We start from the raw sequence: 57,671 nt of genomic DNA, 5'->3' as shown, positions 1-57,671 counted from the left end.
TCTGTGGAAATACTCCATGGTGTAAGTTAGACAAAGTAAAATTCTTATGTCCTGCACCAGGATATGACCGTCACTTTAAAATTACAGAATACTTTGGAATCGAAATGATTACTGTTCCGATGACTCCAACCGGTCCGGATATGGATATGGTAGAAAAACTGGTAAGTTCAGATGATGCAATCAAAGGAATCTGGTGTGTGCCGAAATATTCTAACCCACAGGGAATTACTTATTCAGAAGAGACTGTAAAACGCTTTGCAAGATTAAAACCTGCAGCACCGGACTTCCGTATCTTCTGGGATAACGCATACTGCATCCATCACTTATACGAGGAAAAAGATTTCTTATTAGAGATTTTGGAAGAATGTGAAAAAGTTGGAAATCCGGATCTTGCATATAAATTCCTTTCCACATCAAAGGTAAGTTTCCCAGGCTCCGGTATTGCAGCTGTAGCTGCTTCTCCTAGAAACTTGGAAGATATCAAAAAACACATGTCAATTCAGACAATTGGTCATGACAAAATTAATCAGTTAAGACATGTACGCTTCTTCAAAGATATCGATGGTATGCATGAACACATGAAGAAACACGCAGAAATCTTAAGACCGAAATTTGAAGCAGTGGAAAATACACTGGAAAAAGAAATCGGCGGACTTGGAATCGGTGAATGGACCAATCCAAAAGGCGGATATTTCATTTCCTTTGAATCAATGGAAGGATGTGCAAAGGCAATCGTTGCAAAAGCAGCGGAAGCCGGAGTGAAAATGACAGATGCCGGAGCAACTTATCCTTATGGAAAAGACCCGCATGATTCTAATATCCGTATTGCACCAAGTTTCCCGACCTTAGAAGAATTACAGACAGCAACAGAGATTTTTGTATTAAGCGTGAAATTAGTCAGTGTAGAAAAATTACTGGCAGAATAAGCATAAAAAAAGCCATTTGAACATTAAAAATAAAGGGCGGGATTCCAAAGAAAAGGAATCTCGCCTATTTTTGGATAAAAATCACAATTTGGTCACAGAATAGGGCTTTACTTTTTGGATAAAGATGAATTAGAATAAGGAATGCCTAAAAGAAAAATAAAAGAATCAAAGAAAAAGGGGTAGGAATATGGAACAGAATGAAAGTGGTAACAAAAAAACCGCAAAACCAAAGAAAATCATAATTGGTATTCTGATTGCATGCGTGGCAGTGCTTGCGATACTCTATGCGGCAGGAGCATTTTATTTTTCCAGTCATTTTCTCCCGGGTTCAAAGATAAATGGAGTAAATTGTTCTGGAAAGACACTTGAGAGCGTGGAAAATCATCTGGCAGATGAAATTTCTTCCTATGCGCTTACTATCAAAGAACGTGGAGATAATACAGAAACAATTTCTGCAGATAGGATAGGACTCAGCTATGTGGATGATGGAAAAGTGGAAAAACTTTTAAAAGGACAGAATTCATGGGGCTGGATTACTGCATTTACAAAAAAACATGAATATACAATGAGTGCAACCACCACGGTTGATGAAGAAAAATTAACGTCAGCAATTGATGGTTTAACTTGTCTTGCAGAAGAAAACATGCAGCAGCCGGTCGATGCACATTTGGAGGTCGGTGATAATGGGTACGAAATTGTTCCGGAAACAGAAGGAACCGCTCTGGATAAAGACAAGGTAACGGAGGTTATCACAAAGGCAGTCAAAGCCGGAGAGACAGAAGTAGACCTTGAAGCTTCTGACTGTTATTTAAAACCATCTGTTTATCAGGATGATAAAAATCTGATTGCGCAGAGAGACCAGAGCAATGCATTCTTAAAAGTAAAAATCACAATTGATTTTTCAGACCGTCAGGAAGTAGTAGACCAGAGTTTAATTAAAGACTGGGTTACAACAGATGAAAATGGAAATGCAGTCTTAGATGAAGCAAAAGTAAAAGCGTATGTGGTAGAACTTGCAAAGAAATATGATACCTTTGGTTATCCAAGACAGTTTAAGACCTCTACCGGTGAAACAATTACCGTAAGCGGGGGAGATTATGGCTGGCTGATGGCAAGAAATGATACCACGACAAAATTAATCGAGGCAATTAAAAGCGGAAAGTCTCAGACCATTGAACCGGAATATACATATAAGGGATACGTACGTGACACAAATGATATCGGAAATACTTATGTGGAAGTCAGCCTTTCTGCACAGCACATGTGGTTTTATAAAAATGGTCAATTACTTGTCGATACAGATGTCGTAACCGGAAATCATAATCTGGGGCATGACACCAAAACAGGTATTTATGCAATTATGTACAAAGAAAGAAATGCGACCTTAGTAGGGGAAGATTATTCCTCGCCGGTTAAATACTGGATGCCGTTTTATGCAAATGTTGGAATCCACGATGCAAGCTGGAGAACTACATTTGGTGGAAGCGAGTATTTAAATAACGGTTCTCATGGCTGTGTCAATACACCAGAAGCCAATGCAGAAAAGATTTTTAATAATATTGAAAAAGGTGTGCCGGTAGTGGTGTACTAAAACTTGAGAAGCTGTTGCTTTAGCGATGGAAAAATCGTGGAGTGACAGCTTCTTTTTGTATATATTAGTGTATGTATCAGGGGTGATAATTCTTTTGGAAGTGTTTTTTGTATTGCAGATTGTGTTTCAAATGCAGTGGAACATTGACAAAGAAAGAAAAATTGATTAGGATAAAGAAAACACAAAAATCAATGTGGGCTTTTATAAAGTTCATAATTAGAATAAAAGGGAGAAAACAAAATGAATATCGTAGTTTTAGCAGGGGGAAACAGTACAGAAAGAGATGTTTCTATTTCATCAGGAGAAGGCGTATGCAGTGCACTTCGTCAGAAAAATCATAAAGCTGTTTTAGTAGACGTATATTTTGGAAAAGAATCTTTTGGGAAAGAACTGTTTCCTGAAGTCTATGATGTAAAAGCAGAAGCAGACAGCATGAGAGAAATGAGTAAATTAGTGGAAGAAACAGGAAAGACCAGAAAAGAATTTTTTGGACCGAATGTACTTTCTATCTGTAAAGCAGCAGATATCGTATTTCTTGCCCTGCATGGAGCAAATGGAGAGGACGGAAAAGTACAGTCTGTCTTTGAGTTAATGGGAATTCCTTATACCGGAACCGGCCCGCTCAGCAGTGGAATGGCAATGGATAAAGGAATTACAAAAATGGTATTTGAAGCAAAAGGTGTTCCGACTCCAAAGGGCGTTACTTTAGCTAAAGGAAAGAGTGAAACAGCACTTTCTGCTTATGATATGAACTATCCGGTTATCGTAAAACCTTGTTGTGGCGGTTCCAGTGTAGGAGTCTGCATTGCAAATAATGATGCCGAATATGCTGACGCTTTAAAAGAAGCATTTTCTTATGAAGATGAAATCGTTGTCGAACAGTTTGTAAAAGGACGTGAGTTCTCTGTTGCAGTAGTAGAGGGAAAAGCTTACCCGATTATTGAGATTGCACCGCTTCAGGGATTCTATGATTATAAAAATAAATATAACGCAGGTTCAACTATCGAAACTTGTCCGGCCAAAATTACACCGGAACAGACCAGTCAGATGCAGACTTATGCAGAACTTGGTTACAAAGTATTAAATCTTCAGGCTTATGGCAGACTGGATTTTATCATGGATGAAACTGGCGCAATGTACTGCCTTGAAGCAAATACCCTTCCGGGAATGACACCAACCAGTCTGATTCCACAGGAAGCAAAAGTTCTTGGAATTGATTACCCGGAATTATGTGAAAAATTAATTGAAGTTTCTTTAAAGAAATACCAGTAGGCGGAGAAAAATTATGAAAAATCTTACGTTAGAACATATTGCACGGGCTTGTAATGGCAGTTATCATGGCAGTGAAGCACAGGCAAAACAGGAAGTGCAGAGTATTTTTACAGACAGTAGAAAAGCGGCAAAAGGCGGTTTATTTGTGCCGATTAAAGGGGCAAGAGTAGATGCGCATGATTTTATTGATCAGGTCATGGAAGCAGGAGCACTTGCAACCCTAAGTGAAAAAGACCTTGGGGAGACAAACTTTCCATACATTAAAGTAGAATCCTCCTTACAGGCAGTAAAAGACATTGCGGAATTTTATTTAAAACAGTTAGAGATTCCGGTTGTCGGAATTACCGGAAGCGTTGGAAAAACAAGTACGAAAGAAATGATTGCAGCAGTACTTGGACAGAAATATAATGTGTTAAAGACACAGGGAAACTTTAACAATGAACTGGGACTTCCACTTACCGTATTTGGACTTCGTGCGGAACATCAGATAGCAGTCCTTGAGATGGGAATCAGTGACTTTGGAGAAATGCACAGACTGGCAAAAATTGCACGTCCGGATACCTGCGTGATTACAAATATTGGTCTTTGTCATCTTGAATTCTTAAAATCAAGAGATGGAATTTTAAAAGCCAAAACAGAGATTTTTGATTTCTTAAAAGAAGACGGGCATGTCATCTTAAACGGAGACGATGACAAATTAGTGACCGTTACCGATGTCAAAGGAATCAAGCCGGTATTCTTTGGTGTGGAAAATAAAAACGGAATCTGGGCCGATGAAATTGAGAGCAGAGGCTTAAAAGGAATTGAATGTCGGATTCATGTAAAAGATGAAAGTTTTAAAGTGCTCGTTCCGATTCCGGGACGCCACATGGTTTATAATGCCCTTGCAGGAACAGCAGTTGGTTTAACTTATGGTTTAACCTTAGACGAAATCAAGGCTGGAATTGAGAGCTTACAGTCCTTAAGCGGACGCTTCCATATCTTGGAAAATGAGAAGAAAAATATTATGGTTATTGATGACTGCTACAATGCAAATCCGGTTTCTATGAAAGCTTCCCTTGAAGTGCTTCAGGATGCACTCGGACGAAAAGTTGCCCTGCTTGGAGATATGGGAGAACTTGGAAAAAATGAAGTGGAAATGCATCGTGAAGTCGGAAGATTTGCTGCCGAAAAAGACATTGATGTGATTGTGTGTACAGGAACATTATGTAAAGAAATGGCAGAAGCGGCAAAAGAAGTTTCAAACGGAAAAAAAGTATTATACTTTGAAAACAGAGAAGCATTAGAAGATGCACTGGATGAATTAATTTTGCCAGGTGACAGTATTTTAGTAAAAGCATCTCACTTTATGCAGTTTGAGAAAATTGTAAAGAAATTAGCGGAATAATAAAGAAGAAGTTTAAGTTTATTGCTTTTGCGAATAGAAAAATGATGGTACATCTGATAAAATGAAACTATAGAAAAGTACAACGATAGTTTCGATTTGTATGCTGATTAGGTAAGGAGGTATCATCATGAAAAAAACAATTTATGTATGTATTTCTGCTGTTTTGTTAATGTGTTTGATTGCACTTATCACTTATTATATTCCGGACTTAAAAATCAAGATGCTTGTATCTTTTCTTGTTGTGTTGGCAGGAATTTGTATGATTAGAATGGGTATCATTCAGAAAAAACGTTAATTGCATAGTAATATAAAATGGGCTGATATATCGAGTAGTTTGATATGCCAGCCCATTCTTTTATTCCTCATGCGCCACAATATTTTGCAGCCACACTCCTTTTTTAACCAAAATAAATCCAATGACACATTTAATAATATCTCCCAACTGTACCAGCGTATAGATTCCAATAACCGGAAGTGCCGTAAAACGGCTTAACGTAAATGCAATCGTTACACTCACACACCAGATAAATACACTGTCAAACAAGAAGGTGATAATCGTCTTTCCGCCTGAACGAAGGGTAAAATATGAAGCATGCAGAAATGCATTTTGTGGCATGAAAATTGCGGTGATCATGATAAAGTATTTTGCCAGTTCCCTTGCTTCTGCATTGGTGTTATAAAGCAATGGGAAGAATGGTGCGAGTATCAGCATCACAAGTGCCACGCAGGTACAGCAAAATACGGAAAAGGCAATCATCTTGGTATCGGTTTCTCTTGCCTTTTTCATTTCTCCTGCTCCAAGCAGCTGTCCGACTACAATTGCGACAGAATCTCCCAGTGCAATAAATACAATATTAAAGACATTGTTAATTGTATTGGAAATATTTAAACCGGCTACGACATTCAATCCACGAACCGAATAACATTGCGTCAGCATTGCCATTCCTGCTGCCCATAATGCCTCATTAAATAATAGCGGTGTTCCTTTTATCAAGATTTTCTTTGTCATATAAGCCGGTACTTTTAAGGTACGATAAAGTCCATCGATATAAGGGTTTTTCTCTTTATGGCGGTGCGTCCAGCTGATAACGATAATGGCTTCTACATATCGAGAAAGTACGGTTGCAATCGCAGCACCTCTTACTCCAAGAACCGGAGCTCCAAATTTTCCATAGATTAAAATATAGTTAAATAATAAATTAATTAAAACGGCTGTAATTCCCGCTTTCATCGGTACAACCGTTTCGCCACATTCACGAAGGGTACTTGCGTAAACCTGTACCATCATAAATGGCGGAAGTCCGACAAGCATAATCCACAAATACTGTTTTCCATACAGTAAAGTTGCAGCTGCATTTTCCCTTGCACCTTCTCCATGCAGATACAGCTCAATCAGCCGGTCTCCACCAACTAAAAAAATAACAATGGTTGATACCGTAAGAATCAGTGCCATCCATAACTTGTAGCGGAAGGTATTTCTGACGCCCTCCTGGTCTTTTTGTCCAAAATACTGGGCGGTAAAGATACCTGCTCCGGATACACCTCCAAAGATGCAGAGATTGTATACAAAAATAAGCTGATTGACAATCGCTGCGCCTGACATCTGTTCTGTTCCGATTCGTCCAATCATGATATTGTCTAACAGACTGACAAAGTTTGTGATTCCATTTTGAATCATAATCGGAACAGCAATCAGCAGAATCATCTTATAGAACTTCTTATCCCCGATTAACTTTGAGGCGAGGCCCTGTTTTTTTACTGCTTTCTCTCCCATAATTTCTCCTTTCTCCTAATTCCCATCCAACATACAGTGCGAAAGCTGTAAGGGATAGAATACTACACAAACACAATTTTTTCAATTGTTTTTTTCGACAATCTTTTTTGCCGTTTTTTGGCTTGCTATCCAAAAGCTTTTTGCTTATAATATCTCTTGAATATTAATAATATACCATACGGTATAGAAAGGCGGTTTTTATGATACGTTTTATTTGCGTATGTATCGTAGTCATCGGTTATCTGATTTTATCCATTCCGATTCTGCTTGTAGAATGGGTCATTGGAAAATTCAACAAACGTGCAAAAGACATCAGTTCTCTTCGCATTATCCAGGCAGTCTTTCGTTTTATTTTGAAAATTACCGGAGCAGATATTACGGTAAAAGGACATGAAAATGTTCCGGCAGATACAGCAGTCCTTTATATCGGAAATCACAGAAGTTTCTTTGATATTCTGCTGACTTATGTACTCTGCCCCGATGTCACCGGTTATGTTGCAAAGAAAGAAATGGAATCCATTCCTCTGTTATCAATATGGATGCGTTATCTTCATTGTCTCTTCCTTGACCGTAAAAATATTAAAGAGGGAATGAAAACAATTCTTTTGGCAATAGAAGAAATGAAAAAGGGGATTTCTATCTGCATTTTCCCGGAAGGAACAAGAAATCGAAATGAAAGCGAACTCGACCTGCTTCCGTTCCATGAAGGAAGTTTTAAGATTGCAACCAAGGCTGGATGTCCAATTGTACCGATTGCCATTCACAATTCAGCCGGAATTTTTGAAGCGCAGTTTCCGAAAATGCGACCGGCAAAAGTAATAGTAGAATATGGCGAGCCGATTTATCCGGATAAACTGGATAAAGAAGAGAAAAGACATATTGGTGCGTATACGCAGAATGTGATTTTGGAAATGTTAAAAGAAATGAATCAATGAAAATGATAAGATTATCAAGAAAAAACTCTGGCTAAAAGGTCAGGGTTCTTTTTTTTTGTTCTTTGGCATACATTATTGGTAAGTCAGCGAAGGAAGGGCAAAATGAGGCAAAAAATCCATACAGGAGTGTTATTGTGGTCGGTTGTTATCATTTTATTAGCGCTATCCGGCTGTTCGATTGAAAAAGTAAGTGCACAAAAACAGGATAAAATCGAATACACCATTTTAAAAGAGGCGGAATTTCCGGAAAAAGTGCAGGAGTTGATAGAGGAAAATAAAACAAAAGAGTTTCAACTTACTTATCAGGAACAGGGAAATTTGTATCTGATAAAGGGGTATGGAGAGCAGAAAACAGGCGGTTACAGTATCCGGATTGAGGATGTTTCTCTTTGGGAGAATGCCATACATGTACAGACTATGCTGATTGGACCCAAAGAAGAAAATTTAAAAGACGAACCGTCCTATCCGTATCTGGTTATTCGGATGGAATACAGGGATGAACCGGTTATTTTTGAGTAAAGTAAAAGCAGAAATGATAAAAAGAGATAGAAAAGAGGGTATAATGTGGAACTGATTACAAAACGAGTACATACAATGCGGACGAAATGCGAAGCGGTAAGTCAGGTTACGTTTGATGAAGATTTGAATGTACCGGATGTAAAACCGGATGTGGGACGTATGATACAAAAGAAAGGAGAAATCCAGATAGACGAAATGCAGGTATCAGACGGGCATGTCTTTTTTAACGGAGCACTATTGGTGGCTCTTTTGTATGTCAGTGACAGTATGGAACGAAAGATCCAAAGTCTGCTCGGCACACTGCCGATTGCAGAAACCATGCATTTGGAAGATTTGCAAAGTGGGCAGAAAGTAAAACTTGAATGGGAACTTGAGGACTTGAGTGTCCAGCTGATTCATTCCAGAAAATTAAATATTAAGGCATTGATTACATTTACTGCAAGGGTGGAAGAACTTGAAGAAATTCTTCTGCCGGCAGGAGTAGAAACCCCTGAGATTTCCCAGAAAAAAGAAGAAATTCCGGTAATGGGAATCTGTATACATAAAAAAGACACCATGCGGGTAAAAGAAGAAATTTCCCTTGCTTCGAATAAGCCTAATATTCATGAACTTTTATGGGATACTGTTGAAATAAGAGGTGTGGACATTCGTGCAAAAAGTGATAGAATTGCAGTAAAGGGAGAACTATTTTTATTTGTACTTTACCGGGGAGAAGATGATAACTACTCTCTTCAATGGCTCGAACATTCCATTCCGTTTTCGGAAGAAATTGAGTGTGCAGGCTGTGCAGAAAGCATGGTGCCGGATGTTGATGTTTTGCTTGCGCATAGTGAATTGAAAATCCGAACAGACAGCGATGGAGAAGAGCGAGTGCTTGCAGTTGAAGCGATGCTGGAACTTGAAATCCGAATTTATGAGGAAGAAGAGGTTTCTCTTTTACTGGATGTGTATACTCCGGCAAAGGAACTTCGGGTGGTCTGTAAGCCGGCAAAATTAGAATGCCTTTTAGTAAAAAATTTTTCAAAATGCAGAGTAGGAGAACGTCTTAAGACAAGTGAAAATCAGGGGAAAATTCTGCAAATCTGTCACAGTGACGGAATGGTAAAGGTGGACAATACTCAGATTATGGAGAATGGAATAGAAATAGAGGGTATTGTTACGGTTAAGATTTTATATATTATCAGTGATGACGAAATGCCGTTTTATTCGATGGATGCAATGATTCCATTTTCACATATTGTGGAAGCACAGGGAATAGGAAAAGAATGTGTTTATCATCTGCATACGGACTTGGAACAGCTTTCTACAACGATGATTGACAGTGACGAAATAGAAGTAAAGATTGTATTGAATCTAAATGCGTTGGTGATGAAACAAAGGGAACGACCGTTGATTTATGAAATTGAAGAACAGGAACTGGACAGAGAAAAACTGCAAAGTATGCCTGGGATTGTGGGATATCAGGTACAGCCTCAGGATACGATGTGGGATATTGCAAAGAAGTTTTATACGACAACAGAAGAGATTATCCGTCTGAATCATCTGGAGTCAGAAGAACTTCATCCATTTGATACGTTGATACTTGTAAAATCAGTTGAGAGTAAATAAGAAATTTTCCTATTGAAAACGACCAAAAGATGGGCTAGAATGAATGTAGAATGTTTAAAAAAGAATACAATGTACAAAGAAATATACAGGAGAAGAAAATGAGATTAAGAGCGTTGGCAAAAATTAATCTGGGATTGGATGTAATCGGGAAACGTGAAGATGGATACCATGAAGTTCGTATGATTATGCAGACAATCAACATGTATGACCAACTGGAGATTGAAAAAAAAGACGAACCAGGAATTTCCATTACAACGAATCTTCCATTTATTCCGACAGATGAAAGAAATTTAGTTTATAAAGCAGCAAAACTCTTGATGGATGAATTTGATATTCAGGAGGGAATCACAGTCGAGCTGCAGAAATTTATTCCGGTGGCAGCAGGAATGGCAGGAGGCAGTTCAGATGCTGCAGCGACCATGATTGGAATGAATCGTCTGTTTAATCTGGGGCTTACTGTAAAAGAGATGATGAAACGTGCTGTGGCAATTGGAGCGGATGTACCATATTGTCTGCTTCGCGGAACCGCACTTGCAGAGGGAATCGGAGAGCAGTTAAGACCTCTTCCGCCATGCCCGAACTGCTACGTACTGATTGGAAAACCGGCGATCAGTGTTTCAACTAAGATGGTTTATGAAAAATTAGATTCTGCCCAAATTGAGCATCATCCGGATATCGATCGGATACTGGAGGGGCTTCAGTGGCATAATTTAAATAAAATATCCGAATATATGGGAAATGTGCTTGAGAAAGTTACAATTGCACAGTATCCGATAATTGAAGAAATCAAAAACCACATGAAAGAACACGGAGCCGTAAATGCAATGATGAGCGGAAGCGGACCGACGGTATTTGGTTTATTTGATGATAAAGACACAGCAGAGCATGCATGCGAGGCGCTTAGAGAAAGCAAAATTGCAAAGACTGTATTTTTGACAACAGTATTTAACAACGGAGGACACTAATAAGATGGATTTAGAAATGCATATGGATGAATACCTGCCTCTTAGGGATGTGGTTTTTAATACATTAAGAAAAGCGATTTTAAAAGGAGATTTAAAACCTGGAGAACGACTGATGGAAATTGCACTTGCAGAAAAGCTGGGGGTAAGTCGTACTCCGATTCGAGAGGCAATTCGAAAACTTGAGCTTGAAGGTTTGGTTGTGATGGCACCGAGAAAAGGTGCAAAAGTTGCTTCTATTACAGAACGTGATTTAAATGATGTGCTTGAAGTAAGAAAAGGAATGGAAGAACTTGCAATTCGCCTTGCATGTGAGCGGATTACACCGGAACAATTAGATGAACTTGACAAGGTAGAAAAGAAGTTTTTAAATCTGATTGACAGCGAAAACTTAACGGAACTGGCTGAAGTAGACGTAGAATTTCATGATGTTATTTATGCGGCAACCAATAATAAACGTTTGATTCAGCTTTTGAATAATTTAAGAGAGCAGATGTACCGTTATCGAATTGAGTATTTAAAAGACAGTGCGGTAAGAAGGCAGCTTGCAAAAGAGCATAAAGCTATTTGTGAGGCACTTCGTACGCATGACAGAGAAAGTGCACTGCGTTATGTTTATGTGCATATTGATAATCAGCAAAAGGCAATTATCAGAAGTCTGAATGAAGAAAAAGAAGAATAAAAACTAAAAAAATGGAAATGTTAAAAGAGATGCCAAAAGAACGGCATCTCTTTTTATTGTGCAAAAAATATATTCTATAAAATATCGGGGGAATATGATTTATGAGCCATTCTATCCGTATTTCACCAAAGATAAAAGAAAATGAATCCTGTTTTCGAGAAGTATTCAAAGACTGTGCGGATATTTTGTTCCATACGATGGAACTTGGTCGGGGAAAAACAGTCGACTGTTTTGTGATTTATCTTGAAGTAGCGGTTAGCAATATGATTCTCGAAAAATCCGTACTTGGAAAATTCATCAATGAACTGTGCAAGGTATCTGGAGATGAGATTTTAGAGCGGGTTGAAAAAAATGCATTGGGAATTTCAGATGCAGTACAGCTGGATACGGTAGAAGATGTGGTCGCAGGAGTATTTGCCGGAGATGCCGTATTTTTTATAGATGGATATGCGCATGCTGTTAAGATTTCAGAAAAAGGATATCCTTCGATGGGAGTATCCGAGGCAGACAGAGAGAAAGTACTGCGGGGTTCAAAAGAGGGATTTACCGATTCCGTTAAAACCAATTCGGCACTCATCAGAAAACGAATCCGAAATCCGGGAATGAAAGTCAAAGAGCAGACAATTGGAAGACGCAGTCAGACAAAAATTCAGATTCTTTATATCGAAGGACTGGCAAGGAGTGAGATTTTAGAAGAACTCGAGGCGAAACTTTCTGATTTTGAAATTGACGGTGTGCTTGACAGTGGAGTGATTGAGCAGCTGACAAAAGAAAACTGGCTGTCGCCGTTTCCTCAGTTTCAGACAACGGAACGACCGGATAAATGTGCGATGGAACTGCTAAATGGAAGGGTCGTCCTGCTTGTGGATAACTCGCCGGTTGGTCTTTTAATTCCGGCGGTGTTTAATGATTTTTTGCAGGTGAGTGAAGATGAATATCAGACCTTTGAACTTGCAACATTTTTAAGAGTGCTACGGTATCTGGCAGTTGGTTGTGCAATGTTGTTTTCGGGACTTTATCTGGCGGTTACGGATTTTCATACACAGGTATTGCCGACGAATCTGATTTTATCTTTTGCAAAGGCCAGAAGGGGTGTGCCGTTTCCGGGTCTGATAGAGACATTATTTATGGAGATTGCATTTGAAAGTGTCAGAGAAGCGGGGGTGCGTGCGCCGGGACCGCTTGGAGGTACAATAGGAATCGTAGGAGGGCTGATCATCGGGCAGGCAGCAGTTTCCGCAAATCTGGTCAGTCCGGTGGTGGTAGTGGTTGTGGCAATTACGGCACTTTCTGCCCTTGCAATTCCAAATGAGGAATTTTCTGCACCGTTTCGACTGTTAAAATTTGGCTTTATTTTTCTTGGCGGAACACTTGGAATGTTTGGAATTCTTTTGGGACTCTATATGCTTTTAAGCCATATTGCCGAGCTGAAAAGCTTTGGAGTGCCTTATCTTGCACCTTATGCCGGAACGCAAAGAGCGGGATACAGGGGAAAAGAAAATGGAATCTGGATGCTTCCGGCAAGATTTCGGACAAGACGCCCGCTGTATGCAAAAGAAAGTCAGAAAATTAAGCTTAGAATGAAAACATCAGATGAAGAGGAAAGAAAAAAATGAAATATACAGAAAATGAAACAATATCGCAAAAACAGCTTTTTTCTCAGGCAAGTGTTTCCATGCTGGGCTTAAGCCTGATGGCAGTTCCGGAATTTATGAGATTTTCGTTGAAGACGATGATATTTGGACTGGTTTTAACAGGATTATTTTTCTGGGTGCAAAGTATTTATTTTGTTCGTATCTGCCCATGCTATGCCAGACTTTGCACTTCGTTTGGAAATTGGGTGGGAAAACTGTTTGGATTTATCTATGTATCTTACCTGTGGTTCAGTCAGGTCGTGCTGTTATGTTTGATAGCAGACCTTGCCAATTATTATTTTATAGAACGCATCGACAAAAGCTGGCTGATTCTTTTAACAGGTATCGTTTGTGCAATAGGAATGTATCAAAATGTTGAGAAAAGAGGCAGAATCGGAGAAATCATTCTGCCGGTAATTTTATTTTTTATTCTTTTTATGTTATTTCTTGCTTTCCGGGATTTCTCATTTGAGGAAATTATCAGGGAGAGCCGGAGAAAAATGACGCTAAGAGAGCTGGCAGAGGCATTTTATAAAATTGTATGTCTGTTTTTGCCAGTGTACTTTTTTCCGTTTATCTTAAATCAGACGAAGCGAAATACATCGGCAAAGAAAAGCATGAATGGAAGTATCTGTCTGAATCTTGGAATTTTACTTTTGGCTCTGTTCCTGCTTTTAGGACTGCTTGGAAGAGAAGGGTATATGCATAAAAAATATCCGATGATTGATTTAATGTCAGGAGTGAACCTGTCAGGAGATTTCTTTCAACGTTCGGATCTCTTTTGGAGTGGAAGCCTGTTGTTTTGTCTGTTTTATTTATGTGGAAGTATCTTCTTTTATCAGCATGAACTTTTAAAACGCTGTAGATTAGAACGAGGCACAGGGATAGCATATGCCAGTGCGGTGTTATTCTCAGTGTTTGCAGGAAAACTTGGATTTTCATTTGAAATATATCGTACGCTGGTTCGGTATGGGTATGGGATTGTGTTTCCGGTCTTGATACTCGCAGCAGGAATCTGGTATAAACGAAGAAAGATGGGAAGGCGGGAGCAGATTCATGAAGAAAATACAGATAAATAAAATACGTTGTATTTTGGCGGTGTTACTCGCTATTGTTACAGCAGTTTTTCTGAATGGCTGTGGAATCCTGCTTGAGGATAGAACGTTTGCACTCTCTTTATCTGTGGATTACAAAGAGGGTGAATATCTGGTCTGGTATGGCATTTCAGATTTATACGATGAGGTGAGTGAGAAAGAAGAAAGCGGTGAGGTGAACGAAAAATCGGAAACCGGATCGAAAGGCATAAGCATGGAAGAAGCAAGAAATAAATTTTTGGCAAGTCAGGAAAATGAGCTGGATATGGGACATTTAAAAGCATTGATTTTGGGGAAAGGAATTTTAGAAAATCAAATTGCTTATGAGGGACTTTTAAATCATCTTGAAGCACAGCCGGCGGTGGCATCCAATGTATCAGTTTTTTTCTGCAATGAAATAGAAACTCTGATGAAAACAGAAAGACAGCAAGAGATTCCACTGGGAGTGTATCTGACTAAAAAGCCGAAGAATCAGTCAAAAAAAACGGTCTTTCCACCTGTAAAACTTCAGGAGCTTTACAGGCTTTGGTATAATCAGAAAAAGCAGCCGAGCCTTCCGGAAATAAAAATTTTGCAGGAAAAAATTGTTGTACAGAATAAACCAGAAAAATAAAGTCGATACTTTGTCTGTAGAGAGAATCAAAACAAGAAAAGTAAAAACAGAAAATGAAAAACAAAATAAATCAAAAAGGCAGGCAAGGTATGAAAAATGTGAGAAAAAAGAGCGAAAACATCAGATGGAAATTATGGATATTGTCAGCCGGAATTGCACTTTTGCTGATGGCTGGCGGTGTCCGAATACATAAGTTAAAAGAAGAAAAATATGAACTTCAAAATCGGTTAGAAAGAGAAGTACAGCAGAACATTGCAAAGGAAGTGCTTCGGTTTCATGTGATTGCAAACAGTGATACAAAAGAGGATCAGAAATTAAAAATGCAGGTCAAGACAGAGCTGTTAGAATATATGAATGGATTTTTAAAAGAATCCGATGGATTAGAGGAGACAAAAGAAATCGTGCTGGGACATCTTACAGAGATTAAGCAGACTGCAAAAGAAATTGTGGAAGAAAGTGGTTATGAGTATCGAGTGGAAGCCAAAATGGAGAAATGTGAGTTCCCTGAGAAAGTTTACGGAAACTGTACGTTTCCAAAAGGAGAATACGAGACATTGACAGTTACGATTGGAGCTGGAAAGGGGCATAACTGGTGGTGTGTACTTTATCCGAGTCTGTGCTTTATCAATGATTCTTATGGTGTGGTGGCAGATGAAAAAATAGAAGAATTAAAAAAAGTTTTGACAGAAGAAGAGTTTATTTCCATCTGGAATAATCCTGAAGAACGAAAAAAAGTACGGATTTCATGGAAATGGTTTTAAGATGTAGCTTGCAATCCGTAATCAATAAGGGTAAAATAAGATGAAATACGCAGTAAAAGAGAAAAGCGAGGCTTTTTTATGAATCAGAACAGACAAGCGCCAATTGGTGTTTTTGACTCAGGTGTGGGCGGACTGACTGTTGCAAGGGAAATTATGCGAAATCTGCCCAGTGAAAGAATTGTATACTTTGGAGATACGGCAAGGGTGCCTTACGGAAGTAAATCCAAGGAAATTGTATTAAAATTTTCAAGACAGATTGTAAGATTTTTACAGCTTCAGGATGTAAAGGCAATCGTAGTGGCATGCAATACAGCAAGTGCACTGGCATTAGAAGAGATAAAAAAAGAAATTGATATTCCGATTATCGGAGTGGTAGAACCCGGAGCGAAAGTTGCAGCTTCGGTGACAAAGAACAAAAAAATAGGTCTAATCGGAACAAAAGGAACGGTTCATTCTAAATTGTATCCGGAAATTATTCACAGCTATGATAAGGAAATTCAGGTGTTTGGACAGCCGTGTCCGCTTTTTGTTCCACTGGTAGAAGAAGGATGGCTGAAAGATGATGTAACCGTAGAAGTGGCACGGCGTTATGTGACTCCGCTTTTGGAACAGGGGATTGATACCTTGATTTTGGGCTGCACCCATTATCCTCTGCTTCGTTCCCTGATTCAGAAACTGGTAGGAGATTCCGTAACATTGGTGAATCCGGCTTATGAAACAGCAAAAGAACTCGAACGGCTCTTAAAAAGTAAAGGGCTTGAAAATCTTCAGGATGTTCAGGAAGAATTTCCATACCGTTTTTATGTCAGCGATGCCGCAGAGCAGTTTCAGGACTTTGCGAATTCCATTCTTCCGTATGATGTAAAGATGACAAAGCAGATTAATATTGAGGAGTACTAAAATTATGAAAAAAGATGTGCTGGTAACAGTAAGAGGAATGCAGTCGATTGAATCCGTGGATGGTTCGGAAGAAGTAGAAATGGTTGCAAAAGGGAATTACTACTTTAGAAATGGACATCATTTCATCTGTTATGAAGAGATGTCAGAAGGGTTTGATAAGCCGACCAAAAGTATGATTAAGATTGCAGATAATGTAGTGGAAGTGGACAAAAAAGGTGTTATGAATACTCATCTGGTGTTTGAACCGGAAAAGAAAAATGTGACTTTTTATGCGACACCGTTTGGGCAGATGGAAATGGGAATTGCAGCAACAAAGATTGCTGTTCAGGAAGAAGAAGAAAATTTAAGTGTCTCGATTGATTATGCGCTTGAAATTAATCGCATGCATACCGCAGACTGTCAGCTTCATGTTCACGTACAGTCAAAAGAAGCAGGAGATTTTCGTCTGTGCTCATAAAAAATTTTGTCAGCAATAAAAAAGCATTGAGACTTTCTGACGAAAAAGTTTCAATGCTTTTTTTAAATTATTTTTTACTGTTGGCTTTTGTCATCTGATTTGCTTTCGCACGCATCTTTTTAAAGAAGCCCTGTTTTTTAGGCGGAGTTTCAAGAGAGCCTCTCACACCTTTGACACCTGTGATGTAGATACCACTGACATCAGCTTTTACTTCTTTTTTTACCGGAATTAAATCAAATACCTGTTCATCGGCAACAAGTGTCATGATTCTTGGACCGACTTTTGCTTTTACGATTGGCAGCTTAGAACGTCTCATAAGTTTTGGAGTCTGGTCAATTACCATCTGAGGCAGACCGGATTCTTTAATCGGAAGACGCTTCTTATCAATAATCAGCATCGGTATTGTCTGTTTTGCTGCTTCAATCTGTTCCTGCTGTGCTTCTTGTTTCTTCTGGGCTTTTTTGCCGAGAAAATATAAAACGGCAAGACCAATTACTATAATCAGTAATACAATCAGTAGAACAATCCATGGACTCATTTGTAATTCCCTCCTAAGTATGGCTTTCTGACGTATTTATTATTTTAGCATTGTTTTTGGGAAAAGGCAATAAAAAATATGCAAGAAAGGGTTTCTTTTAAAGAAAGTTATGGTATAATGGGAACGCTTGGAGAATCGCTTCAGGCCAATGCACTGCAGAAAAATGACGGGGGATGCAGCTGCTTAACAACACAGAGAAAGGATTTATAAATCGATGAAGAAAAAAGTATTAATTGCTCTTTTGGCATTGACAGTTGCAGTATCTGCAATGGGATGCGGCAGTAAAAAAAGCGACTCCGAAGATTCAACAAAAGCCAAAACAGAAAGCAGCAGTGAAGAGGAAAAAACAGCAGAAGAAGTGGAGACAGACAGCGACGGACATGTTGTGGCTGTTGATACCGATGATATCACAAAATATGTCACACTTGGAGACTATAAAAATTTAAGTGTAAAAGTACCAAAAACAGAAGTGACAGATGACAGCATAAGCAAGTATATTAATGAGCAGCTTACTTATAAACCGGAAGAAATCACAGAAGACCGTGCGGTACAGGAAAATGATACCGTAAATATTGATTATACCGGATATATGGATGGAAAAGAATTTTCTGGAGGTTCAGCGACAGATACTGACCTTTTAATCGGTTCCGGACAGTTTATTGATGGATTTGAAAGCGGACTGATTGGAGCAAAAAAAGGGGATGAAGTAACGTTAAACTTAAAATTCCCGGATCCATATCAGAATAATCCGGATTTTTCGGGAAAAGATGTACAATTTAAAGTGAAAATTAATAAAATCTCTCAGCCGGCAGAGCTGACAGACGAATGGGTGTCTAATAACAGCGATGTGAAAACGGTTGATGAATACAAAGCAGAAGTGAAAGCTACCCTCGAAACAAGTGCAGATATGGAATATAATAATAATAAAAAATCAAATCTGTTTGAAGCGCTTGTCAATAAAACAGAAATCAGCGAATATCCGGATGATTTAATGGAAGCAGCAAAAGAAAAAGTGGAAAAACAATTTGAAAATTATTATGCAAAACCATCAGGAATGACACTGGATGAATATTGGAAGTCTCAGTCTATTACAGAAGACCAGGCTTCGCAATATATTGAGGCTCAAGCACAGACCAATCTGAAACAAAATATGATTGTACAGGCTGTGCTTGACGCAGAGGGAATTACCTTTACAAAAGATGAATACAGAGAACAGCTGGATAAATTTGCAAAAGAATACGGATTTAAAGATGCAGAGGCATTAGAGCAGGCATACACAGATGCTGAGCTTGTAAAAGACAATGTTTTATGGAGCAAAGTATGTGACATTCTTGAAAAGTATGGAACAATTACAGATGTAGCGGAAGACGAGACAACCGATGAGACAGCAACAGATTCCAATACAGCAGAGTCATCCGATTCTACAGAGACAACAGCAGACGGGGAAACACAGACAGCGAATTAAGTGGTAACTCTTTCCCTCTTTTGCATATACTAAAATGAGTATAGGCAAAAGGGGGATTTTTGTTGCAAAGAAAAAGCGTAAGGGATGATTTTTATGAACAGGAGCGGTATGCAAATCAGGAGTTACGTCGTTTCCGTGCAAATTATCCAGAGAATGCGGCATTAATCCAGAACTATGTGGAGGATGCCTGTGACCGGATGGATTATGAGGGCAGTAGAATGTACGATGAATATCCGGACAGGTATATGCTGAAGAAAAACTGTGCGTCGATTTCAAACCGGATAAAAAAGGACAGCGAGACGATGGGAGTGGAAGCAGGATTTGCGAAAAAGTGTCAGAATCTTCCAAAGGAAACTTTAGATGACTTAGTTGAAGTCTTGTTCTATAATGAGGTGTATCGCAGACGGTTGAGGCGTCGCAGAGGAAAAAGATTTTATCCGTAACAGACAGGGAAAATATTTTTGGGACTTGCGATTTTAGAGTAAAGCTTTTACAATAGAGACAAATGCCGTAATGGTATTTTGTACAGCGAGTATTAAAAAGATACTTGATTTACGCTGTATCAGGCAGACTGCAATGGATGCAGTAAACAAGTGTTTAGTTAGGAGAAAACATGACGGAACTAGCGGGATTTTTAGAAACTTATGTAAATACGCAGATGATACGGATTATAATAAGCGGCCCCAGAAAAAAGGAGGGGCCGTCTAAAATACAGATTCGTCCGCTGTCATTAAAGGGAGAAATCAAATTTCAGGAAACTCAGACAGTTGGACAAAAAGAACTTCATAAAAATTATGAGCAAAATGAAATTATACAGCGGATGTTAGAATGGATGGAACATTCTTTTAAGCAGTTGCAGTTAGAGGGACAAGATATCGATGCGACGGTACTGATAAGTAAGAAGGGAAAGGCAACCATTAAAATAAAAAAAAGCCGGACCCCCAAAGAGTTTGTGCCAATGCTCGCCCATAATCGAAAGAAAAAATATCTGCTGGAAGAAGGTCGGCCGGTTCCTTTTTTAATTGACCTTGGCGTGATGAGTGAAGATGGAAAGATAAAAAACGCAAGGTATGATAAATTCCGGCAGCTCAATCGTTTCCTTGAATTTATTGAGGATATCTTACCGAAGCTTCCAAAAGAAAGGGAAGTGACGATTCTTGACTTTGGATGTGGAAAATCCTATCTGACTTTTGCAATGTACCATTATCTTCATGAATTAAAACATTATGATGTGCATATTATCGGACTGGATTTAAAGACGGATGTTATTGAAAAATGCAATCGTCTTGCAGATAAGTATGGCTATGAAAAATTGAATTTTTATCAGGGCGATATTGCATCTTATGAAGGATGTGAACAGGTTGATATGGTGGTCACCCTGCATGCATGCGATACGGCAACGGATTATGCGTTAGAAAAAGCGGTAAGGTGGAATGCATCGGTGATCCTTTCTGTGCCATGTTGTCAGCATGAGTTGAACCGGCAGATAAAGAATGAAACGCTCGCTCCGATTTTAGAATATGGAATTTTAAAAGAGCGGTTTTCTGCGATTTTGACAGATGGACTGCGTGCCCAGATGCTTGAAAGTAAAGGATATGACACACAGATTCTTGAGTTTATTGATATGGAACATACCCCGAAAAATCTGTTAATTCGGGCAGTGAAAAATGAGAACAAGAAGTACAGTGAACAGCAGAAAGCAGCATGGGAAGCCTGCATAGAGGCATTTCATGTAAAACCAACGCTTCAAAAAGAGCTGTTCTTAGAAGGGAATCATAAATAAATGAAAAAAATACTGACGAAAGCAGGGATTCTTCTGTTGGTCTTTATACTTGGAGTGATAGGCTTCAGCAGTCTGATGAATAAAGAGACCACAGATAATAAGATGGATCTTGAAGAAGCCACGTTGCCTGTGATGAGCATGAAAATAGGAGGTGAAAAAGCGAACCTTATGTATGGACATGCTGGGCAGATGCAGGTGGATTTTATGAGGGAAAGTCTGACACCGTTAGAGACAGACAAGGAACTCACAGTCAGCATTACACCAAACGGTCATAAAATAAAAGATTTGGTTTATGAAGTCCGTACATCAGATGGAAGCAAAGTCATTGAAAATGATAAGATAAAAAATTTCAAAAAAGATGGCGAGGATAAAACGGTTACATTTTCACTTCAGAAATCAATCTTAATGAATCAGGAGTACTCGCTTGCGTTTACACTGACAACAGATGAGGGAGACTACTACTACTATACCAGAATTTTACAGCGTTCCGGATTGAATACAGAGAAATATCTGCAATTTGCAAAGCAGTTTTCTGAAGATACGTTTGATTCAGATGCACGTTCAGAGATTGTCTCTTATCTGGAATCAGATGATTCAACAAGAAATAACAGCTTTCTGGATGTCAATATTCATTCGAGTGTCAGTATGGTTATGTGGGGAGATTTGAATCCGTCGGTTCTTTCTGAAGGAATTCCGGTCATAAAAGATATCAATGGAACGACTGGAAGTGTAACTCTTACTTATTACATTACGGCAGACGACGATGATAAGAATCAGGAGCTTTATCAGGTAGAAGAATTTTATCGGATGCGCTATGATGGAAGTAAGATGTATCTTTTGAACTTTAACCGGAGTACAAAACAAATCTTTACAGGTGATTCAAGCAGTATTGCAAACGGAAGAGTGAATCTTGGTGTGACTTCCAAAAATGTTCAGTATGTGGCAAATAAGACAGGAGAAATTTTTGCGTTTGTACAGCAGGGAGATATCTGGTCTTATAACACTGCGACCAATAAATTAGTGCAGGTGTTTAGTTTCCGTAAACAGGATGCAATTCAAAATTTTGATGCAAGAGAAAATATTTCTCAGCATGATTTTAAAATCATTCGTGTGGAAGAAAGCGGAGATATTGACTTTGTGGTATACGGATATATGAACCGTGGAGAACGGGAAGGTCAGACAGGAACTGCAGTTTATCACTATTACAGCGACCAGAATGTATTGGAAGAAAAAGTATTTATTCCAAGTCTGAGTTCCTATGAGTTTATGAAACAGGATGTGCAGGTGCTTTCTTATGTTTCTACAGACAATATGCTGTATTTGTATCAGCAAAAAAAATTGTATCGCATTAATCTTTCAGAAAAAACTTATGAAGTGGTAAAAGATGGAATCGACACACAATGTTTCTTTACGTCCAATTCCAACCGTCATATTGCATGGTTAGAAGAGATGAAGTTATTTGATTCTTCCAATATTATTGAGTTGGATTTGGAAACCGGTGAACAGAAGAAAATTACGGCTTCGGATGGAACGAGAATTCGTGCGTTTGGATTTATCAATGAAGATTTGGTTTATGGCGTAGCAGATGAATCGGATATTAAGACGGATTCTACGGGAAGTTTTTATTATGCGATGAATGAGCTTCGGATTCAAAACTTTGATGGCGAACTGGTAAAGAGTTATGCTGAGGATGGTGTTTATATTACAGATGTGAAAATTTCGCAGGGCTTGATTGAGCTGTCAAGAGCGCAGTGGCAGAACGACCATTATGCTGAAATTACAAGTGACCACATTATGAACAATGTAAAGACAAAAGAAGAAGAGGTTGCGTCAATAGCAACGGTTACGACAACTCGTCAGGCGGGAATTACCAGATTGGTGTACTCGGACGAAAATAAAAATAAAAATCCGCTTGTCTCAGTTCCAAAGTGGATGGTATTGGAAGACAGCACGACGCTGGAACTTGATGAGGGAACGGATGATACCAATTATTATTATGTGTATGCAAATGGCGGGCTGTACGGAATTTATACGGATGTTGCAAGTGCCGTGCAGGAAGCAGATGCACAGACAGGTGTTGTGTTAAATCGTGCACAGCAGTATGTCTGGGAGCGTGGAAATACAAAGACTAAAGTGACATTAAATGTCGCTGAGATTCCAGACTGGTTTAAGAGTGCAAAGACCGATGTTTCTTATCTGGAAGAACAGTTAGGAGATGGCGGAACAGTGATGAATCTGACAGGATGTACACTGGAAGAAGTGTTATATCAGGTCAGTGCACAGCGTCCGGTGATTGTAAGCCTTGGAGATGCAGGAAATCGTGTGATTGTAGGATATGATGCATACAATACTCTACTTTATAATCCGGCAGACCAGACAACATCTTATATGGGAATTAATGACAGTACTGCAGCATTTGAGGCAGCAGGCAACGTATTTATCAGTTACATTGAAAAGAAGATTGAATAAAAAAATGAGAAAAATTGGGGCAAAATATTTTGCTCCAATTTTTTTGCAACAAAATGGCATTAAAAAGACACTATAACAATATAGAAAGAAAAGTACGTTTGGAAAAGTAACTGTAAAATTGTAAAATCAAGGATAAAGCACAGAAAAATTCCGAAAGTACATTAAAGAGGGAGGAGGGAAAAAATGGAGGAAAGTCGGGAGCTGGTAAGACAGGCAAAAAAGGGAAAGAGAGAGGCATTTGCAAAGCTTTATGAAACAGTATACGAGGATATGTACCGATTTGCACTTTACGTGTTAAAAGACAGGGAAGATGCAGAGGATGCTGTGGCAGAGACTGTGGCAGATGCGTTTGAATCCATTGGAAAATTGAGAAAAGAAGAAGCATTTCGGGCATGGATTTTTCAGATTTTATCCAATAAATGTAAACGAAGGCTAAAAGAATATATAACAAAAACCTATTCTTATGAGGAAAGTGAACAAAGGTTAGAAAAAGACAGCAAAACAGAGGATATAGCACACGCTATTCACGTAAGAGATGCATTTTATTCTCTGGAAGAAGAGGAACGTTACATGGTGGCACTTCAGGTGTTTGGAGGTTATAAAAGTCGGGAGATTGCAGCACTTTTACATAAAAATCATAATACAGTGCGTTCACAAGTAAGCCGGGCATTAAAGAAGATGAAAGAAAAACTGGATTAGGAGGTGCAGTGATGGCGAAAAAAGAAGAATATCATAATTTAAAAGACCTGCAGTCAGATGAGCTGAACCTGGAAAAAGTAATAGAAAAGATTCGGGAAGAAGCAAAAGAAGAAGAAATTCCAGAACGCTTGAAACCGGAACATTTAGATGAAATTTTAAATTCACAGAAAAAGAAAGGCAGGTGGCAGGGGATGAAAAAAAGAAAATATATGGTAGCAGCTGCATGGGTGGCAGTTTTAGTCGGAATTGGAGTTTCCAGCGTAGCACTTATTCATAAAAAGGATTCGGCAGAAATTGGTGCACAGACAGCTTCTTCGGCAAAAGACGGAAGCGGAAACAGTACCATTTCGCAGGAAGCTTCAGCAGAAGAAAAGCAGGTGGAAGGTTATAAATCTGCTTCCAGCTATGAAGAAATTTATCAGAAATTATTTGTAGAGACAAAGCAGGCACAGGAAACACAGGAGGCATGGTATTCGAGTTCATCGAATATTGATGAAGATTATGGAATTATGAAGGAAAGTGCTGTGGCCGATGGTACAACCTCTTCAATGGCAAAAGCGGTTTCAGAAGATAATAGTTCAGACAGTCATTCCCGGACAAATGTGCGGACAGAGGGGGTAGATGAAGGGGATCTGGTAAAGACAGATGGTACTTATATTTATACGTTAACTCGTTCAGGCAGACTGATGATTACAAAGGCAGAAGGAAGCAAATTAGAAAAGGCAGGAGAAACTTCTCTTGAAAGTATGACAGACACCATCAGTGACATGTATGTGGATGGGAATACGGTTTGCGTCGTAGCCTACGGATATGACACCGATGTCTCGATGGAAGGAGAAGATACTTATGCGGTCAATTCGACAAATTATACGAAACTTTACACTTATGATGTATCAGATAAATCAAACATCGTATTAAAAGGAACAATCAAGCAGGAAGGATATTATGAGACATCAAGAAAAGTAGGAAATTACATGTATCTGTTTTCTACCTATTATGCCCAGGAAGAAAATGCGTCTAAAGACCATCCGGAACTTTTAGTGCCGAAGATTAATGGAGTGCCAATACAGGCTTCGGATGTATTTTGTCCGGTAGAGCCTCAGACAGATACGACTCAGCTTGTAATTTCTTCTGTCAACTTAGAGGAACCGGATAAAGTGATGGCAAGTCGTTCTTTAATTGGAGCCGGTGGAATGTATTATGTCAGCCAGAATAATATCTATGTTTGCATGAGTCAATATCAGACACAGGAGATAACAACACAGATTGCACGCTTTTCTTATGCAGATGGAGCACTGGAATTAAAAGCAGCCGGACAGATTAATGGAACAATCCATGACAGTTTTTGTCTGGATGAAAATAATGGCTATCTCAGGGTCGTTGTGACTCGCTATCCGAATGGATGGGGTGGACAGGAAAGTAATGGATTATATGTCCTGGATGAAAATATGAAAGTCAGTGGGAAAATCGAAGATCTTGCATTTGGAGAAAGTATTCAGTCTGCACGATTTTTAGGAGATACCGGATATTTTGTGACTTATAAACAGGTAGATCCGCTGTTTTCTGTGGATTTAAAAGACCCTGAAAATCCAAAAGTGATTGGAGAGTTAAAGGTGACCGGATTTTCCGAATATCTGCATTTTTATGGGGAAAATAAACTGCTTGGAATCGGACAGGAAACGGATCCGGACACTGGAGAATTAAGAGGAATTAAATTATCCATGTTTGATATTTCCAATCCTGCCGACGTAAAAGAAGTCGATAAAATTGTATTAAAAGATATTGATGTTTACAGCCCACAAGATAATTATAAGAGTGTGATGATTGATGCAGATGAAAATATCATCGGATTTGCAATGGGTGCTTATGATAAAGTGACTTATAATCTGAAGGGTTATTATGGAGTTTTTGGTTATTCGGCAGAAGATGGATTTACACAGGAACTGATGCAGAGTTTAAGTAAGGCAACCGGAAATTCATCCGACAGCTACAATGTAATTGATGAAACAAGAGGAATTTATATTGGCGATACCTTTTATCTGTGCCAGAATCAGGGAATCTATGCATTTGACCGGAGTGACGGATACAAAGAAATCGGCAAACTTGAGTGGTAAAATTCCCTTGCGAAGCCTATTACAATGCGTTATACTTATGTGGAGCGGGTTTCCTGCTCCACTTTTTTCATTACATTTTGAGAAGTAATAAAAAACTGGATACACAGGGATGGAAATAAAGGAGAACAAATTTATGAAACTGACAACAGTAAAAGAGATTTACAAAAACAGAGAGCAGTATCTTGATAAAGAAGTTACTGTAGGCGGATGGGTGCGAAGCGTACGTGATTCCAAAACATTTGGTTTTATTGTGCTTCATGACGGTAGTTTTTTTGAAACCCTTCAGGTCGTTTATCATGATTCCATGGACAATTTCCAGGATATCAGTAAATTAAATGTAGGAGCAGCCATTATTGTAAAAGGTAATTTAGTAGCAACTCCACAGGCAAAACAGCCGTTTGAAATTCAGGCAGAAGAAATTATGGTAGAAGGAGAATCAGCAGGAGATTACCCACTGCAGAAAAAACGTCATTCTCTGGAATACTTAAGAACCATTTCTCATCTGCGTCCAAGAACGAATACGTTCCAGGCAGTATTTCGTGTACGCTCCCTGATTGCTTATGCAATTCATCAGTTTTTCCAGGAGAGAGGATTCGTCTATGTACACACTCCATTAATCACAGGAAGTGACTGTGAGGGTGCGGGAGAAATGTTCCGTGTTACAACATTGGATATGGAAAATCTTCCAAAAACAGAAGATGGAAAGATTGATTACAGCAAGGACTTCTTCAAAAAAGAAACAAACCTTACTGTAAGTGGTCAGTTAAATGGAGAGACTTATGCGCAGGCATTTAGAAATATCTACACATTTGGACCGACTTTCCGTGCAGAAAACTCCAACACAACCCGTCATGCGGCAGAGTTCTGGATGATTGAGCCGGAAATGGCATTTGCTGATTTGGATGATAACATGGCACTTGCGGAGTCTATGTTAAAATATGTAATCGGATACGTGTTGGAACATGCACCAGAAGAAATGAATTTCTTTAATTCTTTTATTGATAAAGGTTTATTAGACCGTCTGAATCACGTTATGACTTCAGAATTTGCACATGTGACTTACACAGAAGCAATTGAAATTCTGGAAAAAGTAAACGACAAGTTTGAATACAAAGTATTCTGGGGATGTGACCTGCAGACCGAACATGAACGTTATCTGACCGAACAGGTCTACAAACGTCCGGTATTCGTTACAGATTATCCGAAGGAAATCAAAGCATTCTACATGAAACAGAATGAAGATGGAAAGACAGTAGCAGCTATGGACTGCCTTGTACCTGGAATCGGTGAAATCATCGGAGGAAGCCAGAGAGAGGATTCTTATGAAAAATTAAAAGCAAGAATGGATGAACTCGGCTTAAATGAAGAAGATTACGGATTCTACCTTGACCTGCGTAAATACGGTTCTACCCGTCATTCTGGATTTGGTCTTGGATTTGAACGCTGCGTTATGTACTTAACCGGTATGCAGAATATCCGTGACGTCATTCCGTTCCCAAGAACAGTAAATAACTGTGATTTATAAAATGGTTTGAATAGGCCATTTTATGGGAGTTTGACATCATAAAATCAGATGAATAAAAAAATCCCGGAGCACTAATATCAGAGTGCTCCGGGATTTTTTTGATTATTTTTTATTTGCCAGATTTGCGTTATGTTTTGCAAGGAAGCGGTTGATCCGTTCAACTGGATTTAACAATTTGCTGATAGAAGAATCATGATTTAAGGTATCAATGAGTAAAGCAATATATTTACTCATATCACAGTTTACATAGTATTCTTTCTGAAGCAGTTCTTCTGTCTGATAAACCAGATTTGTGGTAAGCAGACGGTCAAATGCACCTTTTTCATAAGCTTCATCAAATTTTTTGAGACCATTGGTGAACAGTCCAAAAGTAGCGCACATAAAGATTTTTGCAGCTCCTTTTTCTTTTAATAAAGCAGCAACTTCAAGCATACTGTCACCGGAAGAAATCATATCGTCGATGATAATCATATTTTTGCCTTTTACGTCAGCACCAAGGAATTCATGTGCTACGATAGGATTACGTCCGTCAACAATAGTGGAATAATCACGTCGTTTGTAGAACATACCCATATCAACACCGAGTACGTTGGCAAGATAAATAGCACGTCCGGTACCACCGGCATCCGGGCTGATTACCATCAGTTTGTCATTGTTGATTTCAATGTCCGGTTCTGCACGGAACAGACCTTTTACAAACTGATAAGCTGGCTGAACTGTTTCAAACCCATGAAGCGGAATAGAATTCTGAACACGAGGGTCATGAGCGTCAAAAGTAATGATGTTGTCAACTCCCATGTTTACTAATTCCTGAAGTGCAAGTGCACAGTCAAGAGATTCACGTCCGGTACGTTTATGCTGGCGACTCTCATAAAGGAACGGCATAATAACATTGACACGGCGAGCTTTTCCTGCGATGGCTGCAATCACACGTTTTAAATCCTGAAAATGGTCATCCGGAGACATGTGATTGGTCTGTCCGCAAAGTGAGTAAGTCAGACTGTAGTTGCAAACATCTACCATGAGATAGATATCATCACCACGAACAGATTCTTTTAAAATTCCTTTTGCTTCTCCTGAGCCAAAACGTGGGGTTTCTGCCTGAATTAAATAAGAGTCGCGTTCATAGCCTTCAAACTCCAGGTTGTTAAAGTGAGAATATTCTCTGTCTTTACGCCAGTCTACAATGTAGTCGTTGACCCTTGCGCCAAGAGCAGAACAGCTCTTTAACGGAATGATTCCGAGGCGTCCTACAGGAAGTGAATCTAAAGGTGTGGTATCTTTTGGTGATGGTGACATTTTTTACTTTCCTCCTAATAGTTTTTTTTGGATTCTTATGTCATTTCCAATTAGTTTGAGCATGGTGTAATTACTGGATATTCTGGAGAAGATACGTTCTGAGTAAGTTTCCAGAAAATTTTCCATGGTCAGGTTTGTTGATATAATAGTGGATTTATGATTGATAATGCGCTCATTTACACAGAAAAACAGCTGACTGGCAACGAAAGAATTTACAAGTTCCGTGCCAAGGTCGTCGATGATTAATAAATCACAGTTTGCTATATATTCTGCCATATCTGAGGCAGCAGTATCCTTCTTAAATGTGTTTTTTGCCAACAGGTCAAATAAATCAAAAGATGAAAAATATAAGACAAAATAAGACCTCTGGATTAATTCTTTGGCAATACAGTGGGAAAGATAGGTTTTTCCTACACCGGTATCACCGTAAAAGAAAATGCCGGCAGGATGGCTGGCAAAATTATCAATAAAATCCCAGCATTTAAAGTAAGCATCCCTTGCGGTTTCAAGTGCATTTAAGCCGGTAGCGGGATTTTTTACTTCCTCAGAATAATATTGAAACGTAAAGTTTTCAAAATTTTCTACTTCTAAGATTTCGCGGATATTTGACTGTGTATAAAGTAAGTCAACAGCCGCCTTGCGAAAACAGGAACATTTCTGATTGTCGACATATCCGGTATCCTTACAGTGCGGACAGTCATAGTGAAGTTCCAGATAATCAGCGGGAAAGCCGTTTCTAAGAAGCAGTGTCCTGCGTTCTTTGGAGAGTGTTTCAATTTCATCAGAGAGATTGAAATCTGCTGATGAAGAGGGCATAAGAAGAGCCCTGGCTTTTTTTAAACTAAGGGATGCAATTTCGTTGTCAATCTCCTGAAGCCTGGGAATCCTTTTATAAGCAATCCGGATACGGTCTCGCTGTTCATGTTTATGTTTTAATTGTTTCTGGTTATATTGGCGCATGAGTGCGTCGTATTGTGAGTTATTTAGTGACACAGTTTTTCCTCTTTTTATTTGTTCAACAGCAGTTTTTCAAGTTCATTAACATTATACGCACGCTGATGAAAGTTATTGAATTTATTGCGGGAGGCAGATGACTGAGCACGGGGAGCCGGAGCCTCGTTTTTTGCAGCCTTTGCCTGTTTATGAGAATCTTCCAGCTTTTCCACATCGGCAACATCATGAACATCTCTTTTCTGCCAGCTTCTTAAAATCGAGTCGGCATAAGGAAAATTTGGCTGACCGGTTGCCATGACTGCCTTGCTGCAGGCAAGGGAAATAATTTCAAGAGAAAATCCAAGTTCGTCAAGCCATACATTCATGTAGCGGATTTCTTCATCAATCGGATTTCGGTTTTTAATCCCAAATGCGCGCAAAATCGCAAAGTAATTTTTGTTGTATGCAGTGGTTGCCGCCTTTGCCTGTTCAATAGTTGTGATATTTTGGTCAGCCCAGGAAAGTGCTACGGTTTCTATGTAGCGGATGCTGTGGCTGCCTTTTGATACACAATACTCAATCAGGTATTCCATAAGGTCGGTTGAAAAATGAAGTTCGTCATAAAAATACAATAATTTATTAATTTCGATTGGAGAGAGTGCTTTTCCAAGATACTGTTCTGCAACAAAAAGTATCTGAATAACATCTTCTCGTTCGGTTAAAGCCCTGATTTTTTCCGCCGATAAAGAAGATGGCTTTGCAAGTTCATTTGAAACAGCTTCCGAACCGGTTGGAATTTCAGTAGAAGTTGAGGCTGTAGAAACTATATTTGCAGCACTGGTTGAAGCCTGCGGAAGATTTGCGCCCACAGGAAGCAGACGGACACTGTTTAAATTGCCTTGTTCGTCCAATTTTAAATCAAGCACTCCTGATTTATGCCAGTATTTTAATGCCCTGAGCACATCATTTTCCGTACAATTAAAAATGTCGGCAATCGATGACAGCTCAAGTGAAGCGGAAACGCCGGTGGCATTTCGTAAGAGATAAAGATAAACCTTAACGAATTCCCCGTTTGCCTGTGGCATACAGACATCGAGGAAATAGTTGGAGATTAAAGTGTAATCTCCGGGAAAATCATTACAGAGTGTAAACTGTCCCATTTCCAACATCCTTTTCTAATCAATCTATGTCCAAACTCAGTATAACATAGAATTTTTGAAAAGAGAATAAGCATTTTTTGACAAAAAAACCTGCAGGCATTTCCTTAAATTGAACGCAGATAAGCATTCCCCCGCTTCAAGTGCGCAGAGCACTAAGCGGCGGGTGAGGGGGATGCTTCTGTCAGTGGGAGTTGAAAGATCCCACTGACAGATCGCAAAGCGACTGCGTTCATGAGCAAGTAGCGAAGCGGATTGCGAATGTCCGCTTTACTATCAGGAATGCCTGCAGAGTATATAAGTTCTTACAGCCCGAGCAGATGTTCTCCGATTTTATAAACATCGCCGGCGCCCATTGTAATTAATAAGTCCTGCGGTACACAGTTTTCCAGAAGGAAATCTTCGATTTCGTCAAAAGTAGAGAAATAATGAGCATCTGTTCCAAGTAAGGAAATTTTTTCCTGAAGGTCTTTGGAAGAAATTCCCAGTGTATCTGTTTCTCGTGCCGCATAGATATCTGCAAGCACAACTTTATCTGCAAGGCTTAATGCCTGGGCAAACTCATCCATCAGTGCTTTTGTTCTGGTATAGGTATGAGGCTGGAATACACACCAGATTGTTTTATGTGGATAGTTTTTTGCAGTGCGCAGTGTTGCGGCAATCTCTGTCGGATGATGTGCATAGTCATCAATAACGGTAACACCTCCCACTTTTCCTTTATACTGGAAACGGCGGTCTGTTCCTCCAAAATGCAGGAGACCTTTCTGGATAGATTCCAGGGAAAGACCAAGTTTTCTTCCCAGCGTAATGGCAGACAATGCATTTGAGACATTGTGAATACCAGGAACGGAAAGTGAAAAATGACCAAGTAAAGTACCTTTTTCCATACAGTCGAAGGAAGCGTGTGCAGTTTCATCAAATTCAATATTTGCAGCAGTGTAATCTGCATTCTGTTCCAGGGCATAGGAAATAATTTCGCATGGTAAATCCTTTGTGATTTCGGCAACATTTGGAATATCCTGATTGATAATTAAAGTTCCGTCTTTCGGAAGTTTTTCGGCAAACAATCGGAAAGAATGACGAATATCATCAATATCTTTAAAGAAATCCAGATGGTCGGCATCGATATTTAAGATAATGCTGATTTTCGGGAAAAAGCTTAAAAAGCTGTTTGTGTATTCACAGGCTTCTGTAACAAAGGTTTCAGATTCGCCAACACGGATATTTCCATGGATTGCAGGTAAGATTCCTCCAACGGAAATAGTAGGGTCAGCGTCTGCTTCTAAGAGAATATGGGAAATCATGGAAGTTGTAGTTGTCTTTCCGTGTGTTCCGGAAACAGCAATTGGAGTTTCATAGTTGCGCATAATCTGACCAAGCAGTTCTGCTCTTGTGAGCATTGGAATCTGTTTTTCTTTTGCACAGGCAAATTCCGGATTATCCGGATGAATCGCAGCTGTGTAGATAACGAGTTCAATATCGTCTGTGATATTAGAAGCACGCTGTCCGATATAGACTTTTGCTCCCAGACTTTCCAAGTGCGTTACAAGGTCAGAAGGTTTGGCGTCCGAACCGGAAATTTTAAAATCTTCTTTTAAAAGAATTTCGGCAAGACCACTCATGCTGATTCCGCCGATACCGATAAAATGAATGTGTAATGGTTTATTAAAATCTATTTCATACATAAGGCAACAAGTTCCTTTCTATTTTAATTCCTTAACTTTTACATCTTTCAATAGTTCATTATACATAAAAAAAATGGGAATGAAAACCCTTTCTTAATCAAAACGTTAGAGACAAGTAAAATGTCACAAAAACAATGGAAAAGTCGAAAAAAAATTGTTAAAAATGTTCACAATTTTGATTTGATGTGGTATAATAGAAGAATCATAAATATATACAAGAGGTGATTACATGATTAAGAAAGAGATGATTGCCATGTTGCTTGCAGGTGGACAGGGCAGCCGTTTGGGTGTACTGACTGCAAAGGTAGCAAAACCGGCAGTTTCGTTTGGAGGAAAATATAGAATTATAGATTTCCCGCTTAGTAACTGTATTAATTCAGGAGTAGATACAGTCGGAGTACTGACACAGTATCAGCCACTTCGCTTAAATACACATATCGGGATTGGTATTCCGTGGGATTTGGATAAAAATGTAGGTGGTGTTTCCATTCTTCCGCCTTATGAGAAAAAAACGGATACAGAATGGTATACAGGAACAGCAAACGCAATTTACCAGAATATGGCATATATGGAAACCTACAATCCGGATTATGTATTAATCCTTGGTGGTGACCATATTTATAAAATGGATTACGAAGTAATGCTCGATTTCCATAAAGCAAATAAAGCTGACGTAACATTAGCTTGCATGCCGGTTCCGTGGGAAGAAGCAAGTCGTTTTGGTCTGGCAATTACAGACGAGACAGGACGCATCACAGAATTTGAAGAAAAACCGGAAAATCCAAAGAGCAATCTTGCATCTATGGGTATTTACATATTCAGCTGGCCAGTATTAAAAGAAGCCTTACTTGCATTAAAAGACCAGCCAGGCTGTGATTTTGGTAAACATATTCTGCCATACTGCAGAGAAAAAGGTCAGCGTCTGTTTGCTTATGAATATAATGGCTACTGGAAAGATGTAGGTACACTTGGCTCTTACTGGGAAGCAAATATGGAACTGATTGATATCATTCCTGAATTTAATTTATACGAAGAATTTTGGAAAATCTATACAAAAACAGATATTATTCCGCCTCAGTACATTTCAGCAGAAGCTGTTGTAGAAAGAAGTATCATCGGCGAAGGCAGTGAAATTCACGGTGAAGTTTATAACTCTGTTATCGGACCTGGTGTAGTGATTAAAAAAGGCAGTGTAGTGCGTAACTCTATCATTATGAAACAGTCCTTTATCGGAGAGAATGTAACAATTGATAAGGCAATCATCGCAGAAAATGTTACAGTTGGAAATAACGTAGTAATGGGTGTTGGAGAAGACGTTCCAAATAAAGAAAAACCAAGTGTATACTCTTTTGGTTTAGTAACAATTGGAGAAAATTCTGTTATTCCGGCAGACGTAAAAATCGGAATTAACACAGCAATTGTTGGAGAGACAACACTGGAAGATTATCCGGATGGAGAACTTGCAAGTGGAGAAACTTTAAATAAGGAAGGTGAGACAGCATGAGAGCAATAGGAATTATTCTTGCCGGCGGCAATAACAATAAAATGAAAGAATTATCAAACAAACGAGCAATAGCAGCAATGCCTGTTGCCGGAAGTTTCCGCAGTATCGACTTTGCGCTTAGTAATATGTCGAACTCCCGTATTCAGAAAGTAGCAGTTTTAACACAGTATAATGCACGTTCTTTAAATGAACATTTAAGTTCTTCGAAATGGTGGGACTTTGGTAGAAAGCAGGGGGGCTTATATACATTCCCGCCAACCATTACTGCAGATAATAACTTCTGGTACAGAGGAACCGCCGATGCAATGGCTCAGAACTTAAATTTCTTAAAAAACAGCCATGAGCCTTATGTTGTAATCGCTTCCGGTGATTGTGTTTATAAAATGGATTTCAATAAAGTTCTGGAATTCCATATTGCAAAACGAGCAGATGTTACCGTTGTATGTACGGATGTTCCGGCTGATGAAGCAACCAGATTTGGCTGTATCAAAATGAATGAAGACTGCAGAATTCAGGAATTTGAAGAAAAACCGATGGTAACACATACCAACACGGTTTCTACCGGTATCTATGTTATCAGAAGACGTCAGTTAATTGAGCTGCTTGAAAAATGCCAGGAAGAAGACAGATATGATTTCGTAAAAGATATTCTGATTCGTTATAAAGAATTAAAGAGAATCTATGGATATAAAATTAATACATACTGGAGCAATATCTCCACTGTAGATGCTTATTATAGAACAAATATGGATTTTCTGAAGCCGGAAGTCAGAGATTACTTCTTTAATCAGTATCCATCCATTCAGTCTAAGATTGATGATTTACCACCGGCAAAATACAATCCAGGTTCACAGGTGAAAAACAGCCTGATTTCCAGTGGATGTATCATTAACGGACAGGTAGAAAATTCTATCTTATTTAAAAAAGTATTTGTGGGTAATAATTGTGTAATCAAGAACTCTATCATTTTGAATGATGTTTATTTAGGTGATAACACACACATTGAAAACTGTATTGTGGAAAGTCGTGATACCATTCGTGCAAATTCTTACTATTGCGGAGAAGAAGGCATCAAGATTGTAATTGAGAAAAACGAAAGATATGTATTGTAATGACTAAGCAGGTTTTTACAAAATAAAAGATACAAAAATCGGACTTATAAAGAGGGCTTTTTGAGAAGGCTATGAAAGGGGAAGGGTTTATTATGAACATCACAGATGTAAGAGTAAGAAGAGTTGCAAAAGAAGGTAAAATGAAGGCAGTTGTATCCATCACAATTGATGAAGAATTTGTAGTACATGACATCAAGGTGATTGAGGGTGAAAAAGGATTGTTTATCGCAATGCCGAGCAGAAAAGCGACTGATGGCGAATATAGAGATATCGCTCATCCGATTAACTCTGAAACACGTGAAAAAATCCAGGGAATTATTCTTCAGAAATATGAGCAGGTACTTGCAGAAGAACCGGTGGAAGCAGAACAGCCTGCAGAATAAAAAGAATAAGAGCGAAAATGAAATTAAACGGTATGTCTGTAGTTGCAGGCATACCGTTTTTGCTATATAATGCTTCAAAGAATAAATACTGTAAAGGAAATAAAACTATGATTGAACAATTGCCAAAGGCATTTTTAGAGCGTATGAAAGCCATGCTTGGAGAAGAATACGAAGATTTTTTAAAAAGTTATGAAGCTCCCCGCCAGTTTGGTCTGCGAATCAATACGCTGAAAATATCTGTAGAAGAATTTTTAAAACAGTCTCCATTTCATCTAACTAAAGTTCCGTGGACAGAGAATGGATTTTATTATGAAGAAGCTGACCGTCCTGCCAGACACCCTTACTATGCCTCCGGACTTTATTATCTTCAAGAGCCGAGTGCAATGGCGCCTGCTGCTATTTTACCGGTTGCTCCGGGGGACTATGTATTGGATTTATGTGCTGCACCGGGCGGGAAGGCAACGGAACTTGGCGCACGCTTAAAAGGGCAGGGCATGCTGGTTGCAAATGAAATCAGTGCCTCAAGAGCAAAAGCCCTGCTTAGAAATATTGAGCTTTGTGGAATTAAAACTTCATTTATCACAAATGAAGTTCCCAAAAATCTTGCCCGTGTGATGCCGGAATTTTTTGATAAAGTTTTAGTCGATGCACCATGTTCAGGTGAGGGAATGTTCCGAAAAGATATGGACGTTGCAAAAACATGGGATGAGAGTCGTCCGGAATTTTTTGCAAATCTGCAAAGAGAAATCGTTTCAAATGCGATTTCCATGCTAAAACCAGGTGGACTCATGCTGTATTCCACCTGCACCTTTGCGCCAATCGAAAATGAAGGAACAATTTCGTATATCCTTGAAAATTTCCCGGAGATGGAACTTTTGGAAATTCCGGCTTATGAAGGATTTTCAGAGGGAAATCCAGAATGGGGAAATGGAGACGACACCTTAAAAAGATGTGTGCGTATTTTCCCGCATAAGATGGCAGGAGAAGGGCATTTTATTGCACTGTTGAAGAAAAAAGGAATTCTGTATCCATCCAAGTCCGATGTGGCAGTCCAGAAACCGGAAAAAGAAGCATGGAAATTATTAAATGAATTCTGGGCGCCAATGGAACTTCCATTTGAAAAAGAACGGATTGAAATCCGCAATCAAAATGTATATTATCTGCCGCCGGCATCGAATCACTATAAAGGAATCCATTTTGTCCGAAATGGTTTATTCTTAGGAGAATTAAAGAAAAACCGCTTTGAGCCATCCGAACCACTGGCGCTTGCGCTCTCACAAGACCAGTTTCCTGCAATTCTGAACCTTTCGAGTGAAGAGGAACGGGTTGCACGTTATTTAAGAGGAGAGACACTTTTAATCGAAGATGGCGAAGCAAAAGTGAAAAAAGGCTGGCAGTTAGTATGTGTGGATGGACATCCGCTTGGGTTTGGAAAATTGGTGAATCAGACTTTGAAAAATAAATATCCGGCAGGGTGGAGAAGAAATTCGTAAAGAAATTGAAAAAGGATTGGAAATTGAATGCTTATCTGCGTTCAATTTCCAATCCTTAAAAAATAAAAGAAAAACGGTACGACATTTCTGCCCTACCGTTTCTTCGTTGAAGTCGAAGCGACGTGATTCGAACACGCGACCTCTGCGTCCCGAACGCAGCGCTCTACCAAACTGAGCCACGCTTCGTTAAAATGTTTTTCGCATTCAACATTTGCAATTATACTGGAATTGAATCAAATTGTCAATAAAAAAATGAAAATTTTTAAATTTTTTTTCATATACTTTTGACATTTGCATCATATACTTTTAAAGAACAAATTTTTGGGAGAATTACATGTCTGGATATCGACGATTTGTTGCTTATGTATATGAATATGAGGGAAGAAAAAAAGGAAATGGAAAAGGATTTGTAAAAGTTGAAGTTCGGGATGGGGTCTGCCGGATGCAGTTTCGGCTTTCGGGTGTTTATGGACAGGAAACTCTTCCGTGTGAAATTTATGGATATGTAAGAGAGGAAGAAAAACAGGAATGTGAAGCAGTTTATCTTGGAACTTGTGATTTGGCAGGAGAAATCATTGCATTTTCACTGGAACTAACAGGAGAAAATGTCTCGGAAAGTGGATATTCAATCGATGATTTCAATGGAATCGTGTTTTTAGCCGGTGATGTGATGTATGGAACCGGCTGGGATGAAAATCCGGTGTGTCTCGATGAAATTCGGTTTGGAAAGAAAAAAGAAGAAAATGGAGAAGAGATAGAAGAATTAAAAGAAGAACCTGAAGAAACAGAAGGTGAAGAGGAAGGCAGGGAAGAAACAGAACTGGAAATACAGGAAAATCCATTTCCACCGACACCAAGTATCTTAGAAGAAGTCGGAGAGGAATGTCAGGAAGAAATAAGTGAAACAGGAGAAATAGAAGAAAAATTAGAGGAACCAGAAGAGCCGGAGGAATCAGGAGCGTTAGAAGAACCGGAAGAATCAAGTGAACTCGAAGAATCCTTCTACTGTCCATTTAAGGACGGCGAATTTGAACAGTGTGCAAAAATTGGTCTTTTGGATTATAATCAGCTAAATCCATGTGACCAGGGACTTTTAAATAATAATTTCCTGCGTTATGGATGGAGACGGTATAAACATGCCTTGATTGGAAAAGATACGAAGAGAAATTGTTACATACTTGGAGTGCCGGGAACGTATAACAGACAGGAAGCACTGATGGCGGGAATGTTTGGATTCCCTTATTTTAAAGAAGCAAAATGCGAAACAACCGAAATGTCTGCACAGGAAGTACAAGGACATTTCGGTTATTGGTATCGGTCAATCAATCCCCCTGATGGAAACAGAGGGAATCGTTCTTAATAAAATCTTTTGAAATTGTTCTAATTCGGTTTTTGTATAACTGGTGAATCCGGGATGAATCACATCCGGAGAATCGCGGTATGCCTGTAAGAAATAAGCCTGACATCCGGCAATCCACTTACCGATAGATTCAAAATCGGCTTTGTCATGAAGTTCACGTACAACGGTAGTACGAAATTCGTAAGGAATCACATTAGAGAGCAGAAATTCAACAGATTCACAGATGGATGTTAAATCAATGTTTTTGCAGCCAGATACTTTTGCATAAGATTCTTTGGAAGATTTAATATCCATTGCAACCATGTCAATCATCTGATTGTTCACTAATTTTTTTAGAGTCCATGGATGGCTGCCGTTGGTATCAAGTTTAACTGGATAACCAAGTTCTTTGATTTTATCAATGAGCAAAAATAATTCTTTATCCGAAGTCGGCTCACCGCCTGTGATGCAGACCCCCTCTAAAATTCCCTGACGTTTTTTTAAAACAGAAAGGACTTCTTCTGTGGAAATCACAGGCTGTTTATTTGGAGAGAGTACGAGAGAACTGTTCTGGCAAAATGGACAGCGGAAATTGCACCCGCCAAGGAAGATGGTGGATGCAATTTTTCCAGGGTAATCTAAAAGTGTGGTTTTGTTAAATCCGTTGATTGGCATGGTGGAAATCCTTTCTTGCTTTAGGGATGATAATTCGGGCTAATTTCCGTGTCCCTCTTTTGAAAAACGTTCATTATATTCACTCAGAGGAATGAACGTGTCACTCTGTTTTGCCTGATTTGCATGATAAAAGAGAAAACCTGCACCAATCAGGATAAGCAAAATAGCTGCAAAAATCATGTTTCTGGTTTTTATCATAGACATTCTCCTCTCTAGAATTTGAACGCAGATAAGCATTCCCCCGCTTCAAGTGCGTAGAGCACTAAGCGGCGAGTGAGCACTTTACATCACGTTTTTTATATCTAATAAAATTATACTATTTTATTAGAATGTGGTCAATAAAATAGATTTTTTGCTTGACCAAAAGCAGGAAGCACCGTATAATAGAAAAACATGGAGATGTACTCAAGTGGTCGTAAGAGGTCGCACTCGAAATGCGATAGGTCCTTCGTGGGCGCGTGGGTTCGACTCCCACCATCTCCGGTGAATGGCGGTATGACGAAAGTTGTACTGCCTTTTTTGTTGCGAAAAAATTCTTGCGAATAAAAAAAGTGCCGGTACATTTTCATGTACCGGCAAAGAGAGGGAGGGAAAAGAAAAATCTATATAAAAAGTTAACTTGCTTATTGGGCGAAGGCCGGCAGCCACAAAGTTGATTTCGTTCAAACCTTACTTTCGTAAAACTTAAACTGCGATGCAGCCGCTGTCTTCTTCATTTGATAATGCTAGTATATCCCAAAAATATGATAGAATTGTGTCCGTATCATAAACCTTTTCTGAAATTTTTAAACAGAGTATGAAAAAAATAAAAAGCAACCGGTTGCAATGGGTTGCAATGAAAAAGCACTCTGTTGTATAATTCTAAATCATACAGAAATAGGATGCGGAGAATGAGAGACGAAGAAAAATTTATGAAAGAGGCCATTCGGCAGGCGAAAAAAGCGTATGCGCTTCGGGAAGTACCGATTGGTTGTGTGATTGTCTATGAAGGGAAGATTATTGCCCGTGGTTACAATCGGAGAAATACAGATAAAAATACCACTTCTCATGCGGAAATCAATGCAATTCGAAAAGCAAGTAAAAAATTAGGTGACTGGAGACTGGAGGGCTGTACATTATATGTGACCCTTGAGCCATGCCAGATGTGTGCCGGAGCAATTGTGCAGGCAAGAATTGATAAAATTGTGATTGGAAGCATGAATCCAAAAGCGGGCTGTGCAGGCTCGGTCTTGAATCTTTTGGAAATGGATGGATTTAATCATAAGGTAGAAGTGGAAAGAGGAGTTCTTGAAGAAGAATGCAGTACCATGCTGAGTGGATTTTTTAAAGAACTAAGAATGGAAAAGGCAAAAGCGAAAGCAAAAGCAAAGGAGCTGGAAGAAAATGACAAAACAGGAATTTAAAGAACTGGTAGCAAAAGGAAAAGTGGTATTAGATGGAGCAACAGGCTCTAATTTGATGAAAGCAGGAATGCCAAGAGGTGTGTGTTCAGAAGCATGGATTTATGAAAATCCACAGGCATTAATAGAATTACAGAAAGCCTATGCAGAGGCAGGTTCTGATATTATTTATGCGCCGACATTTTCTGCAAACAGAATCAGTCTGGCAAATCATGGATTAGAGGATAAAGTAGAAGAGTTAAATCGAGGACTCGTAAAGATTACAAAGGATGCAGTGGGAGACAAATGTCTTGTAGCAGGAGATGTGACAACGACAGGAAAGCAGGAAATTGCTTACGAAGAACTGTTAGAGGCTTATACCGAGCAGATTCGCATTTTAAATGATGCAGGGGTGGATTTACTGGTTGCAGAAACCATGCTTGGAGTCACAGAAGTTATGGCAGTTTTAGATGCAGCGGCAGCAGTCTGTGACCTGCCGGTTATGTGTACTCTTACCGTAGAATCCGATGGAAGTCTGTTCTTTGGCGGAGATATTTATGAAGCAGTGGAAAGTCTGGAACAGATGGGCGCAGATGCAGTTGGAATCAACTGTTCGACCGGACCGGACCAGTTAGTATCGGTTGTGGAAAACATCAGAAAACGAGTACAGATTCCGGTGATTGTAAAACCAAATGCGGGTATGCCGGCAATTGATGAAAAAGGCAATGCGGTCTACTCGATGGGCGCAGAGGCATTTGCAAAAAATATGAAAGTATTGATGGATGCAGGCGCAGATATTGTAGGTGGATGCTGTGGAACGACTCCGGAATTTATTAAAGCATTAAAAAAAGAAATCTAGAAAAGAAAAATGATAATCAAGTAAAAGGACACTTCCGGAAAGATTCATTTCTGGAAGCGTTTTTTTATGTATAAGAAAATTCCAATGAGAGTGAAAGCACAAAGTACAAGTTTTCCTGCCTGATTATAAGAGTGGAAATATTGTGCCGTCTTTTGCCAGGAAGCACCGGCAAATGCTCCAAGTGTGACGAGTACGGTATTCCAGATGAGACTTCCGAAGGTGGTGAGAATAAAAAATTTGGAAAAATGCATGTGCGCCATACCTGCGGGAATTGAAATCAGGCTTCTTACAATTGGAATAAACCGGCAGAAAAAGACGGTATAATTTCCTTTGCTGTCGAACCATTCCACAGCATGAGAGACATCCTCTTTTTTAAAGTGAAGCAGTTTTCCGATTTTTCCACTGACAATTGCCTCAAGTTTTGAGACCGGAACAAGACTTCCAATCTGATAAAGCACAACTGCGCCAAGGACACTGCCAAGTGTAGAAAAAAGAATAACCCCAATCAGATTCATATTTGTATAAGTCGTTAAAAATCCACCAAAGGTCAGAATTACTTCTGAAGGAATCGGAGGAAACAGATTTTCAATCAGAATCAAGAGGGCAATTCCCAGATACCCATAATGATTCATGATAGAAATCATCCAATATTGCAATAAAAAAACCTCCCCTGCAATCATCTCTTTTATTCTATGATGATGCAAAGAAGGTTATGATATTCTTTTTTTACCGTGCACCGCCCATCGAGACTCCTTCACGGACGTTACCTCTACAGTTAACTCAGCCCAGGCACCCTCACGGCACACAGGGGATTCTGCTTAGTGCTGCTTCATTCCTGACCTGACACGGTTCACAGAGTCCTGTTGCGTGAGACCCAAACGTCAACGCCACTTATAGAGGGCAGCTCCGCAAAGCAAGCCCCTCCGTTTGGCAACACCCCTGCTGTAGCGGATTGCAGGTACAGGGCACCGCTAACTCCCCGGCTGCACGGTGATACCAGTATATCGGTTTTTTGCAGGTTTGTCAATGTAAAAAAGAAAAGCAGAGAGAACTTTTTGGAAAATTTTAAGAAAGTGGGAATAAATTAGTAATGGGAGGATAAAAGTATGTGCGCAAAACTTTTGTTATTACTATTACTCGGGATTTTTTTGGCAGGATTTTCTAAAGAAGAAGCAGCCAAAGAAGATGCAGGGATTCCGAAATTTATTGTGACGGAACAGGAATTTCCGAAGTTTAATGATTTAAAAGCAAAAGAGAGTAAAAGTCAGGTGTTTTCTATCTGGAATCAGACAGAAGAGACGGAGTGTTATTATTTTTGGGGACAGGCACCAAACGATGTAGAGATTGAACTGAAAAAGAAAGGGGATTTATTTTATAAGGGGAAAATGCCGGAGAAAAAAATAGAACTGACAACGTTAAATCCAGGGGAAAATATGGTATTTGAGGTAACCGTTTTAAAAGAAAAAAATGAATCGGGAGAGGTGGAACTGTTTTTTCAAAATTCGCATTGTGATAAAAAATAAATTAGTATATAATAAAAAATGACAAGATCAAAATATCAAAATGCTATTCGTGTATGTACGATAAGGTGTTTGAAAGTAAGACTTGTAAAAACACAAGATGGGATGTGATGAATCTATGAAGAGAATTGGTCTGCTGACAAGCGGCGGTGACTGTCAGGCGTTAAATGCTACAATGCGTGGCGTGGTGAAAGGTTTATTCAATAATTTAGAGGATTTGGAAGTTTATGGATTTGATGATGGCTATAAAGGGCTTATCTACGGAAATTACAGAATGCTTTCTGCAAAGGATTTTTCAGGAATTTTAACCCGAGGCGGAACGATACTTGGAACATCACGTCAGCCGTTTAAACTGATGAGAGTACCGGATGCAAATGGACTGGACAAAGTAGAAGCAATGAAACAGACTTATCATAAACTTTGTCTGGACTGTCTGGTTATTCTTGGAGGAAACGGTACACAAAAAACAGCAAACCTGTTAAGGGAAGAAGGCTTAAATATTATTCATCTTCCAAAAACCATTGACAATGATATCTGGGGAACCGATATGACATTTGGTTTTCAAAGTGCAGTCAATATTGCAACGGATGCAATTGACTGTATTCACACAACAGCCGCATCCCACAGCCGTATTTTTATCGTAGAAGTTATGGGACACAAGGTAGGCTGGCTGACCCTTCATGCCGGAATTGCAGGTGGAGCAGATATTATTCTGATTCCTGAGATTCCTTATGATATTCAAAAGATTGCTGAGGCAGTAAAAAATCGAAGTCGTTCCGGAAAGGGATTTACCATCCTTGCTGTGGCAGAGGGCGCAATTTCAAAAGAAGATGCAGCACTTCCGAAGAAAGAATTAAAAAAGAAACAGGAAGAAGAAAAGAAAGTTTATCCGTCTGTTGCGTATAAACTGGAAGCAGAATTGAAAAAGAAACTGGATTTAGATATTCGTATCACAATTCCAGGTCATACACAAAGAGGAGGAAGTCCGTGTCCTTATGACCGTGTGCTTTCAACACGTATGGGTTCTGCAGCGGCAGGATTGATTCTGAAAGAGGAATATGGCTATATGGTAGGAATTGTGAACGGAAAAATTAAAAAAGTTCCGCTTGCAGACTGTGCCGGAAAATTAAAGATGGTTTCTCCGGATGACCAGTTAGTTAAAGCTGCAAAACGAATCGGAATCAGTTTTGGAGATTAATCGAATTAAGCAGTCAGGCGGACTAAAAATATCTGCTTGACGAGTATGCATCATTTGCATGGAAGAGCAAGAAAACAGGAGAAGAATTAAAATGAGCTATGTTGCGCTGTATCGCAAGTTTCGACCGCAAAATTTTGAAGACGTAAAGGGACAGGAACACATCGTAACTACATTAAAAAATCAGATAAAGGCGGATCGTATCGGTCACGCCTATCTGTTTTGCGGAACCAGAGGTACCGGTAAAACCACAATTGCGAAAATTTTAGCAAAGGCAGTAAACTGTGAGCACCCGGTAGACGGAAGTCCCTGTAATGAATGTGAAACCTGCAAAGCGATTTCGGCCGGTACTTCTATGAATGTAATTGAAATTGATGCCGCATCGAATAACGGTGTCGATAATATTCGTGAGATTCGCGAAGAAGTGGCATATCGTCCGGCCGAGGGTCGTTATAAAGTATACATCATTGATGAGGTTCATATGTTGTCAACCGGAGCATTTAATGCTCTTTTAAAGACGCTGGAAGAACCTCCTTCTTATGTTATCTTTATTCTGGCAACAACCGAAGCACATAAAATTCCAATCACCATTTTATCAAGATGCCAGCGTTATGATTTCAGGAGAATTACGGTTGATACGATTTCTGAAAGACTGAGTGAATTGATGGAAAAAGAAGGTACGGAAGTTGAAGAAAAAGCAATCCGCTATATTGCAAAAGCAGCAGATGGCTCGATGCGAGATGCTTTATCTTTATTGGACCAGTGCATTGCGTTTTATCTGGGCGAAAAGCTGACGTATGAAAAAGCACTCGATGTGCTGGGTGCAGTAGATATGGAAGTATTCAGTGAACTGTTAAGAAAGGTGTTAGCACAGGATACCGCAGGCTCAATTAAAACACTGGAAGAGTTGATAGTGCAGGGAAGAGAACTGGGACAGTTTGTAAATGATTTTGTGTGGTATATGCGAAATCTGTTGTTGGTAAAAACTTCGGATGTACCGGAAGATGCTGTGGATGTTTCGGCAGAAAATCTGGAACGTTTAAAAGAAGAGAGTGAAATGCTTGACACGGAGACGCTGATGCGTTATATTCGAGTTTTCTCGGAACTTTCCAATCAGATTCGGTATGCGTCCCAAAAGCGCGTATTGGTTGAGATTGCACTGATTAAATTATGCCAGCCGGTGATGGAGACAAATTTGGATTCTTTATTTGACCGGATTCGCATACTCGAAGAAAAGATGGAAAAAGGGATTCCGGTTTTGACGGAGTCTCAAAAAGCGAGTACTCGGGCACTGCCGCAGCCGGAACTGTTTGGCGAAGAGCCACAAGAACAAGAAGCAGTAAAACCACAAAAAGCAGCACCGGAGGATTTGCAGTATATTCAGAAGAACTGGACTGCAATTGTAAGAGAAACAAGTGGTCTGCTAAAACAGATGTTAAAAGAAGCCACACCAAAGTATAATGTAAACAGTGATGAGCCAATTCTTTATATTGAATTTCACAACTTTCAGGCGGAAATCTGTACCAAAAATCCAGATACCATTCCGCTTCTGAAAAAAATTATTCGAGAAAAAACAGGAAAAGAAGTAGAAATTCAGTTTGTGATTACGGATACGGATTTAAAAGGTCCGGCAGGACTTACACCGATTTCGGTAGATGAACTGATTGAACAAAGCATCCAGATGGATGTCGTAGTAGAAGATATGAGTGATGACGAGGAGGACATATAATGGCAAAAAGAGGTGGATTTCCGGGAATGGGTATGCCTGGAAACATGAATAACTTAATGAAACAGGCACAGAAAATGCAGCGTCAGGCAGAAGAAAACCAGAAAGCTCTGGAAGAAAAAGAATTTACGGCAAAAGCCGGTGGTGGTGCAGTAGAAGTAACAATTTCCGGAAAAAAAGAAGTGACAAAAGTAAAACTTGCAGAAGAAGTAGTAGATCCGGATGATATTGAGATGTTGGAAGATTTGATTGTAGCAGCAACCAATGAAGCGTTAAGAAAAGTAGAGCAGGAATCTGCTGCAATGATGTCCAAACTGACAGGTGGTCTTGGCGGACTTGGTGGCGGACTGTTCTAAGTTTTAGATACTCTGGTAACTTAGTTGCCGAGTAGTTCACGAAAATCAAAAGACAGAGGAATCAAATTGGAATATTACAGCAGTCATATTAACAAACTGATAGAAGAATTTTCCAGACTTCCTGGAATCGGAGCAAAATCTGCCCAGCGTCTGGCATTTCATATTTTGAATCTGCCGAAAGAACAGGTGGAAGAACTCTCTTCAGCAATTGTAGATGCAAAAGCCAATGTCTGTTATTGTAAGGAATGTTATACTTTAACTGACCAGGAAATCTGTCCGATTTGCAGGAATGAAAAACGCAATCATCATATAATTATGGTGGTTGAAAATACAAGAGATTTGGCAGCTTATGAAAAGACCGGAAAATTTGACGGGGTATATCATGTGCTTCATGGTGCTATTTCTCCTATGCTTGGAATCGGACCGGATGACATTAAGTTAAAAGAGTTGCTTCAGCGTCTCACAAGAGAAGAAATTGAAGAGGTTATTATTGCCACAAATTCAAGTGTAGAGGGAGAGACAACGGCAATGTATCTGAGTAAGCTGATTAAGCCGACCGGAATTAAAGTCAGTCGGATTGCAAGCGGTGTGCCGGTAGGCGGAGACCTGGAATACATTGACGAAGTAACTCTTTTGCGGGCACTTGAGGGCAGAGTGGAATTGTAGGGGTGTAATTTTATGAGGAAAAAAGTTACATCAACAGATATCGCAAAAAAAGCCGGTGTCTCTCAGGCAACGGTTTCGATGGTATTAAATCATAAATATAATGTTTCTTTTTCAAAAGAAACAGTGGAAAAAATTGAGCGGATTGCTAAGGAAATGGGATATATAATCCCAAAACGGCGCCAAAGAAAGGACAGCCGGAGAGGGAAGCTGATTATTGTATTTTGTCCAACCCTTACCAATCCGTATTATGTCATGCTGCTTCAGGGAATTGAGGCAGTGGCGAAAGAAGAGGGATACAGTGTTTTTACCTGTAATACACAAAGAGAATTGAAACTCGAAGAACAATATCTTAAGCTGATGTCGAGTGTAGACCCTGCAGGCATTATATATACCTGTAATCCAAGTTCTGTATTTATGGAACAGGTAGGCGAGATTGCAAAGAAAATCCCGCTTGTAATTATCAGTAACAGGGAGAAAGTACAGGTTGATGCAATTAATCAGGATAATACAAAGGTAGGACGTTTGATGGCAAGACATCTTTTGGATTATGGCCACAGAGATGTTGCATTTATTACACCTCCGCTTACCCAGCGTCAGAAGCAGCGTTCCAAACGAGTACAGGGATTTGTACAGGAGTATGAGCAGGCAGGGCTTGGAGACCGAGTTGTGATAAAAGCGGCCGATGAATCTTTGGATGAACAGTTGCCAAGTCCGGATTCGGAATATAAGATGGGATATAATCTGACAAAAGAACTTCTTGCAGAATATGATAATCTGACAGCGATTGCGGGATTAAATGATATGATGGCATTTGGAATCATGGATGCACTGCAGGAAGAAAAATATAAAATTCCGGGAGATATGTCTGTAATTGGATGTGATAATATCATCTTTTCAGGCATGTCTCATTTGTCGCTTACTACAATTGAACATTTCGTTCCATTAAAAGGCAGGGATGCATGTGATATTATTATCCGAAAGATTAAATCATCAAAAGATACTTATGATGGAACGAATCCAATCAGTATTTATCACATCGAGTATGAACCCAAATTAATTGCCAGAAAAACCACTTCTTATGCACGGGAAAAAACGCACGAAAGAGGCAGGAAAGAAAAGAAATATTAAATAAAATCAGAAAAGATATTAGTAATAAAAAAACAAAAAAAGGCTGTATATGGCAGAAAAATTATGAAATACAGCCGAAAAATTATTAATAAAATGCATATTTATAAATAAATAAAATCACTAATAATTTTTTTGTGACTTGCCCGTAAACGAATTATGAGGTAAACTATAACCAACAAATAAAACGAACGTTTCACGGGAGGAAATGAGTTATGAAATTTTTTATTGATACTGCAAATGTAGAGGATATTCGTAAAGCAAATGATATGGGAATTATCTGTGGAGTTACTACAAACCCATCCCTGATTGCAAAAGAAGGACGTGACTTTAATCAGGTTATCGAAGAAATCGCTTCTATCGTAGACGGACCAATCAGCGGTGAAGTAAAAGCTACAACAACAGATGCAGAAGGAATGATTAAAGAAGGTCGCGAAATCGCAGCAATTCATCCAAACATGATTGTTAAAATTCCTATGACAACAGAAGGCTTAAAAGCAGTTAAAGTTCTGACAGCAGAAGGAATCAAAACAAACGTAACATTAATCTTCTCTGCAAACCAGGCATTACTGGCAGCAAGAGCAGGAGCAACTTATGTATCTCCATTCCTCGGAAGACTGGATGATATTTCTGTATGCGGAACAGATTTAATCCGTGATATCGTTGAGATATTTGAAGTTGCCGGTATTGATACAGAAATCATCGCAGCAAGTGTTCGTCATCCAATGCATGTAACAGAATGTGCACTTGCAGGTGCTGATATCGCAACAGTTCCATACAAAGTATTAGAGCAGATGACCCATCATCCACTTACTGACCAGGGTATTGAAAAATTCCAAAAAGATTATCTTGCAGTATTCGGAAAATAAAGGTAAGATGTGAGTGGCAAAACAAAATTGCCACTCACTTATATTATGAGAAATTTTTTCAGGAGGAAACTATGAACAAATTAGAGCTTCAGAAAACAGCCAATGAAGTCCGCAAAGGTATTGTGACAGCTGTTCATTCCGCAAAAGCGGGACATCCGGGCGGTTCTTTATCAGCAGCAGATTTATTTACTTATTTATATTTTGAGGAAATGAATATTGACCCGAAAGAGCCAAAGAAAGCAGACCGTGACCGTTTTGTATTATCCAAAGGACATACAGCACCGGGACTTTATGCTACTCTTGCAAACAGAGGATATTTCCCGGTAGAGGATTTAAAAACTCTGCGTCATATCGGTTCTTACCTTCAGGGACATCCGGATATGAAACACATTCCAGGTGTTGATATGTCCAGTGGTTCTTTAGGACAGGGAATCTCAGCAGCAGTTGGAATGGCTTTAGCCGGAAAAATGGACAATGCTGATTACCGTGTTTATACATTGCTTGGTGATGGTGAAATCCAGGAAGGGCAGGTTTGGGAGGCTTCTATGTTTGCCGGACACAGAAAACTGGATAACTTAGTTGTAATCGTAGATAACAATGGACTTCAGATTGACGGTAAAATTGAAGATGTTTGTTCTCCATATCCAATTGATAAGAAATTTGAAGCATTCAATTTTCATGTAATCAATGTAGAAGATGGAAATGATTTTGACCAGCTTGCAGCTGCATTTAAAGAAGCAAAAGAAACAAAAGGCATGCCGACAGCTATTATCATGAAGACTGTAAAAGGAAAAGGCGTTTCCTATATGGAAAACAATGCAGGATGGCATGGAAAAGCTCCAAACGATGAAGAATATGCAATCGCAATGGCAGACTTGGAAAAGGTAGGTGAAGCATTATGTCAGAAGTAAAGAAAATTGCAACCAGAGAAAGTTATGGTAACGCATTAGTTGAATTAGGAAAAAAATACGAAAATTTAGTAGTTCTTGATGCTGACCTGGCAGGTGCTACAAAGACCGGAACATTCCAAAAAGCATATCCGGAACGTCACATTGACTGTGGTATCGCAGAATCCAATATGATGGGAATCGCAGCAGGTCTGTCTACAACAGGAAAAGTTCCATTTGCAAGTACATTTGCAATGTTTGCAGCAGGACGTGCTTACGAGCAGGTGCGTAACTCCATCGGTTATCCACATTTAAATGTAAAAATTGGTGCAACTCATGCCGGAATCTCTGTTGGAGAAGATGGTGCAACGCATCAGTGTAACGAAGATATGGCACTTATGAGAACCATTCCAGGCATGGTGATCTTAAATCCATCTGATGATGTAGAGGCAAAAGCAGCTGTAGAAGCAGCTTACCTTCATGAAGGTCCTGTTTATTTACGTTTTGGACGTCTGGCAGTGCCGGTTATCAATGACAGACCGGATTATAAGTTTGAAATCGGAAAAGGTATCGTGCTTAGAGAAGGAAAAGATGTTACAATCTTTGCAACAGGTCTTTGCGTAAGTGAAACTTTAGCAGCAGCAGAAAAACTGGCTGAAGATGGAATTGATGCAAAAGTAATCAATATTCATACTATCAAACCATTAGATGAAGAACTGGTTGTAAAAGCTGCAAAAGAAACAGGCAAAGTCGTTACAGTAGAAGAACATTCTGTAATCGGTGGTCTTGGCGGTGCAGTAGCGGAAGTGTTAAGCGAAAAAGCTCCGACACAGATGCTTCGTATCGGTATCAATGATGTATTTGGTGAGTCCGGCCCGGCAGTAAAATTACTGGAAAAATATGGAATTGATGCAGCAGGAATTTACAATAAAGTAAAAGCATTCGTTAAATAATTATATTTACAAATAAAAAGCTCTGTTATAGAATAGGGCTAAGTCTTAGAGGTGTCGCCAAAAGGCGGCACCTTTTTTTAGTTCTTATAGCTAAAGTTTTTAAGAACTAAAAAAGAAAGGGAATGAAGTTATGAAAACGAGAAGCAGAAGAACAGTAAAAAATATAAGAAACACAGGCGGAGAGGTCAGACAGGATAAAAAATCCGAAAATGAAGAATTTTATGGATACATCAAAGATTTGGTACATCATCCGTATGTCCTGAAAATGAAAAATTATCAGCATCATTGTAATACAAGTTGTTATCAGCATTGTCTGAATGTTGCCTATTACAATTATAAAATATGTAAATTTTTTAATCTGGATGCACGTTCTGCAGCAAGAGCAGGTATGCTTCATGATTTATTTTTATACGACTGGCATAATCATCGCAAAAAAACAGGTGACCCTGTTCATGCAATGACGCATCCGCATACTGCCCTGCATAATGCGCAAAAATACTTTAAATTAAATGCACTTGAAAAAGAAATGATTTTAAAACACATGTTTCCTGTAACTCCGATTCCACCAATGCATAAAGAAACGTGGATTATCACATTAACGGATAAGTACTGTGGAACATGTGAAATCGGACAGTATTATTTTCATGTATGGTTTCCGAGAGGTGTCTATCACGCAATGAAACACCTGATGAAAAAAATATTTGGCAAGGACTATACTTATGCAGATTACCGGCTTCCGTTCGGAGAATTCTCCGAAGATGCTGCAGACAGAGGGGTAAATTTTGCAAAGCTTCGAAAACGTTCGGAATCTGAATCCGAATGGAAAAAATCCAATAAAGAAAAACGATGTGTTCCGAAATATTGACGGTGTGCAATCAGAATGCCGGATACAATTGTGTCTGCAAGCTGAATCACGGTTGCAAGTCTTGTTGTCTGAAGTACAAAATGTTCAAATGCCCCTGAGAGGTTTACAATTCCAGTGATGGAAATGTCGCCGACCGGGGGCAGTTTCTTTTTTACACCAAGTCCGGGGGCAAGTGCACCTTTTCGGATGGTGACAAATTCCTGATGTCGTTTTGAACCAAGGGAGGCATCAATTGCAATCAAAAGACAGTTCGGATGTTTTGTATGAACCATTGCTGTGACTTCAGCAAGGTTTAAGGCATGAACGGGCTGATCCAGTGTCCCATAAATGATACAGCGGGAAAGATGTTCTTTACTTAATTTATGTCCGATTAACGGACCAAGGCTGTCTCCTGTAATCCGGTCACTTCCAATGCAGAGAAAGACTACTTCCTGAAAATCTTTTTGCTGTGAGCACAGCATTTCAAATAAAAGAGAACCGACCTGGTTGGGAGCGCGGCAGCTTTTGCTTTCTACATAGTGGACAGGAGCATTTTGGTATGATTCCATAAAATTTACCATCCTTTCAAAAAAATCACTGTTTTAGTACAGCGAATATTAAGTAACTGCTAGATTGACGCTGTACTACTGGTCAAAATTTCTTTTATAATAGGTTTCCCTGTTTTGGATGATTTATCCTGACTTTTTAAGTAAAGATTTGTCGACAAAAAAAATCAGGCAGCTTCCTCAAAGTGATAAAATTTGCAGAGCTTGTATGCTATTCTTTTGCCCAAAGGGGTGAAAGAATTATGATAGAGGTCATTTATGAAAAGGAGAAAGAAAAAGCGGAGGGAAATCAGGCTTTTTTCCGGATTCCAAACAATATACGACAGATTGGTGAAATACAGGGGAATCAAAAAATCTATATAGAAGATTATGCTTATACTTATCTTTGTAGAATCGCAAGTGAGGATTCTGCAAAAGGGAGAGCGGCAATTCTGCTTGGGCAGGCGAACTGGAAAGATGGAAAGACATATTTATTTATTAAAAGTGCGGTTGCGCTTCATGATATTGAGGTTTCAGAAGAACATTTTGTCTTTACAAAGGATGTGTGGAAACAGATTTATGAGGAAAATAAAAAATTCTTTCCGAATCAGGAAATTGTAGGCTGGTTTTTATCGCTTCCAGGCTGTTCTATGGAACTTCATGAGGGAATCAGCAAAACACATTTTAATCATTTTGGCGGAAATGAAAAAGTGCTTATGGTGATGGAACCTCTTGAAAAAGAAGAGGCTTTTTATCGTTATGAAGAGGGGAAACTTACCAGGCAGGAAGGCTTTTATGTTTATTATGAAAAAAATGAGCCAATGCAAAATTTTTTAATTGAGCAAAATAAATATGCAAGAGAAAGAAGCGAAAAGGTAGCGGATGAAGCAGTAAAGACATTTCGTAAAAAAGTAGAAGAAAAGACGAAAGGAAAAAAGCGGGATAAAATAGCGCCTCTGTTTCGGATGGCAAGTGCAAGTGCGGCAGCAGCAATGTTGATTGCGGGAGTACTTTATCTGAATCAATATGAGAAGTTAAAAAAAACGAATTCTATTGCAGACAAAGCAAAAATTGAAAAAAAGAAATCCGAAACGGTTGTGTCAAATTCAAACAACGATGCAGAAACGATAGAAAAATCAGAGACTTCCGATACAGAAAAGTTAAAAGAAGAGACGCAGACCGGGACAGAGTCGGATTCAGTATCAGGTTCAATGGACGGTAAAAGAGATAAGAAATCAGAACAGGCAAATGCAGAGGCGGAAGGGAACAAGCAGAGCGAATCTGCAAGACAGGAACAACAGGGAGAGACAGGTTCAGATAGGACAGAAAGTGCAAATACAGCACAGAGCACAGGAAATACAAGTATAGCGCAAACCACAGGTTCAAATTCAATGCATGAAACATATACCGTGCGTGAGGGGGATACCATTACCAGCATCAGCCGGGCTTATTATGGGACAACTTCAAAAATAAAAGAGATTTGTGAATTGAATGGAATTTCCGCAGAAGAATTTATTTTTCCGGGACAAAAAATTTTACTCCCATAGAAAAGTGTGCTATAATAGCCGCATGTCAGGGCATAAGCGCTTTGATATAAATAATGGACTCACAAAATCAAGCACAGAAAGATTCTGAGAGTACATAATAAAACAAAGGTTAAGATAAATGGAACAGAATAAAGAAAAACAAAGTCAAAGCAAAAGCAAGGGTAAGAAACAAACAAGACAAACCAGAGAACAACGCAGACAATTAGAGATGATTTTAGTAGGCATTTTGATTTTAATTGTAATTATTGTAATAGCTGTATTAGTTATTCACAGGCGTACGTATCACAACTATTCTGTACTTTCGTCTTCAAAAAATGAAAATGTGCAGGCTTATGGTTTTGTCCAGTTTGAAGATGAAATTTTGAAATACGGAACAGATGGAGTTTCTTTGGTGAATCAAAAAGAGGAAACAGTATGGTCAGAGGATTTTCAGATGACAAATCCGACAGTAGACGTCTGTGAAAACATGGCGGTGGTGGCAGATAAGGATGCGACTTCCATATATATTTTATCAAAAGAAAAAGTGGTTGGAACGGTTCAGACATCCAAACCGATTTTAAAAGCAAGAGTGGCGAGAACAGGAGTTGTTGCTGCAATTTTACAGGATAATGATAAAACATGGGTAAATTTTTATGCCAAAGATGGCAGTCTGATTGCAGAGAACCAGACAAGAATTGACAGTCCGGGATATCCGGTTGATATTGCGGTATCACCAAATGGAAAGATTATTATGGTCAGTTATCTTTATGTAGAAGACGCACAGACAACCAGTTATGTAGCTTTTTATAATTTTGGAGACAGCGGTCAAAGTGAGATTGACAATATTGTATCCGGTTACACTTATAAAGATGTCATTGTACCGCAGACCATTTATTTAAAAGATGGTTCTGCGCTGGCATTTCGGGATAATGGATTTTCTGTCTATCAGGGAGAAAACATTCCGAAAGAAAAGAAAAATGTGGAGATGACATCAGAGATTGTCAGTACCTTCTACAATGATAATTATGCAGGAGTGGTATTCAAAGATAAAGATAATAATAAAAATTATGTAATGCGGGTATACAGTCTGAATGGAAAAATGAAATTTGAAAAGAAGTTCAATATTGAATATACCCAGATAAAAATCAGCAATGAAATGATTATTATGAATAACGATACGCAAGTTTGTATGATTGACTTAAACGGAAACAAAAAGTTTGATGGAAACTTTGGAGAGGGGACAATACAGGGGATTTTCAGAATTGCATCCAATCGTTATATGGTGGTTTCGGAAAGTGGAATCAAGACAATTAAATTAAAATAAAATATGTGGAAACAGGCGGTTGTCGGCAGGCAATGGTCTGTTTTCTCTGCATTATGGGATAGATTTAAGCGTAGCGTTTAAAATATGGAAACAGAATGGTATTTAAGTAAGAGGCTCGGTTCCTTATAGTCGGGTAGCTCACGGAAAAATCAGGGAAAGAAACAAAAGGAGAAAAGCGTATGAACTGGTTAAGCATAGTAATTTTAGTGATACTGGCAGGGTGTATTTTAAATGGTTTTAGAAAAGGAATGGTTCGGACACTGGCAGCAATGATGTCGCTTGTTGTGAGTCTGGTGCTGGTATCACTGGCAAATCCTTATGTTGCAACATTTCTGGAAGAAAAAACAACGGTGTATGAAGTGACTGAAACCAAATGCAGGGAAGCATTTCAAAGTATTGCCGAAAAACAGACGGAAAATGTGCAGCAGGAATTTATGCAGAAAATGGGTGTTCCGGAAAATTTTTCAAATACACTTAGAATCGGAGATGAGTTTACGGAAAGTGCAGTGGCTCCACTTGCAGAGTCAACGGCACATCTGATTGTAAATGGACTTGCTTTTGTGATTACATTTGTGCTGTTATCGATTTTGCTTCGGATTGCAGTGGGGCTGCTGGATGGTTTATTCAGACTGCCGGTCTTAAGCATGGTCAATCGTCTTGCAGGTGGGGCAATAGGCGCAGTTCAGGGATTGGTGATTTTATGGGTATTCTTTTTGATTGTGTTTCTAATCTGGAATACAGAAATCGGAGCACAGGCATTGGCAATGATTCAGGAAAATCCAGTTATAAACTGGCTGTATAACTGTAATCCGTTTGTAAATATTTTATTGAAATAAAAAGAAAGAAGAAAGCTATGGTAAGGATAAAAGATATTGCAAAAGAAGCGGGAGTCAGTCCGACCACTGTTTCGAATGTTATACATGGAAATACAAAAAAAGTTTCAAAGTCAAATATTGATAAGATACAGAAAATTTTGGAAGAACATCAGTATATTCCAAGTATGAGTGCATTGATGCTGGCGCAGAATCGTTCCAGACTGATAGGTGTTTTGATTGGCGGGGTAGATGGAAAAAGAAGAAGTATTGAAGGTGACCCATTTACCAGCATTATGTTAAGCGCACTTGAATTAGAGATTTACAGAAAAAATTATTATATGCTGTTTCACATGTCGAGTACATCGGAAGAAAGCTGGAAGTTGGCAGCGACGTGGAAAGTAGAGGGTTTGATTACACTTGGGCTTACAGCAGAACAGAATATTGAACTTCAAAAGAGGTGTCAGATTCCATTGGTCAGTATTGACAATTATTATGAGGGAAGAGAACGGGCAGAAAATATAGGGCTTCAGGATTTTGAAGGAGGTTTTAAGATGGGAAATTATCTGATAGAAAATGGAATGAAAAAGATTCTTTTCCTGTCAGATAATGATATTGGCGTAGACCATGAGCGTTGGCTCGGACTTCAAAGAGCAGCAAAAGAAAATGGTTCAGTTTTGGCGAAACATTGGATTATGCCGATAAAGCAGGAATTTCAGATGCAGTGGTTAAAAGACCAGTTGGAAGAAATTTGTAAATGGGATGCATTATTTTTTGCTTCAGATCGTTATGCACAGGAAGGAATTCTTGTGTTACAGGATATGGGGATTCGTGTGCCGGAGGATATTTCGGTTGTTGGATTTGATGACAGTCCTTATGCAAAGATGTGCAGACCACAGCTTACAACAGTGCGTCAGGATGTCATGAAAAAAGGAAAGATGGTTGTAAAGAAACTAATGAGTCTGATAAAAGAAGAACCATTTGATGGAGAAGAACGGCTTCCGGTTGAACTGGTGGTTCGTGATTCTGTACAGAATAGAGAATAAGATTTAGGTGAAATGGACGTTTTGCGAAAAACCTATTGTGATAGAAAACACAGTTTGCTATAATTGGTAATAGTAAATAAGGTTTTACGCAAAACGTTTTTGCGTAAATGAAAGCAGATAATTATTGCTTTGAATCTATATATCAGATTTATATAGCAAAGTGAGAAAACGTGTCTGATTTATCAGAACGATTAGAAAATGGATGAGGTGAAGATTATGGAAAAAAAATGGTGGAAAGAAAGCGTTGTTTATCAGATTTATCCAAGAAGTTTTAAAGACAGCAATGGAGACGGAATTGGAGATATCAATGGAATTACAGAAAAATTAGATTATTTAAAAGAATTAGGAATTGATGTAATCTGGCTTTCTCCGGTTTATCAGTCTCCGAATGATGATAATGGATATGATATCAGTGATTATCAGGCGATTATGGAAGAGTTTGGAACAATGGAAGATTTCGACCGTATGTTGGCAGAAGCTCATAAGAGAGGAATCCGAATTGTCATGGACTTGGTTGTCAATCATACATCGGATGAGCATGCATGGTTTGTAGAAAGTAAAAAATCAAGAGAAAATCCATATCGTGACTATTACATCTGGAGAGAAGGGAAAGACGGAAAAGAACCAAATAACTGGGGTTCTGTATTTAACGGTTCTGCCTGGGTTTATGATGAAACAACAGATATGTATTATCTGCATCTGTTTTCTAAAAAACAGCCGGATTTAAACTGGGATAATCCAAAAGTCCGTG

General features: G+C 39.1%; 54 protein-coding genes, 2 tRNA genes, 1 other RNA gene and 1 pseudogene (2 of these 58 running past the window's edge). 46 read left to right on the top strand and 12 right to left on the bottom strand.

Translation table 11 applies throughout. From position 1 onward, the window contains the following. From ACYQ2D_RS07710 to ACYQ2D_RS07690, 5 genes are all read left to right on the top strand, one after another. Positions 1-926, top strand: the 3' portion of a protein-coding gene (locus ACYQ2D_RS07710) for an aspartate aminotransferase type Ic (protein ID WP_117456950.1). 355 nt of this gene lie to the left of the window's left edge; the window shows 926 of its 1,281 coding nt (coding positions 356-1,281); its start codon lies beyond the left edge, outside the window; the stop codon is at positions 924-926. Between the two features lie 187 nt (positions 927-1,113). Further along, positions 1,114-2,517: a L,D-transpeptidase family protein gene (locus ACYQ2D_RS07705; RefSeq protein ID WP_459785044.1), complete on the top strand. Its 1,404-nt coding sequence runs from the start codon at positions 1,114-1,116 to the stop codon at positions 2,515-2,517. Between the two features lie 240 nt (positions 2,518-2,757). Beyond that, a complete protein-coding gene (locus tag ACYQ2D_RS07700) occupies positions 2,758-3,789 on the top strand; it encodes a D-alanine--D-alanine ligase family protein (protein WP_459785043.1) in 1,032 nt (343 codons plus the stop codon). A gap of 13 nt (positions 3,790-3,802) precedes the next feature. Further along, positions 3,803-5,176 (top strand): UDP-N-acetylmuramoyl-tripeptide--D-alanyl-D-alanine ligase, encoded by a 1,374-nt coding sequence (locus ACYQ2D_RS07695; RefSeq protein ID WP_117456947.1) that lies wholly within the window; start codon positions 3,803-3,805, stop codon positions 5,174-5,176. Positions 5,177-5,303: 127 nt separating this feature from the next. Then, positions 5,304-5,471: a hypothetical protein gene (locus ACYQ2D_RS07690; protein WP_372555140.1), complete on the top strand. Its 168-nt coding sequence runs from the start codon at positions 5,304-5,306 to the stop codon at positions 5,469-5,471. A gap of 60 nt (positions 5,472-5,531) precedes the next feature. Here ACYQ2D_RS07690 and ACYQ2D_RS07685 read toward each other — a convergent pair whose 3' ends face one another. After that, positions 5,532-6,950: an MATE family efflux transporter gene (locus ACYQ2D_RS07685; RefSeq protein WP_459785041.1), complete on the bottom strand. Its 1,419-nt coding sequence runs from the start codon at positions 6,948-6,950 to the stop codon at positions 5,532-5,534. 200 nt (positions 6,951-7,150) lie between these two features. Between ACYQ2D_RS07685 and ACYQ2D_RS07680 the strand changes: the two genes are divergently transcribed. The 11 genes from ACYQ2D_RS07680 (at position 7,151) to ACYQ2D_RS07630 (ending at position 17,115) form a co-directional block, all read left to right on the top strand. Next, positions 7,151-7,885, top strand: coding sequence for a lysophospholipid acyltransferase family protein (locus ACYQ2D_RS07680; protein WP_459785040.1), 735 nt, complete (start codon positions 7,151-7,153; stop codon positions 7,883-7,885). Positions 7,886-7,987: 102 nt separating this feature from the next. Further along, complete coding sequence (locus tag ACYQ2D_RS07675) at positions 7,988-8,404, top strand: protease complex subunit PrcB family protein (protein ID WP_118701392.1); 417 nt, start codon at positions 7,988-7,990, stop codon at positions 8,402-8,404. Positions 8,405-8,449: 45 nt separating this feature from the next. Then, entirely contained in the window at positions 8,450-10,012 is a 1,563-nt protein-coding gene (locus ACYQ2D_RS07670; protein WP_459785039.1) for a DUF3794 and LysM peptidoglycan-binding domain-containing protein, read from the top strand. 50 nt (positions 10,013-10,062) lie between these two features. Further along, positions 10,063-10,977, top strand: a complete 915-nt coding sequence (ispE, locus tag ACYQ2D_RS07665; RefSeq protein WP_117456942.1) for a 4-(cytidine 5'-diphospho)-2-C-methyl-D-erythritol kinase — start codon at positions 10,063-10,065, stop codon at positions 10,975-10,977. Positions 10,978-10,981: 4 nt separating this feature from the next. Further along, entirely contained in the window at positions 10,982-11,656 is a 675-nt protein-coding gene (locus tag ACYQ2D_RS07660) for a GntR family transcriptional regulator (protein WP_459785038.1), read from the top strand. A 101-nt stretch (positions 11,657-11,757) separates the two neighbouring features. Further along, positions 11,758-13,272 carry a spore germination protein gene (locus tag ACYQ2D_RS07655; RefSeq protein WP_459785037.1) on the top strand — a complete coding sequence of 505 codons (1,515 nt, stop codon included), beginning with the start codon at positions 11,758-11,760 and terminating at the stop codon, positions 13,270-13,272. After that, positions 13,269-14,369 carry a GerAB/ArcD/ProY family transporter gene (locus ACYQ2D_RS07650; RefSeq protein ID WP_118701395.1) on the top strand — a complete coding sequence of 367 codons (1,101 nt, stop codon included), beginning with the start codon at positions 13,269-13,271 and terminating at the stop codon, positions 14,367-14,369. The genes ACYQ2D_RS07655 and ACYQ2D_RS07650 overlap by 4 nt, the downstream gene beginning before the upstream one ends. Continuing rightward, entirely contained in the window at positions 14,347-14,997 is a 651-nt protein-coding gene (locus ACYQ2D_RS07645) for a Ger(x)C family spore germination protein (protein ID WP_117456938.1), read from the top strand. The genes ACYQ2D_RS07650 and ACYQ2D_RS07645 overlap by 23 nt, the downstream gene beginning before the upstream one ends. A gap of 89 nt (positions 14,998-15,086) precedes the next feature. Continuing rightward, a complete protein-coding gene (spoIIR, locus tag ACYQ2D_RS07640) occupies positions 15,087-15,758 on the top strand; it encodes a stage II sporulation protein R (RefSeq protein WP_118701396.1) in 672 nt (223 codons plus the stop codon). 78 nt (positions 15,759-15,836) lie between these two features. Then, positions 15,837-16,658, top strand: a complete 822-nt coding sequence (gene murI, locus ACYQ2D_RS07635) for a glutamate racemase (RefSeq protein ID WP_187558888.1) — start codon at positions 15,837-15,839, stop codon at positions 16,656-16,658. A gap of 4 nt (positions 16,659-16,662) precedes the next feature. After that, a complete protein-coding gene (locus ACYQ2D_RS07630) occupies positions 16,663-17,115 on the top strand; it encodes a YwiB family protein (RefSeq protein ID WP_022303110.1) in 453 nt (150 codons plus the stop codon). 67 nt (positions 17,116-17,182) lie between these two features. Here ACYQ2D_RS07630 and ACYQ2D_RS07625 read toward each other — a convergent pair whose 3' ends face one another. Then, the gene (locus ACYQ2D_RS07625; protein WP_117456937.1) at positions 17,183-17,653 is read right to left on the bottom strand and encodes a hypothetical protein; all 471 of its coding nucleotides are present in this window, start codon (positions 17,651-17,653) and stop codon (positions 17,183-17,185) included. Between the two features lie 214 nt (positions 17,654-17,867). Between ACYQ2D_RS07625 and tig the strand changes: the two genes are divergently transcribed. From tig to asnS, 7 genes are all read left to right on the top strand, one after another. Further along, positions 17,868-19,118: a trigger factor gene (gene tig, locus ACYQ2D_RS07620; protein ID WP_118701398.1), complete on the top strand. Its 1,251-nt coding sequence runs from the start codon at positions 17,868-17,870 to the stop codon at positions 19,116-19,118. 62 nt (positions 19,119-19,180) lie between these two features. Next, complete coding sequence (locus ACYQ2D_RS07615; protein ID WP_022303107.1) at positions 19,181-19,561, top strand: hypothetical protein; 381 nt, start codon at positions 19,181-19,183, stop codon at positions 19,559-19,561. A 170-nt stretch (positions 19,562-19,731) separates the two neighbouring features. Then, positions 19,732-20,901, top strand: a complete 1,170-nt coding sequence (locus tag ACYQ2D_RS07610; protein WP_022303106.1) for a class I SAM-dependent methyltransferase — start codon at positions 19,732-19,734, stop codon at positions 20,899-20,901. Continuing rightward, the gene (locus ACYQ2D_RS07605) at positions 20,902-23,370 is read left to right on the top strand and encodes a hypothetical protein (protein ID WP_118701399.1); all 2,469 of its coding nucleotides are present in this window, start codon (positions 20,902-20,904) and stop codon (positions 23,368-23,370) included. 183 nt (positions 23,371-23,553) lie between these two features. After that, entirely contained in the window at positions 23,554-24,069 is a 516-nt protein-coding gene (locus ACYQ2D_RS07600; protein ID WP_459785035.1) for an RNA polymerase sigma factor, read from the top strand. An 11-nt stretch (positions 24,070-24,080) separates the two neighbouring features. Continuing rightward, positions 24,081-26,183, top strand: a complete 2,103-nt coding sequence (locus ACYQ2D_RS07595; protein ID WP_118701401.1) for a beta-propeller domain-containing protein — start codon at positions 24,081-24,083, stop codon at positions 26,181-26,183. A 133-nt stretch (positions 26,184-26,316) separates the two neighbouring features. Continuing rightward, complete coding sequence (asnS, locus tag ACYQ2D_RS07590; protein WP_118701402.1) at positions 26,317-27,708, top strand: asparagine--tRNA ligase; 1,392 nt, start codon at positions 26,317-26,319, stop codon at positions 27,706-27,708. Between the two features lie 102 nt (positions 27,709-27,810). Here asnS and ACYQ2D_RS07585 read toward each other — a convergent pair whose 3' ends face one another. From ACYQ2D_RS07585 to murC, 4 genes are all read right to left on the bottom strand, one after another. After that, entirely contained in the window at positions 27,811-29,007 is a 1,197-nt protein-coding gene (locus ACYQ2D_RS07585; RefSeq protein ID WP_187558894.1) for a ribose-phosphate pyrophosphokinase, read from the bottom strand. Between the two features lie 3 nt (positions 29,008-29,010). Next, the gene (locus ACYQ2D_RS07580) at positions 29,011-30,000 is read right to left on the bottom strand and encodes an ATP-binding protein (protein WP_022303100.1); all 990 of its coding nucleotides are present in this window, start codon (positions 29,998-30,000) and stop codon (positions 29,011-29,013) included. 14 nt (positions 30,001-30,014) lie between these two features. Then, positions 30,015-31,100, bottom strand: coding sequence for a DnaD domain protein (locus ACYQ2D_RS07575; RefSeq protein WP_118701403.1), 1,086 nt, complete (start codon positions 31,098-31,100; stop codon positions 30,015-30,017). 302 nt (positions 31,101-31,402) lie between these two features. Further along, complete coding sequence (murC, locus tag ACYQ2D_RS07570) at positions 31,403-32,782, bottom strand: UDP-N-acetylmuramate--L-alanine ligase (protein WP_118701404.1); 1,380 nt, start codon at positions 32,780-32,782, stop codon at positions 31,403-31,405. A 229-nt stretch (positions 32,783-33,011) separates the two neighbouring features. Between murC and ACYQ2D_RS07565 the strand changes: the two genes are divergently transcribed. From ACYQ2D_RS07565 to ACYQ2D_RS07550, 4 genes are all read left to right on the top strand, one after another. Beyond that, positions 33,012-34,286, top strand: a complete 1,275-nt coding sequence (locus ACYQ2D_RS07565; RefSeq protein ID WP_459785033.1) for a glucose-1-phosphate adenylyltransferase — start codon at positions 33,012-33,014, stop codon at positions 34,284-34,286. Continuing rightward, on the top strand, positions 34,283-35,398 hold the full coding sequence (glgD, locus tag ACYQ2D_RS07560; protein ID WP_117456929.1) for a glucose-1-phosphate adenylyltransferase subunit GlgD: 1,116 nt from the start codon (positions 34,283-34,285) through the stop codon (positions 35,396-35,398). The genes ACYQ2D_RS07565 and glgD overlap by 4 nt, the downstream gene beginning before the upstream one ends. 92 nt (positions 35,399-35,490) lie before the next feature. After that, positions 35,491-35,781 carry a septation regulator SpoVG gene (gene spoVG, locus ACYQ2D_RS07555; RefSeq protein WP_117457040.1) on the top strand — a complete coding sequence of 97 codons (291 nt, stop codon included), beginning with the start codon at positions 35,491-35,493 and terminating at the stop codon, positions 35,779-35,781. Between the two features lie 107 nt (positions 35,782-35,888). Further along, on the top strand, positions 35,889-37,274 hold the full coding sequence (locus ACYQ2D_RS07550) for an RsmF rRNA methyltransferase first C-terminal domain-containing protein (protein WP_459785032.1): 1,386 nt from the start codon (positions 35,889-35,891) through the stop codon (positions 37,272-37,274). Positions 37,275-37,386: 112 nt separating this feature from the next. Here the strand turns inward: ACYQ2D_RS07550 and ACYQ2D_RS07545 are convergent. Beyond that, positions 37,387-37,460: transfer RNA gene (locus ACYQ2D_RS07545), tRNA-Pro, on the bottom strand. A gap of 148 nt (positions 37,461-37,608) precedes the next feature. On the opposite strand from ACYQ2D_RS07545, the gene ACYQ2D_RS07540 reads away from it, so the two are divergent. Beyond that, the gene (locus tag ACYQ2D_RS07540) at positions 37,609-38,634 is read left to right on the top strand and encodes a hypothetical protein (protein WP_187558895.1); all 1,026 of its coding nucleotides are present in this window, start codon (positions 37,609-37,611) and stop codon (positions 38,632-38,634) included. Here ACYQ2D_RS07540 and ACYQ2D_RS07535 read toward each other — a convergent pair. Then, positions 38,593-39,288, bottom strand: coding sequence for an anaerobic ribonucleoside-triphosphate reductase activating protein (locus ACYQ2D_RS07535; protein WP_117456927.1), 696 nt, complete (start codon positions 39,286-39,288; stop codon positions 38,593-38,595). The genes ACYQ2D_RS07540 and ACYQ2D_RS07535 overlap by 42 nt on opposite strands. Before the next feature lie 39 nt (positions 39,289-39,327). Further along, positions 39,328-39,486, bottom strand: coding sequence for a hypothetical protein (locus ACYQ2D_RS07530; RefSeq protein WP_459785030.1), 159 nt, complete (start codon positions 39,484-39,486; stop codon positions 39,328-39,330). A 197-nt stretch (positions 39,487-39,683) separates the two neighbouring features. Between ACYQ2D_RS07530 and ACYQ2D_RS07525 the strand changes: the two genes are divergently transcribed. The 3 genes from ACYQ2D_RS07525 to ACYQ2D_RS07515 all read left to right on the top strand — a co-directional run bounded on the left by ACYQ2D_RS07525 (position 39,684) and on the right by ACYQ2D_RS07515 (position 41,526). Further along, positions 39,684-39,771: transfer RNA gene (locus ACYQ2D_RS07525), tRNA-Ser, on the top strand. A gap of 407 nt (positions 39,772-40,178) precedes the next feature. Continuing rightward, complete coding sequence (gene tadA, locus ACYQ2D_RS07520) at positions 40,179-40,691, top strand: tRNA adenosine(34) deaminase TadA (RefSeq protein WP_459785029.1); 513 nt, start codon at positions 40,179-40,181, stop codon at positions 40,689-40,691. Further along, positions 40,672-41,526 (top strand): homocysteine S-methyltransferase family protein, encoded by an 855-nt coding sequence (locus ACYQ2D_RS07515; protein WP_118701407.1) that lies wholly within the window; start codon positions 40,672-40,674, stop codon positions 41,524-41,526. The genes tadA and ACYQ2D_RS07515 overlap by 20 nt, the downstream gene beginning before the upstream one ends. Before the next feature lie 44 nt (positions 41,527-41,570). Here the strand turns inward: ACYQ2D_RS07515 and ACYQ2D_RS07510 are convergent, their stop codons facing one another. Both ACYQ2D_RS07510 and ffs read right to left on the bottom strand, forming a co-directional pair. Beyond that, the gene (locus ACYQ2D_RS07510; protein ID WP_118701408.1) at positions 41,571-42,182 is read right to left on the bottom strand and encodes a DedA family protein; all 612 of its coding nucleotides are present in this window, start codon (positions 42,180-42,182) and stop codon (positions 41,571-41,573) included. Positions 42,183-42,255: 73 nt separating this feature from the next. Continuing rightward, positions 42,256-42,517, bottom strand: an RNA gene (ffs, locus tag ACYQ2D_RS07505) — signal recognition particle sRNA large type. 115 nt (positions 42,518-42,632) lie between these two features. Here ffs and ACYQ2D_RS07500 point away from each other — a divergent pair. From ACYQ2D_RS07500 to ACYQ2D_RS07455, 10 genes are all read left to right on the top strand, one after another. Then, a complete protein-coding gene (locus ACYQ2D_RS07500; protein ID WP_117456924.1) occupies positions 42,633-43,049 on the top strand; it encodes a hypothetical protein in 417 nt (138 codons plus the stop codon). A 115-nt stretch (positions 43,050-43,164) separates the two neighbouring features. Further along, the gene (locus ACYQ2D_RS07495) at positions 43,165-44,244 is read left to right on the top strand and encodes a 6-phosphofructokinase (RefSeq protein WP_372555157.1); all 1,080 of its coding nucleotides are present in this window, start codon (positions 43,165-43,167) and stop codon (positions 44,242-44,244) included. Between the two features lie 91 nt (positions 44,245-44,335). After that, the gene (gene dnaX, locus ACYQ2D_RS07490; protein ID WP_459785028.1) at positions 44,336-45,970 is read left to right on the top strand and encodes a DNA polymerase III subunit gamma/tau; all 1,635 of its coding nucleotides are present in this window, start codon (positions 44,336-44,338) and stop codon (positions 45,968-45,970) included. After that, positions 45,970-46,323 carry a YbaB/EbfC family nucleoid-associated protein gene (locus ACYQ2D_RS07485; protein WP_022303085.1) on the top strand — a complete coding sequence of 118 codons (354 nt, stop codon included), beginning with the start codon at positions 45,970-45,972 and terminating at the stop codon, positions 46,321-46,323. Before dnaX ends, ACYQ2D_RS07485 begins: the two co-directional genes overlap by 1 nt. 66 nt (positions 46,324-46,389) lie before the next feature. Continuing rightward, entirely contained in the window at positions 46,390-46,989 is a 600-nt protein-coding gene (recR, locus tag ACYQ2D_RS07480) for a recombination mediator RecR (RefSeq protein WP_022303084.1), read from the top strand. Positions 46,990-47,001: 12 nt separating this feature from the next. Beyond that, positions 47,002-48,117 carry a LacI family DNA-binding transcriptional regulator gene (locus ACYQ2D_RS07475; RefSeq protein ID WP_459785027.1) on the top strand — a complete coding sequence of 372 codons (1,116 nt, stop codon included), beginning with the start codon at positions 47,002-47,004 and terminating at the stop codon, positions 48,115-48,117. A 212-nt stretch (positions 48,118-48,329) separates the two neighbouring features. After that, positions 48,330-48,983 carry a fructose-6-phosphate aldolase gene (gene fsa / locus ACYQ2D_RS07470; RefSeq protein ID WP_459785026.1) on the top strand — a complete coding sequence of 218 codons (654 nt, stop codon included), beginning with the start codon at positions 48,330-48,332 and terminating at the stop codon, positions 48,981-48,983. 71 nt (positions 48,984-49,054) lie between these two features. Next, positions 49,055-49,894 (top strand): transketolase, encoded by an 840-nt coding sequence (locus tag ACYQ2D_RS07465; protein WP_117456919.1) that lies wholly within the window; start codon positions 49,055-49,057, stop codon positions 49,892-49,894. Beyond that, positions 49,882-50,823, top strand: coding sequence for a transketolase family protein (locus ACYQ2D_RS07460; RefSeq protein ID WP_022303080.1), 942 nt, complete (start codon positions 49,882-49,884; stop codon positions 50,821-50,823). Before ACYQ2D_RS07465 ends, ACYQ2D_RS07460 begins: the two co-directional genes overlap by 13 nt. A gap of 130 nt (positions 50,824-50,953) precedes the next feature. Then, positions 50,954-51,688, top strand: a complete 735-nt coding sequence (locus ACYQ2D_RS07455) for an HD domain-containing protein (RefSeq protein WP_022303079.1) — start codon at positions 50,954-50,956, stop codon at positions 51,686-51,688. A 26-nt stretch (positions 51,689-51,714) separates the two neighbouring features. Here ACYQ2D_RS07455 and yyaC read toward each other — a convergent pair. Further along, positions 51,715-52,149 (bottom strand): annotated as a pseudogene (yyaC, locus tag ACYQ2D_RS07450) (spore protease YyaC); the annotation flags it as partial. 326 nt (positions 52,150-52,475) lie between these two features. On the opposite strand from yyaC, the gene ACYQ2D_RS07445 reads away from it, so the two are divergent. The 5 genes from ACYQ2D_RS07445 to ACYQ2D_RS07425 all read left to right on the top strand — a co-directional run. Next, positions 52,476-53,759, top strand: coding sequence for a LysM peptidoglycan-binding domain-containing protein (locus ACYQ2D_RS07445; protein WP_459785025.1), 1,284 nt, complete (start codon positions 52,476-52,478; stop codon positions 53,757-53,759). A gap of 118 nt (positions 53,760-53,877) precedes the next feature. Then, entirely contained in the window at positions 53,878-55,062 is a 1,185-nt protein-coding gene (locus ACYQ2D_RS07440; RefSeq protein WP_459785024.1) for a DUF5711 family protein, read from the top strand. Between the two features lie 179 nt (positions 55,063-55,241). Then, positions 55,242-55,898, top strand: coding sequence for a CvpA family protein (locus ACYQ2D_RS07435; protein WP_444139516.1), 657 nt, complete (start codon positions 55,242-55,244; stop codon positions 55,896-55,898). After that, entirely contained in the window at positions 55,889-56,920 is a 1,032-nt protein-coding gene (locus ACYQ2D_RS07430) for a LacI family DNA-binding transcriptional regulator (RefSeq protein WP_459785320.1), read from the top strand. Before ACYQ2D_RS07435 ends, ACYQ2D_RS07430 begins: the two co-directional genes overlap by 10 nt. Positions 56,921-57,136: 216 nt before the next feature. Beyond that, a protein-coding gene (locus ACYQ2D_RS07425; RefSeq protein WP_459785023.1) for a glycoside hydrolase family 13 protein crosses the window boundary here: on the top strand, positions 57,137-57,671 show its start. It continues 1,133 nt past the right edge of the window; the window shows 535 of its 1,668 coding nt (coding positions 1-535); its start codon is at positions 57,137-57,139; its stop codon lies beyond the right edge, outside the window.

Source organism: Blautia stercoris (assembly GCF_054657695.1).
This window is presented reverse-complemented; position numbering and strand designations above follow the sequence as displayed.

Bases quoted from the DNA above. Each gene is read 5' to 3' on its own strand.
- ACYQ2D_RS07705 (WP_459785044.1), top strand. From the start codon at position 1,114: ATGGAACAGAATGAAAGTGGTAACAAAAAAACCGCAAAACCAAAGAAA.
- ACYQ2D_RS07700 (WP_459785043.1), top strand. From the start codon at position 2,758: ATGAATATCGTAGTTTTAGCAGGGGGAAACAGTACAGAAAGAGATGTT.
- ACYQ2D_RS07695 (WP_117456947.1), top strand. From the start codon at position 3,803: ATGAAAAATCTTACGTTAGAACATATTGCACGGGCTTGTAATGGCAGT.
- ACYQ2D_RS07690 (WP_372555140.1), top strand. From the start codon at position 5,304: ATGAAAAAAACAATTTATGTATGTATTTCTGCTGTTTTGTTAATGTGT.
- ACYQ2D_RS07685 (WP_459785041.1), bottom strand. From the start codon at position 6,950: ATGGGAGAGAAAGCAGTAAAAAAACAGGGCCTCGCCTCAAAGTTAATC.
- ACYQ2D_RS07680 (WP_459785040.1), top strand. From the start codon at position 7,151: ATGATACGTTTTATTTGCGTATGTATCGTAGTCATCGGTTATCTGATT.
- ACYQ2D_RS07675 (WP_118701392.1), top strand. From the start codon at position 7,988: ATGAGGCAAAAAATCCATACAGGAGTGTTATTGTGGTCGGTTGTTATC.
- ispE (WP_117456942.1), top strand. From the start codon at position 10,063: ATGTTTAAAAAAGAATACAATGTACAAAGAAATATACAGGAGAAGAAA.
- ACYQ2D_RS07660 (WP_459785038.1), top strand. From the start codon at position 10,982: ATGGATTTAGAAATGCATATGGATGAATACCTGCCTCTTAGGGATGTG.
- ACYQ2D_RS07655 (WP_459785037.1), top strand. From the start codon at position 11,758: ATGAGCCATTCTATCCGTATTTCACCAAAGATAAAAGAAAATGAATCC.
- ACYQ2D_RS07650 (WP_118701395.1), top strand. From the start codon at position 13,269: ATGAAATATACAGAAAATGAAACAATATCGCAAAAACAGCTTTTTTCT.
- ACYQ2D_RS07645 (WP_117456938.1), top strand. From the start codon at position 14,347: ATGAAGAAAATACAGATAAATAAAATACGTTGTATTTTGGCGGTGTTA.
- spoIIR (WP_118701396.1), top strand. From the start codon at position 15,087: ATGAAAAATGTGAGAAAAAAGAGCGAAAACATCAGATGGAAATTATGG.
- murI (WP_187558888.1), top strand. From the start codon at position 15,837: ATGAATCAGAACAGACAAGCGCCAATTGGTGTTTTTGACTCAGGTGTG.
- ACYQ2D_RS07630 (WP_022303110.1), top strand. From the start codon at position 16,663: ATGAAAAAAGATGTGCTGGTAACAGTAAGAGGAATGCAGTCGATTGAA.
- ACYQ2D_RS07625 (WP_117456937.1), bottom strand. From the start codon at position 17,653: ATGAGTCCATGGATTGTTCTACTGATTGTATTACTGATTATAGTAATT.
- tig (WP_118701398.1), top strand. From the start codon at position 17,868: ATGAAGAAAAAAGTATTAATTGCTCTTTTGGCATTGACAGTTGCAGTA.
- ACYQ2D_RS07610 (WP_022303106.1), top strand. From the start codon at position 19,732: ATGACGGAACTAGCGGGATTTTTAGAAACTTATGTAAATACGCAGATG.
- ACYQ2D_RS07605 (WP_118701399.1), top strand. From the start codon at position 20,902: ATGAAAAAAATACTGACGAAAGCAGGGATTCTTCTGTTGGTCTTTATA.
- ACYQ2D_RS07600 (WP_459785035.1), top strand. From the start codon at position 23,554: ATGGAGGAAAGTCGGGAGCTGGTAAGACAGGCAAAAAAGGGAAAGAGA.
- ACYQ2D_RS07595 (WP_118701401.1), top strand. From the start codon at position 24,081: ATGGCGAAAAAAGAAGAATATCATAATTTAAAAGACCTGCAGTCAGAT.
- asnS (WP_118701402.1), top strand. From the start codon at position 26,317: ATGAAACTGACAACAGTAAAAGAGATTTACAAAAACAGAGAGCAGTAT.
- ACYQ2D_RS07585 (WP_187558894.1), bottom strand. From the start codon at position 29,007: ATGTCACCATCACCAAAAGATACCACACCTTTAGATTCACTTCCTGTA.
- ACYQ2D_RS07575 (WP_118701403.1), bottom strand. From the start codon at position 31,100: ATGGGACAGTTTACACTCTGTAATGATTTTCCCGGAGATTACACTTTA.
- murC (WP_118701404.1), bottom strand. From the start codon at position 32,782: ATGTATGAAATAGATTTTAATAAACCATTACACATTCATTTTATCGGT.
- ACYQ2D_RS07565 (WP_459785033.1), top strand. From the start codon at position 33,012: ATGATTAAGAAAGAGATGATTGCCATGTTGCTTGCAGGTGGACAGGGC.
- glgD (WP_117456929.1), top strand. From the start codon at position 34,283: ATGAGAGCAATAGGAATTATTCTTGCCGGCGGCAATAACAATAAAATG.
- spoVG (WP_117457040.1), top strand. From the start codon at position 35,491: ATGAACATCACAGATGTAAGAGTAAGAAGAGTTGCAAAAGAAGGTAAA.
- ACYQ2D_RS07550 (WP_459785032.1), top strand. From the start codon at position 35,889: ATGATTGAACAATTGCCAAAGGCATTTTTAGAGCGTATGAAAGCCATG.
- ACYQ2D_RS07540 (WP_187558895.1), top strand. From the start codon at position 37,609: ATGTCTGGATATCGACGATTTGTTGCTTATGTATATGAATATGAGGGA.
- ACYQ2D_RS07535 (WP_117456927.1), bottom strand. From the start codon at position 39,288: ATGCCAATCAACGGATTTAACAAAACCACACTTTTAGATTACCCTGGA.
- ACYQ2D_RS07530 (WP_459785030.1), bottom strand. From the start codon at position 39,486: ATGATAAAAACCAGAAACATGATTTTTGCAGCTATTTTGCTTATCCTG.
- tadA (WP_459785029.1), top strand. From the start codon at position 40,179: ATGAGAGACGAAGAAAAATTTATGAAAGAGGCCATTCGGCAGGCGAAA.
- ACYQ2D_RS07515 (WP_118701407.1), top strand. From the start codon at position 40,672: ATGACAAAACAGGAATTTAAAGAACTGGTAGCAAAAGGAAAAGTGGTA.
- ACYQ2D_RS07500 (WP_117456924.1), top strand. From the start codon at position 42,633: ATGTGCGCAAAACTTTTGTTATTACTATTACTCGGGATTTTTTTGGCA.
- ACYQ2D_RS07495 (WP_372555157.1), top strand. From the start codon at position 43,165: ATGAAGAGAATTGGTCTGCTGACAAGCGGCGGTGACTGTCAGGCGTTA.
- dnaX (WP_459785028.1), top strand. From the start codon at position 44,336: ATGAGCTATGTTGCGCTGTATCGCAAGTTTCGACCGCAAAATTTTGAA.
- ACYQ2D_RS07485 (WP_022303085.1), top strand. From the start codon at position 45,970: ATGGCAAAAAGAGGTGGATTTCCGGGAATGGGTATGCCTGGAAACATG.
- ACYQ2D_RS07475 (WP_459785027.1), top strand. From the start codon at position 47,002: ATGAGGAAAAAAGTTACATCAACAGATATCGCAAAAAAAGCCGGTGTC.
- fsa (WP_459785026.1), top strand. From the start codon at position 48,330: ATGAAATTTTTTATTGATACTGCAAATGTAGAGGATATTCGTAAAGCA.
- ACYQ2D_RS07465 (WP_117456919.1), top strand. From the start codon at position 49,055: ATGAACAAATTAGAGCTTCAGAAAACAGCCAATGAAGTCCGCAAAGGT.
- ACYQ2D_RS07460 (WP_022303080.1), top strand. From the start codon at position 49,882: ATGTCAGAAGTAAAGAAAATTGCAACCAGAGAAAGTTATGGTAACGCA.
- ACYQ2D_RS07455 (WP_022303079.1), top strand. From the start codon at position 50,954: ATGAAAACGAGAAGCAGAAGAACAGTAAAAAATATAAGAAACACAGGC.
- ACYQ2D_RS07445 (WP_459785025.1), top strand. From the start codon at position 52,476: ATGATAGAGGTCATTTATGAAAAGGAGAAAGAAAAAGCGGAGGGAAAT.
- ACYQ2D_RS07440 (WP_459785024.1), top strand. From the start codon at position 53,878: ATGGAACAGAATAAAGAAAAACAAAGTCAAAGCAAAAGCAAGGGTAAG.
- ACYQ2D_RS07435 (WP_444139516.1), top strand. From the start codon at position 55,242: ATGAACTGGTTAAGCATAGTAATTTTAGTGATACTGGCAGGGTGTATT.